The sequence below is a fragment of the Roseovarius dicentrarchi genome (assembly GCF_003316635.1).
Classification (GTDB): domain Bacteria; phylum Pseudomonadota; class Alphaproteobacteria; order Rhodobacterales; family Rhodobacteraceae; genus Roseovarius; species Roseovarius dicentrarchi.
Window position 1 is genome coordinate 1 of the sequence record NZ_QNQP01000007.1, and the last position, 57,492, is coordinate 57,492.

At 62.8% G+C, this 57,492-nt stretch carries 52 protein-coding genes and 2 pseudogenes (1 of these 54 only partly in view); 31 read left to right on the plus strand and 23 right to left on the minus strand.

Going from position 1 to position 57,492, the window contains the following annotated elements:
- Positions 1-128 precede the first annotated feature (128 nt).
- The 5 genes and pseudogenes from DQ230_RS06690 to DQ230_RS06710 form a co-directional block, all read right to left on the minus strand.
- Positions 129-1,133, minus strand: a pseudogene (locus DQ230_RS06690) (TolC family protein); the annotation flags it as partial.
- Positions 1,133-1,354, minus strand: coding sequence for a hypothetical protein (locus tag DQ230_RS06695; RefSeq protein ID WP_113911809.1), 222 nt, complete (start codon positions 1,352-1,354; stop codon positions 1,133-1,135). The pseudogene DQ230_RS06690 and the gene DQ230_RS06695, both read right to left, overlap by 1 nt.
- Positions 1,355-1,430: 76 nt before the next feature.
- The gene (locus DQ230_RS06700; protein ID WP_113911810.1) at positions 1,431-1,865 is read right to left on the minus strand and encodes a hypothetical protein; all 435 of its coding nucleotides are present in this window, start codon (positions 1,863-1,865) and stop codon (positions 1,431-1,433) included.
- Positions 1,866-2,156: 291 nt separating this feature from the next.
- Positions 2,157-3,101 (minus strand): MYG1 family protein, encoded by a 945-nt coding sequence (locus DQ230_RS06705; protein ID WP_113911811.1) that lies wholly within the window; start codon positions 3,099-3,101, stop codon positions 2,157-2,159.
- 207 nt (positions 3,102-3,308) lie between these two features.
- The gene (locus DQ230_RS06710) at positions 3,309-3,620 is read right to left on the minus strand and encodes an ETC complex I subunit (protein ID WP_113911812.1); all 312 of its coding nucleotides are present in this window, start codon (positions 3,618-3,620) and stop codon (positions 3,309-3,311) included.
- A 139-nt stretch (positions 3,621-3,759) separates the two neighbouring features.
- Here DQ230_RS06710 and DQ230_RS06715 point away from each other — a divergent pair, with 139 nt between their 5' ends.
- The 8 genes from DQ230_RS06715 to DQ230_RS06750 all read left to right on the plus strand — a co-directional run bounded on the left by DQ230_RS06715 (position 3,760) and on the right by DQ230_RS06750 (position 14,605).
- Positions 3,760-4,638, plus strand: coding sequence for a LysR family transcriptional regulator (locus tag DQ230_RS06715; RefSeq protein ID WP_113911813.1), 879 nt, complete (start codon positions 3,760-3,762; stop codon positions 4,636-4,638).
- Positions 4,639-4,773: 135 nt separating this feature from the next.
- Entirely contained in the window at positions 4,774-6,225 is a 1,452-nt protein-coding gene (locus DQ230_RS06720) for an aldehyde dehydrogenase family protein (protein WP_113911814.1), read from the plus strand.
- A gap of 85 nt (positions 6,226-6,310) precedes the next feature.
- On the plus strand, positions 6,311-7,384 hold the full coding sequence (locus DQ230_RS06725; RefSeq protein ID WP_113911815.1) for a membrane dipeptidase: 1,074 nt from the start codon (positions 6,311-6,313) through the stop codon (positions 7,382-7,384).
- Positions 7,381-8,925 carry a BCCT family transporter gene (locus tag DQ230_RS06730; protein ID WP_113911816.1) on the plus strand — a complete coding sequence of 515 codons (1,545 nt, stop codon included), beginning with the start codon at positions 7,381-7,383 and terminating at the stop codon, positions 8,923-8,925. The genes DQ230_RS06725 and DQ230_RS06730 overlap by 4 nt, the downstream gene beginning before the upstream one ends.
- A 62-nt stretch (positions 8,926-8,987) precedes the next feature.
- The gene (locus DQ230_RS06735; RefSeq protein WP_238987445.1) at positions 8,988-10,679 is read left to right on the plus strand and encodes a hypothetical protein; all 1,692 of its coding nucleotides are present in this window, start codon (positions 8,988-8,990) and stop codon (positions 10,677-10,679) included.
- The gene (locus DQ230_RS06740; RefSeq protein ID WP_113911817.1) at positions 10,676-11,317 is read left to right on the plus strand and encodes a DUF3726 domain-containing protein; all 642 of its coding nucleotides are present in this window, start codon (positions 10,676-10,678) and stop codon (positions 11,315-11,317) included. The genes DQ230_RS06735 and DQ230_RS06740 overlap by 4 nt, the downstream gene beginning before the upstream one ends.
- 217 nt (positions 11,318-11,534) lie before the next feature.
- A complete protein-coding gene (locus tag DQ230_RS06745) occupies positions 11,535-13,307 on the plus strand; it encodes a type I secretion system permease/ATPase (protein ID WP_113911818.1) in 1,773 nt (590 codons plus the stop codon).
- Positions 13,304-14,605, plus strand: a complete 1,302-nt coding sequence (locus tag DQ230_RS06750; protein ID WP_113911819.1) for an HlyD family type I secretion periplasmic adaptor subunit — start codon at positions 13,304-13,306, stop codon at positions 14,603-14,605. Before DQ230_RS06745 ends, DQ230_RS06750 begins: the two co-directional genes overlap by 4 nt.
- A gap of 20 nt (positions 14,606-14,625) precedes the next feature.
- Here DQ230_RS06750 and DQ230_RS06755 read toward each other — a convergent pair whose 3' ends face one another.
- Complete coding sequence (locus tag DQ230_RS06755; RefSeq protein ID WP_113911820.1) at positions 14,626-15,213, minus strand: riboflavin synthase; 588 nt, start codon at positions 15,211-15,213, stop codon at positions 14,626-14,628.
- 137 nt (positions 15,214-15,350) lie between these two features.
- On the opposite strand from DQ230_RS06755, the gene DQ230_RS06760 reads away from it, so the two are divergent.
- From DQ230_RS06760 to DQ230_RS06770, 3 genes are all read left to right on the plus strand, one after another.
- Positions 15,351-16,643, plus strand: coding sequence for a capsule biosynthesis protein (locus tag DQ230_RS06760; RefSeq protein ID WP_113911821.1), 1,293 nt, complete (start codon positions 15,351-15,353; stop codon positions 16,641-16,643).
- Positions 16,644-16,767: 124 nt separating this feature from the next.
- A complete protein-coding gene (locus DQ230_RS06765; protein WP_113911822.1) occupies positions 16,768-17,913 on the plus strand; it encodes a polysaccharide biosynthesis/export family protein in 1,146 nt (381 codons plus the stop codon).
- A complete protein-coding gene (locus tag DQ230_RS06770; protein ID WP_113911823.1) occupies positions 17,913-19,931 on the plus strand; it encodes a capsular polysaccharide biosynthesis protein in 2,019 nt (672 codons plus the stop codon). Before DQ230_RS06765 ends, DQ230_RS06770 begins: the two co-directional genes overlap by 1 nt.
- Before the next feature lie 80 nt (positions 19,932-20,011).
- Here DQ230_RS06770 and efp read toward each other — a convergent pair whose 3' ends face one another.
- Positions 20,012-20,575: an elongation factor P gene (gene efp / locus DQ230_RS06775; RefSeq protein WP_113911824.1), complete on the minus strand. Its 564-nt coding sequence runs from the start codon at positions 20,573-20,575 to the stop codon at positions 20,012-20,014.
- A gap of 217 nt (positions 20,576-20,792) precedes the next feature.
- Here efp and DQ230_RS06780 point away from each other — a divergent pair, with 217 nt between their 5' ends.
- Positions 20,793-21,113 (plus strand): DUF6280 family protein, encoded by a 321-nt coding sequence (locus DQ230_RS06780; protein WP_113911825.1) that lies wholly within the window; start codon positions 20,793-20,795, stop codon positions 21,111-21,113.
- A gap of 146 nt (positions 21,114-21,259) precedes the next feature.
- On the opposite strand, the gene DQ230_RS06785 is transcribed toward DQ230_RS06780, so the two are convergent.
- The 4 genes from DQ230_RS06785 to DQ230_RS06800 all read right to left on the minus strand — a co-directional run bounded on the left by DQ230_RS06785 (position 21,260) and on the right by DQ230_RS06800 (position 26,297).
- A complete protein-coding gene (locus DQ230_RS06785) occupies positions 21,260-21,997 on the minus strand; it encodes a hypothetical protein (RefSeq protein WP_113911826.1) in 738 nt (245 codons plus the stop codon).
- Between the two features lie 75 nt (positions 21,998-22,072).
- Entirely contained in the window at positions 22,073-23,518 is a 1,446-nt protein-coding gene (locus DQ230_RS06790; RefSeq protein ID WP_238987446.1) for a TolC family outer membrane protein, read from the minus strand.
- Positions 23,519-23,551: 33 nt separating this feature from the next.
- A complete protein-coding gene (locus DQ230_RS06795; RefSeq protein ID WP_113911827.1) occupies positions 23,552-24,205 on the minus strand; it encodes a protein-L-isoaspartate O-methyltransferase family protein in 654 nt (217 codons plus the stop codon).
- A gap of 136 nt (positions 24,206-24,341) precedes the next feature.
- Positions 24,342-26,297 (minus strand): polysaccharide biosynthesis protein, encoded by a 1,956-nt coding sequence (locus DQ230_RS06800; protein WP_238987447.1) that lies wholly within the window; start codon positions 26,295-26,297, stop codon positions 24,342-24,344.
- A gap of 394 nt (positions 26,298-26,691) precedes the next feature.
- Here DQ230_RS06800 and DQ230_RS06805 point away from each other — a divergent pair, with 394 nt between their 5' ends.
- On the plus strand, positions 26,692-27,843 hold the full coding sequence (locus tag DQ230_RS06805; RefSeq protein ID WP_113911829.1) for a lytic murein transglycosylase: 1,152 nt from the start codon (positions 26,692-26,694) through the stop codon (positions 27,841-27,843).
- A gap of 18 nt (positions 27,844-27,861) precedes the next feature.
- Here the strand turns inward: DQ230_RS06805 and DQ230_RS17060 are convergent, their stop codons facing one another.
- Together DQ230_RS17060 and DQ230_RS06810 are read right to left on the minus strand one after the other, a co-directional pair.
- Positions 27,862-28,119: a hypothetical protein gene (locus DQ230_RS17060; protein ID WP_162497385.1), complete on the minus strand. Its 258-nt coding sequence runs from the start codon at positions 28,117-28,119 to the stop codon at positions 27,862-27,864.
- 164 nt (positions 28,120-28,283) lie between these two features.
- Positions 28,284-29,126, minus strand: coding sequence for a lytic transglycosylase domain-containing protein (locus tag DQ230_RS06810; protein WP_238987448.1), 843 nt, complete (start codon positions 29,124-29,126; stop codon positions 28,284-28,286).
- Between the two features lie 365 nt (positions 29,127-29,491).
- Between DQ230_RS06810 and DQ230_RS06815 the strand changes: the two genes are divergently transcribed.
- The 13 genes and pseudogenes from DQ230_RS06815 (at position 29,492) to DQ230_RS06875 (ending at position 44,079) form a co-directional block, all read left to right on the plus strand.
- Complete coding sequence (locus DQ230_RS06815) at positions 29,492-29,716, plus strand: Flp family type IVb pilin (RefSeq protein ID WP_113911830.1); 225 nt, start codon at positions 29,492-29,494, stop codon at positions 29,714-29,716.
- A 265-nt stretch (positions 29,717-29,981) separates the two neighbouring features.
- Entirely contained in the window at positions 29,982-30,851 is an 870-nt protein-coding gene (gene cpaB, locus DQ230_RS06820) for a Flp pilus assembly protein CpaB (RefSeq protein ID WP_113911831.1), read from the plus strand.
- A gap of 245 nt (positions 30,852-31,096) precedes the next feature.
- Positions 31,097-32,515: a type II and III secretion system protein family protein gene (locus DQ230_RS06825; RefSeq protein ID WP_113911832.1), complete on the plus strand. Its 1,419-nt coding sequence runs from the start codon at positions 31,097-31,099 to the stop codon at positions 32,513-32,515.
- Between the two features lie 17 nt (positions 32,516-32,532).
- On the plus strand, positions 32,533-33,198 hold the full coding sequence (locus DQ230_RS06830) for an OmpA family protein (protein WP_113911833.1): 666 nt from the start codon (positions 32,533-32,535) through the stop codon (positions 33,196-33,198).
- A 311-nt stretch (positions 33,199-33,509) separates the two neighbouring features.
- Positions 33,510-34,739 carry a CpaE/TadZ family protein gene (locus DQ230_RS06835; protein ID WP_113911834.1) on the plus strand — a complete coding sequence of 410 codons (1,230 nt, stop codon included), beginning with the start codon at positions 33,510-33,512 and terminating at the stop codon, positions 34,737-34,739.
- A 27-nt stretch (positions 34,740-34,766) separates the two neighbouring features.
- Positions 34,767-36,219: pseudogene (locus tag DQ230_RS06840) on the plus strand (CpaF family protein).
- Positions 36,220-36,224: 5 nt separating this feature from the next.
- Positions 36,225-37,193 (plus strand): type II secretion system F family protein, encoded by a 969-nt coding sequence (locus tag DQ230_RS06845; protein WP_113911835.1) that lies wholly within the window; start codon positions 36,225-36,227, stop codon positions 37,191-37,193.
- Between the two features lie 13 nt (positions 37,194-37,206).
- Positions 37,207-38,184, plus strand: coding sequence for a type II secretion system F family protein (locus tag DQ230_RS06850; RefSeq protein ID WP_113911836.1), 978 nt, complete (start codon positions 37,207-37,209; stop codon positions 38,182-38,184).
- A 25-nt stretch (positions 38,185-38,209) separates the two neighbouring features.
- Positions 38,210-38,758 carry a tetratricopeptide repeat protein gene (locus tag DQ230_RS06855; RefSeq protein ID WP_113911837.1) on the plus strand — a complete coding sequence of 183 codons (549 nt, stop codon included), beginning with the start codon at positions 38,210-38,212 and terminating at the stop codon, positions 38,756-38,758.
- Between the two features lie 61 nt (positions 38,759-38,819).
- Positions 38,820-39,677: a tetratricopeptide repeat protein gene (locus tag DQ230_RS06860; RefSeq protein WP_113911838.1), complete on the plus strand. Its 858-nt coding sequence runs from the start codon at positions 38,820-38,822 to the stop codon at positions 39,675-39,677.
- A 28-nt stretch (positions 39,678-39,705) separates the two neighbouring features.
- Entirely contained in the window at positions 39,706-40,200 is a 495-nt protein-coding gene (locus tag DQ230_RS06865; RefSeq protein ID WP_113911839.1) for a prepilin peptidase, read from the plus strand.
- A gap of 96 nt (positions 40,201-40,296) precedes the next feature.
- Positions 40,297-41,610 carry an ATPase gene (locus DQ230_RS06870; protein ID WP_113911948.1) on the plus strand — a complete coding sequence of 438 codons (1,314 nt, stop codon included), beginning with the start codon at positions 40,297-40,299 and terminating at the stop codon, positions 41,608-41,610.
- A gap of 57 nt (positions 41,611-41,667) precedes the next feature.
- Complete coding sequence (locus tag DQ230_RS06875) at positions 41,668-44,079, plus strand: ligase-associated DNA damage response DEXH box helicase (protein WP_113911840.1); 2,412 nt, start codon at positions 41,668-41,670, stop codon at positions 44,077-44,079.
- Here the strand turns inward: DQ230_RS06875 and DQ230_RS06880 are convergent.
- Both DQ230_RS06880 and DQ230_RS06885 read right to left on the minus strand, forming a co-directional pair.
- The gene (locus tag DQ230_RS06880) at positions 44,067-44,477 is read right to left on the minus strand and encodes a c-type cytochrome (RefSeq protein WP_113911841.1); all 411 of its coding nucleotides are present in this window, start codon (positions 44,475-44,477) and stop codon (positions 44,067-44,069) included. The genes DQ230_RS06875 and DQ230_RS06880 overlap by 13 nt on opposite strands.
- A gap of 51 nt (positions 44,478-44,528) precedes the next feature.
- The gene (locus DQ230_RS06885) at positions 44,529-46,103 is read right to left on the minus strand and encodes a lysine--tRNA ligase (RefSeq protein WP_113911842.1); all 1,575 of its coding nucleotides are present in this window, start codon (positions 46,101-46,103) and stop codon (positions 44,529-44,531) included.
- Between the two features lie 123 nt (positions 46,104-46,226).
- Here DQ230_RS06885 and DQ230_RS06890 point away from each other — a divergent pair, with 123 nt between their 5' ends.
- From DQ230_RS06890 to DQ230_RS06900, 3 genes are read left to right on the plus strand one after another with little or no spacing between them, the layout of a single operon-like run.
- Positions 46,227-46,652 carry a tellurite resistance TerB family protein gene (locus tag DQ230_RS06890; RefSeq protein ID WP_113911843.1) on the plus strand — a complete coding sequence of 142 codons (426 nt, stop codon included), beginning with the start codon at positions 46,227-46,229 and terminating at the stop codon, positions 46,650-46,652.
- Between the two features lie 30 nt (positions 46,653-46,682).
- Positions 46,683-46,919, plus strand: coding sequence for an Lrp/AsnC ligand binding domain-containing protein (locus tag DQ230_RS06895; RefSeq protein WP_113911844.1), 237 nt, complete (start codon positions 46,683-46,685; stop codon positions 46,917-46,919).
- Positions 46,920-46,922: 3 nt separating this feature from the next.
- Complete coding sequence (locus DQ230_RS06900; RefSeq protein WP_113911845.1) at positions 46,923-48,329, plus strand: FAD-binding oxidoreductase; 1,407 nt, start codon at positions 46,923-46,925, stop codon at positions 48,327-48,329.
- Positions 48,330-48,400: 71 nt separating this feature from the next.
- On the opposite strand, the gene speB is transcribed toward DQ230_RS06900, so the two are convergent.
- From speB to DQ230_RS06920, 4 genes are all read right to left on the minus strand, one after another.
- The gene (gene speB / locus DQ230_RS06905) at positions 48,401-49,360 is read right to left on the minus strand and encodes an agmatinase (protein WP_113911846.1); all 960 of its coding nucleotides are present in this window, start codon (positions 49,358-49,360) and stop codon (positions 48,401-48,403) included.
- An 11-nt stretch (positions 49,361-49,371) separates the two neighbouring features.
- Positions 49,372-50,199: a C40 family peptidase gene (locus DQ230_RS06910; RefSeq protein WP_113911847.1), complete on the minus strand. Its 828-nt coding sequence runs from the start codon at positions 50,197-50,199 to the stop codon at positions 49,372-49,374.
- A complete protein-coding gene (locus DQ230_RS06915; RefSeq protein WP_113911848.1) occupies positions 50,196-51,599 on the minus strand; it encodes a leucyl aminopeptidase family protein in 1,404 nt (467 codons plus the stop codon). The genes DQ230_RS06910 and DQ230_RS06915 overlap by 4 nt, the downstream gene beginning before the upstream one ends.
- An 82-nt stretch (positions 51,600-51,681) precedes the next feature.
- On the minus strand, positions 51,682-52,026 hold the full coding sequence (locus DQ230_RS06920; protein ID WP_238987452.1) for a hypothetical protein: 345 nt from the start codon (positions 52,024-52,026) through the stop codon (positions 51,682-51,684).
- 210 nt (positions 52,027-52,236) lie between these two features.
- Between DQ230_RS06920 and DQ230_RS06925 the strand changes: the two genes are divergently transcribed.
- Positions 52,237-52,887, plus strand: coding sequence for a carbonic anhydrase (locus DQ230_RS06925; RefSeq protein WP_113911850.1), 651 nt, complete (start codon positions 52,237-52,239; stop codon positions 52,885-52,887).
- A 109-nt stretch (positions 52,888-52,996) separates the two neighbouring features.
- Here DQ230_RS06925 and DQ230_RS06930 read toward each other — a convergent pair whose 3' ends face one another.
- The 3 genes from DQ230_RS06930 to DQ230_RS06940 all read right to left on the minus strand — a co-directional run bounded on the left by DQ230_RS06930 (position 52,997) and on the right by DQ230_RS06940 (position 55,577).
- On the minus strand, positions 52,997-53,341 hold the full coding sequence (locus DQ230_RS06930) for a hypothetical protein (RefSeq protein ID WP_162497386.1): 345 nt from the start codon (positions 53,339-53,341) through the stop codon (positions 52,997-52,999).
- Positions 53,342-53,448: 107 nt separating this feature from the next.
- Positions 53,449-54,321, minus strand: coding sequence for a 50S ribosomal protein L11 methyltransferase (locus DQ230_RS06935; RefSeq protein WP_113911852.1), 873 nt, complete (start codon positions 54,319-54,321; stop codon positions 53,449-53,451).
- Positions 54,322-54,344: 23 nt separating this feature from the next.
- Entirely contained in the window at positions 54,345-55,577 is a 1,233-nt protein-coding gene (locus DQ230_RS06940; protein ID WP_113911853.1) for an MFS transporter, read from the minus strand.
- A 152-nt stretch (positions 55,578-55,729) separates the two neighbouring features.
- On the opposite strand from DQ230_RS06940, the gene DQ230_RS06945 reads away from it, so the two are divergent.
- Positions 55,730-56,425 (plus strand): lysozyme family protein, encoded by a 696-nt coding sequence (locus DQ230_RS06945; protein WP_113911854.1) that lies wholly within the window; start codon positions 55,730-55,732, stop codon positions 56,423-56,425.
- Positions 56,426-56,465: 40 nt separating this feature from the next.
- On the opposite strand, the gene DQ230_RS06950 is transcribed toward DQ230_RS06945, so the two are convergent.
- On the minus strand, positions 56,466-57,492 hold the 3' portion of the coding sequence (locus DQ230_RS06950) for a primosomal protein N' (RefSeq protein ID WP_113911855.1). The gene runs 1,172 nt beyond the window's last position; the window shows 1,027 of its 2,199 coding nt (coding positions 1,173-2,199); its start codon lies beyond the right edge, outside the window; it ends in the stop codon at positions 56,466-56,468.

The following is a 57,492-nucleotide window of genomic DNA, read 5'->3' on the forward strand; positions in this document are numbered from 1 at the left end:
TCAAAAATCCCATGTCTATCACTCCATGCGCCCCCAGCTGATTCAAGCCGCGGCAAGGTTGCACATGGGTCAATTCTCAATGACAATTTCTGCTGGTGCCGGGTCAGTTCTCAATGACAATCAACACTTGTCCCGCCATCTTCCGCTTCGCGCTCGGCCTCAAAGCCGGCGATGAGCTCGAGGTCCGTCACCAGCCGGGTCTGGTCGGTCAGTCCAAACGCCGCCGCCTGCGCCTCGAGCCCCAGCTTGGCCACGCGCAGATCGAACCGATTCTGCAAGGCCTTGGCCTCGACGTTGGCGATCCGCCCCACGGAACGCGGCAATGCGGGAAGGGCATCGGGCACGTAGTAGTCGACGTCCGCCCCCCAAAGCCCCATCAGCCGTGTCAGGTCTTCCTTGGCGCGGATGGCAGTCAGCCGCGCCTGCGCCAGTTGCCCCGCCAGTTCGGCGTTGAACGCCTGCTCGCGCGCCTGCCCTGCCTTGTTCAGCGCGCCGGTTTCCCCCAGCTTGCGCGCCAGTTCGGACCCGGCATCGGAGGTCGCCTTCGCCCGTTTGAGATAGCTGACCGTCTCGAAGGCGGCGACCGCGTTGATCCATGCGCGGCGGGTCTGACTGGCCAGCGTCAGCGTGTCATTCACCGCCTCCAACTGCGCGGTGCGGAAATTCACATCCGCAAGAGCGACCCGCTGCTTGCGTGTCCGGGCATCGAGAATATTGGTGGCGATCAAGCCCTCGATTGCCCGATATGCGCCGAGTTCGGCGGCGCCGATGCCCAGAAACCCGATGGACACGACCGGGTTCTCGGGCGTCGCCTGTTGCCATGCCTCGGCGGCGGACAGGCCGACATTCGCATAGGACGCTTGCAGCCCTTTATTGTTGAGAAGGGCGGCCTGAACGGCAGTATCGGCCGAGATCGTCTTGCCCTGCACCATGGCGCGCACCTCGCGGGCCAATGCGTCGTTCTGGGCCTGCGTCTGCGCGAAGGCGGTGCGCTTGCCGATGGCGGCCGAGGTCTGGCCCGACACTGTGGCAAAGCCTGCGTTGGGGTCCGTATAAGCGCCCGGAATTGCGGTGGCGCAGGCGCCGAGGACCAACGGGACACCAACGATGATTGGGAGGCTCCTGAAGCGCATCAATTGCCCTCCGTCTGTTCTTGGTTGACGGATCGCCAATCGCGCGGGCCGGTGGGGCCGCGATAGGTATATCCCGCCATGGGGTCCTGATACGTGACCGGCGAGGAGACTGCGGTGTTGGTGACCGCCTGCTGCGCCGTCACATCGGGCAGCGGTGCAGGCGCGTTGGCACATGCGCCAAGTGCGAGGGCCGAGGCCCCCAAGGATAAGTGGATTTTCATGATGGTAACCTGAGTGATCGACGTCGGGTTCACGCACGGACATGCGCAAAGCGAAAAACCCGCTAAGGTCTTTGGGTCAGATCAGGTATAAAGGGGGCCGCAGAAAACCGGCCGACTCAATCGAGTCTGGCTGGGCACGAACCGTCCGGTATTTGCCACGCCCAGCGTGCCGGGCGAAAGCGATGCCCGAGTCATCAAGGACAACGGAGACGCAGAGACCGCTGCAGCACTCGCCCGCTGCCGCCTTCTCATGTTCGCCTTGGGAGGCAGACTCGCTGGCGTCATGCATAAGGTTTGCCGAAGCGGCGCCATGCGCATGTTTTTCGACCGAGTGGGCCGAGTGGGCCGCCGCGCCATGCTGGTCGCCGTGCATACCCGAGGCCGCGTGGCTTGCAGAGGGCGGCAGGAACATCAATGCGCAGATGATCGCAAGGTATGAGAGACCCTTGAGACATGCAGAGATGGTTTTCCTGGGCGACATGCAAAGCGTTTTGCGGGTAAAGCGGAACACCTGTCAATTCATTTGAGAGTGGTGGAACCAAACTTTTCGTGAGGCCATATTGCCGTGCGGCCCTTTTCGGGACCGGCCTGTGCATGTGTTGGAGCAAGCCGATGACGCTGCAATGCAGAACGAGAGCGCGGAATCGGCGCCGTTTGTAGGTCCGCTTTTGGATCTAGCTCTATTACAGACTGCACTTGCGGCGAATGCACACTTTCCGCCCAACTGCCCAAGCTGAACTCTGACTGCGGGGTTGGTCGCGCCCGTGCGATCAATCGAGGTATCGCCCCAGCAGCGCACCTATCAATTAATCCCTTCAAATGCCCAGGCCAAAGCTTCCGCTACCGCGATATCCGCCATTTTCAGTACAGCATCGCGCGATGCCGCCACTGCAATAAACCGGCCGTTGTGGCAGAACTTCGCGCCCTTGACGCCGCTGGCGACTTCAAGAGCGGCATCGGTCAATCCCGCCCAAGCGGCAGGAAGATCAGCACGGTTGTCGAACGTATCGTCGCCGATGCGGATCGTCGTCAGTGCCCAATCGGTGCCGCGCGGGTGGATCACGAACAGCAGGTGATCCCCGCCGACCTTTTCTACGCCCGCGCGAAACGGCATGCCCATCGGCAACTCCAGCACGCGCCCCGCACCAGCCGCCTCGATGGCCGCCATCACCAGCGCCTCCGCCCGGTATTTCGCGGCCTTGCGTTTGATCTGTGCCTCGACGAATGCGCGCGCCACGGGCAAGGCAGCCATGAAGGCACGATCATCGGCCCCATCACTGCGGTCATCAAACACCGGCTTCAGACTTTCCAGCAGCACTGGCAACGTCAGAGAGGCAAACAGCGGTCCGGCCTCGGCCGCATCTACCGCGCCGTTGTCGAGCAGATCGACCGGCAGAACGAAGCCACGATCAAATGAACCATGAATCGCCTCGATATCGTGCTCTGGCACGCTCATCGCGCGCAGGTAATCGCGGCCATAATGCTGCCAGATCAAACCGAAAGAACTGTAGGGCTGGCCATCGCTCCGCAGCGGGTTGGGTCGCTGGTGGTGATCGAAAATCTGCGCGGCTGCATCGAACTGGCCGCCGACATCATAGACAATGCGATACTCGCCGGGCGAGGTCCACGCCTTGTCACGGCTGCGGATCAACTCTGCCTCGGGGAAGAGCCGTGTCAGAATGACCGAGGACAGCAATTCATCAGCGTGAAAGCCACCGGAATGGGTGACGAGGTGGGTGATGGTCATCAGAAACAGGCTCCGGCCGGGCGTGAAATGATTTGGGCGACCACAATGGCCGCCCGTCAGTGAATGCGATCGCAGTTTTGAGCGGGAATTACGGCCGGTCTAAATGCTTTGGCGCAAAGCCGCTTATCTACAACATATTGACAGCTGAACAGCTTCGCGGGATCCTTACCCCGATTCCGAGACAACTTTGCCCCGATTTACAAAGCTTTAATGCGTCCAGGCGCCGCGCCGGTTTGTTGCAAAATTTTCACCGTATCCACCGGGACGGATGACCGGCTTGCGCGAATTTCGATCCTGAACAACGGCTTTGATACCGTGCGCCTCGGCGTATTCCAACGCCGCCTCTTTGGTGGGAAATGTCAGGCGCACCTGCGATTGTGTATCGCGCGATGACGTCCAGCCCATCAGCGGATCGACCTCGCGCGCCGTGCTTGCCACATGCTCCAGCACCCACTCACGGGTCTTGGCCGTGCCCGAGGACATGGCGGTGCGGGCGGGGCGGTAAATACGGGCGGTCATGGCGCGTCTCCTGCGGCGGGCGGTTGTGGCTACCAGATGCCTCAAAGCGGGGGCAGATGTCAATCGCAGGCCGGCTGGCGCAAGGTCCGTGATGCGGTAAACTGCACAGATCGGCTCAAGTAAAAAAGGATCGCGGCACGTGGTAATCAAGATCGAGATGCTCCGCTGCTTTCAGGCCGTCGCGGACCATGGCAGCCTCGGCGGCGCTGCCGAGGCGCTGGGGCGCACCCCCTCTGCCGTTTCGATGATGCTGCGCCAGTTCGAAGACCACATCGGCGCGCCCCTGTTCGAGAGCGCGCGCAAATCAAAACTGACCCCGCTGGGCGCCCTGATCCGTATCGAGGTCGCGCGCGAATTGCTGCATTACACCCGCACCATCGACGCGATCGAGGGGATTGCCCGCGGCGAGGCCGGCAATGTGCGGCTGTCCTGCACCCCCTCTGTTGCGCACTCTATCATGCCACCCATCCTGCGCAGCTTCATGTCAGCGCACCCCGGCGTGCGCGTCGACATGCGCGACGCCGACAGCGACGCCGTCCAGCGCGACCTGATCGAAGGCCGCGCCGATATCGGCCTTGCCACCCTGCCCGCGATGCCCGGCTTTCAGCGCGAGCTGCTGTTCAGCGACGCTTATGGCGTGGTTTGCCCGGCGGGCCATCCGCTGGCGCAGCGCTGGCCGGATCTGACCTGGCGCGATCTGGAGGGCATTGATTTCATCGCAAATGGCCTGTGCGCACAGATCACCGATGCAGATTTCCTGCCCATTCTGGCCGCCTCCAAACTGATGGTGCGCAACACTGCGTCCATCCTCAGCATGTTGCGCGCGGGCGCAGGCATAACGATCCTGCCGCAAAGGGCGCTGTTGCCCGAATTTCAGGATCTGGCCTTTCTGCCTCTGATGGGAACAGAAACCCGGCGCGCGGTATGGCTGGTCACTCCCGATAAAAACGGCCTCAGCCCGGCGGCCGAGGCGATGGCAGCCGCAATTCGCGCCGCGCGGATTGATACGGCCGCGTAGGGCCGCGCCAACCTTCAACTTTGCTGAAGTTCATTCAATTACTTTGCGTTTGCCTTGAAGCTTGAAGTTGCGTCACAGTTTCGCAGGGCGCCGCGCGTGCCATCTCCGACAAAGCAAGCAACAAAGGGCCACGCCATGGCGCATGTTCAAAAAAACTACATCGCGGGCGAATGGCTGGCAGGTCCGTCCGACATCACAAACGTCAACCCGTCGGACCTGAGCGACACAATCGGCACATATGCACAGGCCAGCGCCGATCAGTTGGATCGCGCCCTGGACGCCGCGAAAACCGCGCAGGCCGAGTGGGCCGCATACGGGCTTGAGCGTAAACAGGCGGTGCTGAACGCCATCGGCGCCGAAATGATGGCCCGCGCCGAAGAGCTGGGCACACTGCTCAGCCGCGAAGAAGGCAAACCACTGGCCGAAGGGCGCGGCGAGGTCTTTCGTGCCGGGCAGTTTTTCACTTACTACGCCGCCGAAGTGCTACGCCAACTGGGCGAGACGGCCGATTCCGTCCGCCCCGATATCGAAATCGACGTCCGCCGCGAGCCTGTGGGCACCGTGGCCATCATCAGCCCGTGGAATTTCCCCACCGCCACCGCCAGCTGGAAAATCGCCCCCGCACTGGCGTACGGCAATGCGGTCATCTGGAAACCGGCGAACATCACCCCGGCCTCCGCCCACGCACTGACCGAAATCATCTCGCGCCAAGACATTCCCAAGGGCCTGTTCAGCCTTGTCATGGGCACGGGCCGCGATGTGGGCCAGCGTCTTGTCGAAAGCGCGGATATAGACGCAATTTCCTTCACCGGATCGGTCCCCGTCGGGCGCGGTATCGCCGCCGGCGCCGTGCAGAACTTCACCCGCGTGCAGTTGGAAATGGGCAGCAAGAACGCCCTTTTCGTCACCGATGACGCGGATCTGGATCTGGCGGTCACCCTGGCCCTTGGCGGCGCGTTCGGCGGCACAGGGCAGAAATGCACCGCTTCCTCGCGCCTTGTGGTGATGGATGCCCTGCACGATGCCTTCGTTGAAAAACTGGTCGCCGGAACCAAGGCGCTGAAGGTCGGCCATGCGCTGACCCCCGGCACACAGATGGGTCCGGTCGTGTCCGAGGATCAACTGACCGAAAACCTCGCATGGGTCGAAAAGGGCCGTGCCGAGGGTGCCGAACTGTCCTGCGGCGGCACCCGGCTCAGCATGGACACAGACGGCTATTACATGTCCCCCGGCGTATTTCTGAACACGACCAACGATATGCAGATCAACCGGCAGGAAATGTTCGCGCCGCTCGCCGCGGTCATCAAGGTCGGCAGCTATGACGAAGGTCTCGCCGTGGTGAACGACACCAATTTCGGCCTGACATCCGGCATCGTCACCCGCAGCCTTGCCCGCGCCACCCACTTCCGCCGCAATGCGCGCACCGGCGTCGTCACCGTGAACCTGCCCACCGCCGGGACTGATTACCACGTCCCCTTCGGCGGGCGCGGCGACAGCAGCTACGGCCCGCGCGAACAGGGCCAGACGGCGCGCGACTTCTACACAATCGTCAAAACAGCCTACATCGCCAGCGGCACGCCTTCATGACCTGCCCGCACAGCACCCCGCTCTTCATCTTGGCAAAAATACTCAAATCCACCCGCGCAACGCGCGCAGCGCCGGACGCCGCATCGTGACCAAATTCACACCGCGCATCGACTGCCTGCAATACGCCAACTGGTCGGAAAAGGTGTTCCGCCAGATGCGCGCAGGCGGGCTGGACGCCGTGCATGTCACCATCGCCTACCACGAAAGTTTTCGCGAAACCGTGCTGAATATCGAACAGTGGAACCGCTGGTTCGAACTATACCCTGACCTGATCGTCAAGGGCCGGTGGGCGGGCGATGTGCGCCGCGCGCACGAGTCCGGTCGCACGGCCATCTTCTTCGGTTTCCAGAACCCCAGCCCGATCGAGGACGATATCGGCCTGGTCGAGGTGCTGCACGATCTGGGCGCGCGCTTCATGCAGCTCAGCTACAACAACCAGTCGCTTCTGGCCACCGGCTGTTACGAGGCCGAGGATCCCGGCATCACCCGCATGGGCCGCGAGGTCATCAAGGAAATGAACCGCGCCGGACTGGTGATTGACATGAGCCATTCGGCAGACCGCTCCACCATCGAGGCCGCGGACCTGTCCGAACGTCCGATCGCGATCACCCATGCCAACCTGTACAGCTGGCAGCCCGCCCTGCGCAACAAGCGCTGCGACGTCATCCGCGCGGTCACGCAAAACGGCGGCATGATGGGGTTCAGCGCCTATCCGCACCATCTCAAGGATAAATCGGACTGCACGCTGAGCAGCTTTTGCGAAATGATCGCCCGCGCCGCCGATCAGTTCGGCGCGCAGCATTTCGGCATCGGCACCGATCTGTGCCAGGATCAGCCCGACAGCGTGGTCGAATGGATGCGCACCGGACGCTGGACCAAACAGATCGACTACGGCGAAGGCAGCGCCGCCGCGCCCGGTTTCCCGGCCCAGCCAGAGTGGTTCCGCGACAACCGCGATTTCCCGAATTTCGAACGCGGCCTGCGCGACATCGGCTTTGACGAGGACGAAGTCGCCGGGCTGATGGGCGGTAATTGGTTGCGTTTCTTTGAGGAAAACTTCATTGGGCGCGGTTCCGCCAGCGCACCCGCTGGCGCGCATCGCCGCCGGGACAGTCCGGCAGACCAACTTGAACACACCCCTGAGAGGAGTGTCACATGAGCGATATCACATCCCAGCCCGGCAAACGGGCGCATATCAACAGGCCGCTTTTTACCATAACCGGCGGTTTCATCGCCCTTTTCTGCATCACCGCGCTGGTCAATCTGGAGCTTTTGTCCAGCATGGTCGACGCCAGCTTTGCCTTCTCGGCCAAATATTTCGGCCTTTACTGGCAGTTCCTGCTGCTCGCTACCTTCCTGATCGGTCTGGTCCTGATCTTTCTGCCGGGCGGACGCGCAATCATGGGCGGGGTGCTGTCCCCGGAATTTCCCGTCTTCCAATGGGGCGCGATGATCATGTGTACGCTGCTGGCAGGCGGCGGCGTATTCTGGGCCGCGGGCGAGCCGATGGCGCATTTCCTGTCCTCCCCGCCCTATTTCGCGGGCGAATCCGGCACGCCGGCCGCGGTCGCACCGGCACTTGCGCAAAGCTTTATGCACTGGGGATTCCTGGCCTGGGCCATTCTGGGCGCGCTCAGCACCATCATGCTGATGCATTACCACTATGAAAAGGGTCTGCCGATGGCGCCGCGCACCCTGCTTTATCCGGTGTTCGGGGACCGCGCGATCACCGGCCCCATTGGCTGGATCGCCGATGCGTCCTGCATCATTGCCGTGGTGGCGGGCACTGTCGGCCCTGTCGGGTTTCTGGGGCTGCAAGTCAGCTACGGACTGAACGCATTGTTCGGTATTCCCGACACCTTCTTCACGCAGGCTTTTGTCATCGCGGGTCTTGTCGCGCTTTACACGATATCGGCCATCACCGGGCTGTCCAAGGGCATCCAGATCCTGAGCCGGATCAACGTGATCCTTGCCGCAATCCTGCTGATCTTCATGCTGATCGCCGGTCCGACGGCGTTCATCCTGAAAAGCTATGTCGCCGGCTTTTCGACCTATATCACGAATTTCTTCGGCATGGCGATGCACCGGGGCGAGGCGGACGTCTTCGGCCCTCCGGGCTGGCTGGGCTGGTGGACCGTGTTCTTCTGGGGCTGGTTCATGGGCTATGGCCCGCTGATGGCGATGTTCATCGCGCGCGTCAGCCGGGGTCGGTCGATCCGGTCGATCATCATCATGCTGTCGATCATCGCGCCCATCGTGACCACCTTCTGGTTCACCATCGTCGGCGGCTCCGGCATCGCGTTCGAGCTGGACAATCCCGGCTCCGTCTCGGCGGCGTTCGAGGGGTTCAACCTGCCCGCCGCGCTCTTGTCGATCACGCAGCAGATGCCGCTGGGTTTTGTCGTGTCGCTGCTCTTTCTGATCCTGACCACGATCTTTGTCGCCACGACGGGCGATTCGATGACTTACGTCATCTCGGTCGCCATGTCGGACGAGGATCGCAGCGCGACAGGCGTGCGCGTGTTCTGGGGCGTGACCATGGGCATCATGGCGATGATCCTGATCTGGACCGGATCGGGCGGGATCGGCAAACTGCAAAGCTTCATCGTCGTGACAGCGGTGCCGGTGTCGCTGATCCTGCTGCCATCTCTTTGGGATGCGCTGCGCATCACCATCGGCAAGGGGCGCGGCACGCTCTGACAGGACTTCACAAGGGCGGCCCACACGGGCCGCCCTATTTCATTCAATCAGGAGGACAGGACATGCAGATCGATCACACCCGCGCCGCTGCCATCATGCGGCATCCCGGCCAGGTGATGCGGCTTGAACGGCTGGGATCGTTTCACCAATGCCGCCTGTCCTTCATGCGTATCCTGCTGCGCCGCCTGAAATCGGAAAACTGGCGCATCGCGCGCCCGGTATTCGACATCGACGCGCGCGGCGTGGGCACTGCCGTCTATACCGCGCTCGGGCCGCATCGCAGCTATAGCCTGATTGCCTTTGCCAATGATCTGGCGCCGGAAAAACGCTCGGACCGGGTGATCGCGACGGAATGGGACGCGACATTCACGCTGTTTGACGGCGTGCCTGCGCAGGCCGATCTGGACAGGCTGCGCCAGAACGTGCCGCTGCAAGAGGCGGGCCGCATATCGCAAAGCGAGCTGTCGCTGAGCCGCGCCAACAAATCGGTGCGCCTGTGGGATCATGTCGTATCGGCGCTGGCAGGCGGCGCCCAGCCCGATCCGCGCATGATCGACGATGTCGGGTATCTGATGCGCACCACGGCGGTTTACGGGTCGGGCAAATTCGGCGCCGCTGACCGCGCCGTGATCGCGGACCGGCCCGAATTTCAGGCGCTCTATCAGGTGGAAATGCTGTCGGTCTATCTGACGCGGGCCTTCGTGATGGATCTGGTCGAGCATATGGCGACGCTCAGATCGCCCGAAACCGCGGTTCCGATGGCGCCCGCGCTGCGCCGCCGCTTTGGCATTGGCAATTCCACCGGACTGGGCATGGCGCCTTATTTGCTGAACCACCCCGCGCTGCTGCATTGCTGGATCTCGGCGCGGGAACCGGCGCTGGCGCGCGTGCGCGCGCTGCCGCACGCCACCGAGGACGAGATTGCCCATTTCCGCCAGATCGTGCAGCGCGCCATCCTGCATGCCGCCGCCTGGCGCAGCGATCACCCCACGCAAGTCGCCAAGCTTGCCGATCTACGCGGCGACCTGACCGCGCTTTCCGCATGGCTGGAGCATGCCGATCTTACCGCCCCCGCCCCGTGGGATACGCTGTGGCACTGGGCCGAAGATGCGCTGTCGATCGAAGGTCAGGAGCAGTTGGCCTCCTTGCTGATGGAGCCCTACGCGCATGTGGTGGACGATCTGGCAGACGACATGTCCTGTAACGAAGATCGCCACTGGCGCATCGACGGGGCGATGACGACGGGCCGCCTGAAAGACATCACGCAGGATATCTACGGCTGGGCGCTGGACACCGATTGGGACGCGCCCGAGGCCCAGGACCGCGTCTGGTACGTCTCGGACGCCAAGCAGGAGCCGCGCCTGGGTCAGCGCCGTCTGGAGCCGCTGGAGCCATACGAGCAGCCGCTTTGCCCCGGCCGCGATGCCGCCCGCATGTTTGCCGCGCTGGAGCAGTTTGGCGGCGCCACGGTCGCGGCATTCGTGCTGGCCCATCCCGAACATCGCCACATCGTGCGCCGCGCGCAGATCGCCACCCGCCTGCCCTATGCCGAAATCCGCAGCAACACCATCGCCGCCAACCTGATGCCGATCGACATGCTGCGCGCCAAGCTCAGCTTTTTCGGGGCGTGCCACTTTGATCCCCGCTCGGATCGCTGGGTGCGCATCACCATGTTCCAGCACGCACCGTTTCCGCACGAACTGCGGCAGGTGGACGCCGATGACTGGACCTATCCGCCGCTGGTGACAGCATGAGCTGGTCGCTGGGCGAAATCGAAGGGCTGGCGCGCAAGGCGGCGCGCGGTGCCGGCTTCGATTGGGGCATGGCCGAAGAGGCCGGCAAGGCCGTGCGCTGGCTGGCCGGCATTGGCCTGCCCGGACCCGAGGTGCTGGACGCCTACCTGCGCGCCTATGACCGCACGCCGCATGCGCAGATGCGCCCGGTGGATGTCACCGCGCAGGTCTGGACCGCCGCAGGCGGCGCCGTCTGCCCCATTTCGGCGGGTGCCGCCCTGTGCGATATCGCGCAGGATGCGGGCCTGCCCGCTGAGATACGGATCGCGCACTGCGCTCACCCCCTGTTGTTGGTGCCCTTCATCGCGGCCGCTTCCGAGGATGGCGGCCACGCCTTGCATCTGATCTGGGAGGGCGGGGAATTTGCCTTTGCCGCTGATATTCGCGGCACGGCGCGCACGCCGATGGCCCCCTCGGGCCGGCCGCATATTCTGCGCGCAGCCGCGCCGGATCTGCCCCTGCCCGAATGCCAGCTGCGCTACGATCTGGACCCCGAGCCTGCCGCGCGTCTGACCGAATTTTCCCGGCGCACCCTGGCGCCCGAAACAGAGGCCAGCCGCGCCTCGGGCGCCGGTGCGGGACTGAATGACAACGATTGACGGCTGGCTGAAACAGGCGCTGTGCCAATACCCAGCCCTTGCGCGCCATGCCTGCACGCACTAGCGTGAGGCCTACTGTTTTATTTCAGGTAACCTTATTTTAAGCCAGATGTCGTTCAGTGCCTAACGAACTGTATTTCTGGCAAAGACCTGTGGTCGCCCCATCCATCCGCTTTGCGCATAGTGCGAGCAAATTGAAAAGACGCGTTTTGAGCCTATGAAATTACCAGTCAAACCAGATACGCCAGCATCCGCACCGGCGGGTCCGCCTGTGCGCCCCGGCCTGCCAGAGTTGCAGGCGGCGCGGCGCGAATCGCGTGGCCTTTACTGGTTCGTCGGGATTTTCAGCGTTTTCGTGAACCTTCTGATGCTGACCGGCCCGATTTATATGCTTCAGGTCTATGACCGCGTGCTTGGCAGCCGCTCGGTCGAGACGCTCTTGGCGCTGACGGCGCTGGTCTGTTTCCTTTATGGAATGATGGCGATCCTGGATTTCGCGCGCGGGCGCGTAATGGGCCGGGTTGGCGCGCGCTTTCAGGCGCGTCTGGACCGGCGCGTTTTTGACGCGGTGCTGCGCAAATCGGCCATCCACCCCGATCAGGGCACGGCGACCGGCCTGGCCGATCTGGAAGCGGTGCGGCGCCTGATGACATCGCCGGTTCTGACAGCAATGTTCGACATGCCGTGGACACCGATCTTTCTGGCTGGAATATGGATATTTCATCCATGGCTCGGGATACTGGCCCTGTCAGGCGGGGCGCTTTTGGTTGCCATCGCGGTGATAAACCAGATCACGACGCGGCAGCCCGCGCTGGACGCAGGCCGCACAGCCGTGAAGGCCGACGCCATCGCAACCCAGATCCGGACAGAGGCGGAAATGGTGCAAGCCATGGGTATGCGCGGCGCCGCTTTCGATCGGTGGCAAATTGCCCGCAGTGCCGCGCTGGACAATCAGATCGGCTCATCCGATCTGAGCACGACATTCACCTCACTGACCAAGGCATTTCGCCTGTTTTTGCAATCTGCCATGCTCGGCCTCGGTGCCTATCTGGTTCTGCAAAACCAGCTGACCGCCGGCGCGATGATCGCCGGTTCCATCCTGATGGGCCGTGCGCTTGCGCCCATCGAACAGGTTGTCGGCCAATGGGCGCTGGTGCAACGCGCGCGGCAGGGCTGGTCCAGCCTTGCGACATTGCTCAAGGATGTCCCGCCCGAAGTGCCGCGCACCGCCCTGCCCCGGCCCCGCGCGCGGCTGGAGCTGATCAAGGCCACCGTTTTTCCACCCGGCGAGACAACGCCGGTGCTGAAGGCGATCACCTTCTCGGTGGAGCCCGGTCAGGCCGTTGGCGTCATCGGCGCCTCCGGGTCGGGCAAGTCGACCCTTGCCAAGGCAATCACCGGCGTCTGGCCGCCGCGCTCGGGCGTGGTCCGGCTGGATGGCGCGACGCTGGACCAGTTTGATGCATCGGTTCTGGGCGAACATATCGGTTACCTGCCGCAGCGCGTTCAGCTGTTCGACGGCACGGTGGCCGAAAATATCGCGCGCCTTTCGGGCAATCCCGACCCGGAGCGCGTGGTTGCCGCCGCCAAACAGGCGGACGCCCATGACATGATCCTGAAACTGCCCCATGGCTACGACACTCCGGTAACGGCTGGTGGCGGCCGCCTGTCCGGCGGCCAGATGCAGCGCGTCGGGCTGGCGCGGGCAATGTATGGCGACCCGGTTATTCTGGTCCTGGACGAGCCGAATTCAAACCTCGACAATGAGGGCAGCGAGGCTGTCAATACGGCCATCCGCAACTTCAAATCCGATGGTCGGTCTGTCCTGATCATGGCCCACCGCCCGGCGGCGATCAAGGAATGTGACATGCTGCTGATGCTGGAACAGGGCGAGGTTCGCGCCTTTGGCCCCAAGGACGAAGTGCTGCGCAGTGTCGTCAGTAACAATATGCAGATTGTGCAATCTGCGGGTCAGGGGGGCGTGCGATGACGGCGCCCCTGAAATGGTCCGCCCGGCAGCCTCTGACCATCGGGATGATCGCGCTGGCTCTGCTTCTTGGTGGCTTTGGCGGCTGGGCTGTGTTCACCAATATCGCCGGCGCCATTATCGCGCCGGGCCAGATCGAAGTGGACCAGAACAGACAGGTCGTACACCACCCCGATGGCGGCGTCGTTTCACAGATCATGGTGCAGGAGGGCAACAGCGTTTCCGCCGGGGACGTCCTGATCAAGCTGGACGCGAAATTACTGCAATCACAGCTGACCATTACCGAAAATCAACTGTTCGAGCTGATGGCCCGCCGAGGCCGCCTGACGGCCGAGCGGGATGACAGGCAGGAAATCGACTTTGATCCACTGCTGATCGAAATGGCCGCGCAATATCCTGACGCCGCCGAACTGATGGAAGGGCAGCGCCGTCTGCTGAGCGCCCGCGCCGATACCACGCGCAGCGAAACCAGCCAGCTGGGCAAGCGCCGCTCGCAAATCGGCGAACAAATCATCGGCATTGTCGCCCAGCAAAAGGCATTGACCGAACAGATCGAACTGATCGCCGAAGAACGTGAAAGCCAGCAAATCCTGCTGGACAAGGGGCTGGCCCAAACCTCGCGGCTGCTGGCGCTCCGGCGGGAAGAGGCGCGGCTGACCGGCACTTTGGGCGAGTTGATTGCACAAAAGGCGCAAGCCGAGGGCCGCGTGACAGAGATAGATATCGAACTGGTCAAACTCACCGCACAGCGCCGGGAGGAGGCGATAACAACCCTGCGCGACCTGCAATATCGCGAGCTTGAGCTGCGCGAGAAGCGCGCCGCGCTGACCGAACAACTAAGCCGTCTGGATATCATCGCCCCGGTTTCCGGTGTCGTCTACGGCCTTCAGGTATTCGCACCGCGCTCGGTTCTGCGCGCCGCCGAACCTGCGCTGCACATCATCCCGCAGGATCGCCCTGTGGTGATTACCGCGCGGGTCAACCCGACAGACATCGACCAGCTTCATCCCGGTCAGGAAGTGATCCTGCGGTTTTCAGCACTGGACCAGCGCCGCACGCCCGAATTGATTGGCCGGGTGGACCTTATTTCGGCCGACGCGTTTCGGGACGAGGCGACACAGATCAGCTATTACCGGGCGCGCATTTCGATAGATGAGGCGCAGCGCGCCCGCCTTCCGGATGATGTGACGCTGATACCCGGCATGCCGGTCGAGGCGTTCATCCGCACCGGCGATATGAGCCCGATTGCCTATTTGACAAAGCCGCTGACAGATTACTTTGCCCGCGCCTTTCGCGGATAGAACCCGTCAGCGCGCGGGATTCAGGCGAAATCCCGCAGCCGCGCAACGTAGCGGGCCAGCGTGTCAATCTCCAGATTAACCGCATCCCCCACGGCGGCGCGCCCCCATGTGGTGACTTCTTTGGTATGCGGTATGAAATTGATGCCAAAGTCGCAGCCCGCGACCTCGTTCACGGTCAGCGATGTGCCATTCAGCGCAACAGAGCCTTTGGGTGCGATGAACCGCGCCAACGCTTCGGGCGCGCGCAGCGTGACACGGGTGCTGCCGCCCTCGTCACGCATGGCGGTAATTTCGGCAACGCCGTCAACATGGCCCGACACGATATGCCCGCCCAGCTCATCGCCCACTTTCAGCGCGCGTTCAAGGTTCACAACCCGTCCCTCGGCCCAGGTATCCAGATTGGTCTTGGACACTGTTTCAGCCGATATTTCGACGTCAAACCAGTCCGGCCCGGTGTCGATCACCGTCAGGCAAACCCCGTCGCAGGCGATTGATGCGCCCAGTGCGATGGTTGTTGTATCATAGCCACAGCCGATGCGCGCGCGCAGATCACCGTGCTGTTTGAGGGCCCGTATCTGCCCCTGATCGGTAATGATCCCTGTAAACATATGCGCGCCCTTCCTTTGCAGATGACCGGCAGCTAACCCACTGTGCAAGGCCAAGGCAAGCAGGTGGAGAAAGTTTGTCTTAATTTCGCCCCGTTCGATCGTTACCTTTTATCAATCTTGAACGAGTATGTAGTTGTATGGACCGGCCCCACAGCAAAACGCGCGCTTTTTTGTTCCTTCAGGGTCCGCATGGTCCTTTTTTCGCGCGGCTGGCGCGGATGCTGCGCCGCGCGGGCGCAGATGTGTGGCGCGTCGGTTTCAATGCCGGCGACAGCGCGTTCTGGCGCGACCGACGCACCTACATTCCGTTTCGCGGCACACCGGACGATTGGCCCGCATCGCTGGCAGATCTGCTGGATGCGCGCGGCATTACCGACATCGTCCTGTATGGTGACACGCGCCCGATCCATGCCGAGGCTGTGCGTCAGGCGCGCGCGCGTGGATTGCGGATACATGTTTTTGAGGAAGGCTACATGCGGCCCTATTGGGTCACGTATGAACGCGGCGGCAGCAACGGCAATTCGCGGCTGATGACCCTGTCGGTCGACCAGATGCGCACCCATCTGGAACAGTCGGACATGGACACCGCCCTGCCGCCAGCAAGCTGGGGCGACATGCGCCATCACATATTTTACGGCGCGCTTTACCATTTCTGCGTGCTGGCGTTGAACCGGCGGTATCGCAATTTCAAACCTCACAGATCCATTACCGTGCGCAAGGAATTTGCGCTGTACCTTCAGCGTCTGCTCTTGATGCCTGCGCAGGCGGTTGAGCGGCGCGTTGCGACGTGGCGGATAAGGCATGGCGGCTTTCCCTATCATCTGGCGCTGCTGCAACTGGAGCATGACAGCAGCTTTCAGATGCATTCGCCCTTCGGCACCATGGCGGAGTTTCTGGAAACGGTGGTTCAGGGTTTCGCCCGCGGGGCGCCGCTGCATCACCATCTGGTGGTCAAGGCGCATCCGCTGGAGGATGGGCGCGTGCCGGTGCGCCGCGATCTGCGCAGGCTTGCGCGCCAATACGGGGTTGCGGACCGCGTGCATTACTTGCGCGGCGGCAAGCTGGCCCAACTGCTGGATGAGGCGCGCAGCGCGGTCACGGTCAATTCCACCGCCGCGCAGCAGGTGTTGTGGCGCGGTATTCCGCTCAGGACATTCGGCGCGGCGGTCTATGCCAAACCCGAATTCGTCTCGACCAAGCCGCTGGCGGATTTTTTCGCCGGGGCCGAACGGCCCGACAGGCGCGCCTATACCGATTATCGCCGCTATCTGCTGGAAACCAGCCAGATTGCCGGCGGGTTTTATTCTGCACGCGGACGCCGACAGTTGCTGCGCCAGGCCGTCGATATGATGTTGAGCGCAGATGATCCGTACGATGCGCTGCACGCCGGCACCGCGGCACCGCGGCAACAGTTGCGGCTGGTTACATGACGCCTGCGGGCTGTTCCGCTTTATTTTGATTTGGAAATCAGATAGCGTACCGGGTGATATACGCCGCGCAGACGGTGATACGATAAACGATCGAGGCAGAAATTCAGGTCGAGGAGACCGAGCAGTGAACATCCAGTCAAGCCGGTGGGCGCGGTCCGTCGCCCTTGCGGCCATCGCGCTTGTGGTGGCATCGTGCAGCGTGCTGCCGCAAGTGGGCCCCAACAAACGACAGATCTATTCAGGATCGGTTCAGCAGTCCGGCGACGCATTTGTCGTATCCGTGAATGACCGTGTGACCCGCGCGACAGCCGTGCAACCGGCCCTTGGCTTTAGCGATACGTTCCGAAATGCCGGGCAGCTTGGCTCGGACACGATCAGCGCGGGCGATACGCTGGGCCTGACGATCTGGGAAAACGTCGATGACGGTCTTTTGGCCGGCGAGGTATCGAACCAGACAATTCTGGAAGAAGTGCAGGTCGACGGCAGCGGATTTATCTTTGTGCCATATGCCGGCCGGATCCGCGCAGCGGGCAACACGCCCGAGGCGATCCGCCGGATCATCACCTCCAAACTGGATGAACAGACCCCTGACCCGCAGGTGCAGGTGCGCCGCCTTGCCGGGGATGGCGCAACCGTATCGCTGGTCGGGTCCGTCGGCGCCCAGGGCGTCTATCCCATTGAGCGACCCACGCGCACCTTGTCGGCCATGCTGTCCGCGGCGGGCGGGATCGTGATTCCGGCGGAAGTGGCGCAGATCACTGTCCTGCGCGGCGGCGAGCGCAGCAAGGTTTGGTTCCAGGACCTGTACAAACATCCCGAATTTGACATCGCGCTGCGCGGCGGCGACCGCATTCTGGTGGAGCAGGACACCCGCGCGTTTACCGCATTGGGCGCAACCGGCGCGCAATCGCGCGTCACGTTCGAGACACAGACCCTGTCCGCAATCGAGGCGATTGCGACGGTCGGCGGCCTGCAAGCGGCGGCGGCCGACCCCACCGGCGTGTTCATCCTGCGCAACGAGCCGGCGGAAATTGCCAACCAGGTCTTGGATCGAACCGATCTCGTCGGGGATCAGCGGATGGTCTATGTTCTGGATCTGACCAAGCCCAATGGCATGTTCATGGCGCGTGATTTTTCGGTGCGCGATCAGGACACACTTTATGTCACCGAAGCCCCCTTTGCCCAGTGGAGCAAGGTCATCGGCGCGCTGACCGGCTCGCTTGGTGTGGTGGCGACGGTCGATTCGGCCAGCACCGCCTTTGGCGGCTAATGCAGGCCGCACCCGGTCCTGAACCCGCCGGGGCCGAGGGGCGCCGGCGGGTTTTCTATTTCAACGGCGGTTTTTTGCGCCAGCCGCGCCTGCGCCGCATCATGGCGCTGGCAGGGTATGACATGCGCATCGGCTGGCCCGGCGGCGCGGGCGATGCCGTCGCCGTCTGGGGCCACAGCCCCTACGCCCGCCGGGGGGAGGCCGTGGCCGCGCGCACGGGCGCCGCGTTGATCCGGCTGGAGGATGCATGGCTCCGCTCGGTCCATCCGGGCCGCGCGGGCAGCCCGCCGCTGGGCCTGTTGATCGACCATTCCGGCGCACATTTCGATGCCTCTGTGCCTTCGGATCTGGAGCGGCTGCTGGCCACGCATCCGCTGGATGACACGGCGCTGATGAACCGCGCACGGGGCGCCATTGCGCGGCTGCAAGAGGCGCATTTGAGCAAATACAACGCCCATGATCCGCAGCTGCAATGCCCCGATCCCGGCTATGTTCTGGTGATCGACCAGACGCGCGGCGACGCCGCCGTGCGCCTTGGCGGGGCGGATGCCAACACCTTTCGCGAGATGCTGTATTACGCCCAGGAGGATAATCCCCACGCGCGCATCGTCATAAAAACCCACCCTGAAACGTCCGGCGGCCATCGCAGCGGCTATTTCAGCGCCTCTGATGCGGGCGATCGGATCACGCTACTGACCGATCCGGTCTGCCCGTGGCGCCTGATGGAGGGCGCGATTGCCGTCTACACCGTCACCAGTCAACTTGGGTTCGAGGCGATCTTTGCCGGGCATCGCCCGCGCGTCTTTGGCAGACCGTTCTATGCCGGATGGGGTCTGTCGGATGATCGCCACCCGTTGACATTGCCGCGCCGGGGCCGCGCACTGAGCCGTGCGCAGATTTTTGCGGCGGCGATGATCCTCTACCCCAAATGGTATGATCCCTTTCGCGACCGCCTCTGCCAGATCGAGCAGGCAATCGACACGCTGGAGGCCGAGGCGCGCGCATGGCGCGACGATCATCGCGGTTGGTGCGCGCACGGGATGCGCCTTTGGAAACGCGGGCCCCTTCAGAAATTCTATGGCCGCTACCGTCCGGTCACATTTCGCGGCCCAAGCGGTGGCCGCCGTCACATGGTCTGGGCGGGCAAGGCGGCAGCAGGGCCGGACGACGCCGCGCGCATCGAGGACGGGTTTCTGCGGTCCCGCGGGCTGGGCGCGCAGTTGGTGCCGCCGCTCAGCCTGGTGTGCGACACGCGCGGGATCTATTACGACCCCGCGCAGCCCAGCGACCTTGAGGTGTGGATCAGCCGCCGCGCCCATCTGCGCCCGGACCAGACCCACCGCGCCGAGGCGCTGATTGCGGCAATCTGCGCGCAGGGCGCCACCAAATACAACCTTGGCGGCGCAGCCCCCGCGCTGCCCGAAGGCCACCGCATTCTGGTGCCCGGCCAGGTCGAGGATGACGCGTCGATCCGCAGCGGCGCTGGTGATATTTCAACCAATATCGACTTGCTCCGCGCCGCACGCGCTGCCAATCCGGGCGCCGTGATCCTCTACAAACCGCATCCCGATGTGGAGGCCGGGCTGCGCAGCGGCGCGCTGGGACCCGGCGACATCGCCGATCTGGCCGATCTGATCCTGCCCCGGTCAAATCCGGCAGACCTGCTGCGCGACGTGCAGGAGGTTTGGACCATGACATCCCTGCTGGGGTTCGAGGCGCTTCTGCGCGGCCTCCCCGTTACGACCACCGGCGCGCCGTTTTATGCCGGCTGGGGGCTGACCACCGATCTGGGCCGCGTGCCCGCGCGGCGCAGCGCGCGCCCAACGCTGACCGGGCTGGTCCATGCCACCCTCATCGATTATCCGCGCTACCACGACCCCGTCACCGGACTGCCCTGCCCGGTCGAGGTGGTGCTGGACCGGCTCGCCGCCGGACCCCTGCCAAAGGCGGGCGCAGGCAACCGGGCGCTATCGAAGCTTCAAGGGATTTTTGCATCGCGCGCCGCCCTCTGGCGCTAAAACGGCAAAGCGCCGTGCGGGCCGATCCCGCACGGCGCATGCAAATCGCTTACCCTGGGTCCGCAAAAACACGAAGGGCGTTAGGCGCGCTCGGAATATTCCATGGTTTCAGTGTTGACGATGATCGCCTCGTCCTGGCCAACAAAGGGCGGCACCATGACCTTGACGCCGTTGTCCAGAATTGCCGGCTTGAAGCTGTTTGCGGCTGTCTGGCCTTTGACCACCGGCTCGGTCTCGACGACGACGCAGGTGACTTTCTGCGGCAATGTGGCGTTCAGCGCCTCGGATTCGTGGTATTCGATGTGGATCGTCATGCCATCTTGCAGGAACGGGCGCCGCTCGCCCAGCAGCTCGGCGGGCAGCTCGATCTGCTCGTATGTTTCGCTATCCATGAAAACCAGCATGCCGTCAACTTCGTACAGAAATTGCTGGTCTTTCTGGTCAAGGCGCACACGTTCCACCTTGTCGGCGGAGCGAAACCGCTCGTTCAGTTTCGAGCCGTTGCGCAAGTTACGCAGTTCGACCTGTGCAAAGGCGCCGCCCTTGCCCGGTTTCACGTGATCGACCTTCACGGCCGACCACAAACCGCCGTTATGCTCCAGAACGTTGCCGGGGCGTATTTCGTTGCCGTTGATCTTGGGCATTGTGTCAAAATCCTGACGAAAGGTTGAAGGTATTTAGGCGCCCCCTATATATGGTGATGGGCAAGGGGGCAAGCTAACGACATCTCGTGCTGCAACTGCAGCACCCATGCAAATTTTGCATAGAAGGTATGCATCTATGCTCTATCCGAATCAGATAAACTCGGCCATACACAACGTTAAGCCGAAAACACAAGAGCAATAACATTAAGGACGAATCATGAAAGATTTCGTTGATGGTGCCGCCTTCAATAATGAACAAGGCAATCGCGCACGCAAACTTTTCGCGGCCGTCGTACTGGCTGCGCTGGATGATGCCATTTCCGACGATAAAAAATATGGCAACGGTCCTGACCAGATCGCCCGCTGGGCGCGGTCGCGCGATGGGCGCGAGGTTCTGTCCTGCGCCGGGATCGACCCGAACGAGCGGGTTGTTTCGGGCCTGATGGAGTTCGTGTCCAAGGGTGTTCGCACATCCGTGGCCCTGTCGCGTGAAGAAAGCGAGCGTCGCAACGCAGCTGCACAGGCCGAAGCCGCCTGATACCAAGAATCTGGCGCGCCTGACACAAGCCCCGCTTCATGCGGGGCTTTGTGCATTTCAGGGGCCTGTTAAGCTAGGCGTAACAGTCTTGAATTATACCGCCGTACAGCCGTTACGCTCGCGCGTTTGGCGACGCGACCTGATTACTACAAATCCTGGCTGGCCAGCGCGCGGTGAATTTCCCGGCGCACCAGCTTGCGCACGTTCCGAGTAATACGCTCGCCCAATACCCCTTGAAGCTCTCGGCGGACAATATCGGCGACCAGATCGCGCAGCGCGTCCTCATCCAGAAACTCATCGTTTGCGGCCAACGTGTCACGCGCATTGCCGCTGCGCGGTTCCGCATCGTTGGGTTGTGGTTGCGCATCCACACTGCCGTCCTGCGGCGCAGGGCCGGCACTGTGCGTCATGTCCGGCGCGGCGGCGGCCACGTCATCTGCGCTGTCGGCCTCTTCATCCCATGGTAGTGGCGCGACGGGACTTGCGGAATTGGCGTCGCCAGTGTCCCCATCAGGCTCCCACTGATCAACCTGGCGGGATACCACCTCTTCCAGTTCGGCAACGCGGGCTCTCAGCTCGGCCTTGGGATCGCGGGGCGCATGATCTGCGGAAGGGCTATCGGCCTCTGCCACATGGCCTTCGCCGGGGCGCGCAGGTTGCGCGTCGGCGGGCGCTTGCGATGAAACGGTGAGGTCTGCATCTGCATCGGGCTGGCCCGCGGGTGGTTCGGTGGCGGCATTGTCGATCCGCAGCGATGGGGTCAGAACCAGACGATCCGGCGCGTCCGGCGCGTGTGCGGCGGCGGGCCGTTCGTCGCCTGATACCAATCGCCGGATCGACGACAGCACATCTTCGATTTCCACTTTGGTCACGGGTTCGGACATTGTTCTCACCACTCTCGCCTCGACCCCTAGCCTACCTGTAGTGCCGCATTCGCACAACAGATAGGCGCAGTTTTACTATTTTCCGATCTTGCGCAAAACGCGGTCCAAGGTCTGGCCCCGCTGGCTGAGCGCGGCGGGCGCGTCCTTGACCAGATTGTAATAGGCCGCCGGATCGTAGGTCTGCACGGCAAGGTTCAGATCACGCACCGTCAATTCGCCCATCGCCTCCAGCACGGCATAAGAGGCAATGATGACATCCGCTTGCGCCGAAATCTGGTTCGCCTGCGCGTCCAGGTATTCCTGTTCGGCGTTCAGCACGTCCAGCGTGGTCCGTGCGCCCAGCGTCGCCTCCTCGTTCACCCCTTCAAAGGCGACGCGGCCGGCGCGCACTGCCTCGGCGCTGGCTGCAACCGACGCGCGGGCAGCCTCAAGAATGGCATAGGCGTTGCCCACGTTCTGGCGGATGCGATCCTGCGTCTGGTGGAGAATGGCCAGCTGTGCGTCTGCCTGCGCGAATGCGCGCCGCTTGGCCGAGGCAAGCGCGCCGCCCTGATAGATCGGGCCGCCAATCGCCACCCCAAAACTGCCGGTTTCGCCCGCCGTGCGTCCGTCCAGCCGCTCATTCACGCCAACAGAGGCGTTCAGCGTCACACGCGGCTTCATCGCGCCCTCGGCCACCAGCACGTTCAGCTTGGCAGCGGCAACGTCATGCTGCGCGCGCAGCATGTCGGGATGGCTGCGCAGGGCGATCTGTTTTGCGGTTTCTTCGGTACGCGTCAGCACCGGAATGCTGCGCGGCTGGCTCAGGTTGCCGGGCATGTTCCCGACAACGGCACGGTATTCTTCCTTGGCGCGTTCCAGATCGCCGACCGCCTGCGCAAGGCTGCTGCGCGACAGCGACAGGCGCGCTTCGGCCTGCGCAACGTCTGTGCGGGTGACTTCGCCCACCTCGAACCGGTCTCGGGCGGCGCGCAGGGATTCGCTGATCACGCGCACGTTGCTTTGGCGCAGCGACACGAAACGCGTGTTGCGCTGCACATTCATATACGCCTGAACCGCACGCAAAAGCACCTGCTGTTCAATACTGACCAGACCCTGACGGGTGGACAGGACAATCTCCTTTGCCGCGTCAGCGCTCAGCCGGGTGCGGCCGAAGTCGTAGATCAGCCATTCGGCGGTGATTCCCGCGTTCAGGTTGGTCGCCCCGCTGGAGCCATTGGCCCCCGGCAACGGGTTGCCCGACCTGTTGGAATAGCTGCGCGTGATGTCCGTGCTCCAGCTGAGGATCGGGCGCAGACGGGCGATCGTGCTTGCAACATCTTCGTCCGCTGCGCGCAGCAGGGCGCGGTTTTGCTCCAGCAGGCCGCTGGTGTTATAGGCCCCGGCCAGTGCATCAGCCAGCGTATCGGCTGCACGTGCCGGACCGGCCAGCGCCATCATGCCGCCGATCAGCGCAGCGCACAGACCTTTGCCGAAGGCCCGGACCGGGCGCTGCGGCGGTGTTTGCGTCGAATTGGTCATCGTGCCATCCTTCCCGAAAGGGCCGCGTTTGGGTTACAGCGTGAACGCCGCTTGTTTCTGAAAGCCCGGCAGAACAGGTGCGCCTGCGTTGAAGGCAAAGCGCCAGGTCATCTGGCCGCCCGCCTTGTAGCCGATCCGCACCGCGCCCAGCGCGCCCTCAAGGAACAGGCAGGCGATGCGCCCGCCATCCTTGATCTGGTCGATCAACGCGTCCGGCACCTGCTCAACCGCGCCCTGAATGACGATCACGTCATAGGGGCCATGCGCCGCCGCCCCTTCGGTCAGCGCGCCGGTGTGAACGATCACATTGTCGGCGCCGTTTTCCTGCAACAGCGTCTGCGCCTCGGCGGCAAGCGCCTCATCCTCTTCGACGGCAACGACGGCTTCGGCCATATGTGCGATGACAGCCGATGAATAGCCCAGCGCAGCGCCGATATCGAGCACCAGATCATCGCCCCGAATATCCAGAGCGTCCAGCATCTTGGCCAATGTGCGCGGCTCCAGCACAACCCGGCCGCCGCCAAGATCGACGTTTTCGCCAACATACGCCGCCTCGCGCAGGGCACGGGGCACGAACGCCTCGCGCGGGACGCTCAGCATGGCGTCGATGATCGGAAATTTGGTCACATCCGCAGGGCGAACCTGCGTGTCCACCATCATCGTGCGGCGGGCGGCATAATCGGTCATGGGAAACTCGTGCGTTCTGGATTGTCCTGTCCGGTTTTGACACAGTTGCGCCCATTCGGCAACGGCGCACTGCATCCTGGGGCGCGCTGCCGCAGCGGGCGCATGATCGAAGGCGGCCCGGCCCCGCGGCGCCGCATCATTCGGCAGCCGTGCGCGCCAGACGCGGCGGCGGCATCCGCTCGGCGCCCAGCAGATCGGCAGCCGGGCCGGACGGGCGGTATCCGACGGGCGCCGCCATGATGATCCGGCGCAATTCGTTGATGTCCTGCGCCTGACACGCGGCCAGAACCTGTTCCAGAAGATCGTCCAGCTGGTCGGGCGTCATGTAGATTTCGTTTGCCGTCATGATGCGCGGATGGCGCGTGTGCATGGCATGCGCCCCGATCAGCAGCTCTTCGAACAGCTTTTCGCCGGGGCGCAGTCCGGTAAAGCAGATGGCGATATCGCCCTTGTGCTTATCATGTGCGCTGCGGGCACTGCGCCACTCCTCGCCTTCCGGCAGGCGGTAGGGTGTCAGGCCGCTGAGCCGGGCGATCCTGTCGGCCAGGTCCACGATCTTGATCGGCTCGCCCATGTCCAGCAGGAAAACATCGCCGCCGGTGGCCAGCGCGCCGGCCTGAATGACCAGCTGCGCCGCTTCGGGGATGGTCATGAAGTAACGGGTGATGCGCGGATGCGTCACAGTAATCGGGCCGCCCCGTTCGACCTGTTCGCGAAAACGCGGAATGACGGACCCGGACGAGCCCAGAACATTGCCAAAGCGCACCATCGAAAACACCGTTCCCGACTGGCGCAGCGCCGCAGCCTGGCAGACCAGCTCGGCCATGCGCTTGGATGCACCCATCATGTTGGTCGGGCGCACCGCCTTGTCCGAGGAAACAAGGATCATCGATTCGACCCCGGCGATGATGGCCGCATCTGCCACAACCTTGGTGCCAAAGACGTTATTGCGCAGCCCCTCGACGACATTCTGCTCGACCAGCGGAACGTGCTTGTACGCAGCGGCATGATAGATGGTCTGCACCCCGAACCGTTGCAGCGCCGACAGGATGCGCCCCGGATTCTGCACAGACCCCATCAGCGGCACCAGCCGGATGTTCAGGCGCTGAGCTTCTATCACCTCGGTCAGTTCGTTGTTCAGCGTATAAAGGCCCAGCTCGGACAGCTCCCACAGAACCAGCGTCTGCGGCTCGTGCTGGATGATCTGGCGGCACAATTCGCTGCCGATGGATCCGCCGGCGCCCGTGACCATCACCACCTTGCCCTGAATATTCCCCTTCATCAGCGAATCCAGACCCGGAACAGGATCGCGCCCCAGCAGATCCTCGATCGCGACGTCGTGCAATTCGTTGACGCGCGATTTGCCGGTCACGATGTCCGACATGCCCGGAATGGTCTGAACACGCACGGGAAGCGTTTCAAGCCGCTCGACGATCGCACGCCGTTCCGCGCGCGAGGCGCTGGGAACGGCCAGCAGGACAACCTTGACACCGTGGATCTGGATCAGCTTGGACAGGCGCGCAGGTTCGTGGATGCGAATGCCGCCAACCTCGGAATCGCGCAGCTCTCTTGCGTCATCGACGAATGCGACGGGAATGAATTCCGAGGATTCGCGCAGGGAGCTGAGCAACTGGCGACCGGATTTGCCGGCGCCGTAAATGATGATGGGCGTACAAGCCTCCGAGGCGTGGCGCTGCAAAAGCTCCCGCAGGGCCATGCGCAGCCCTCCCAGCACGCACATCGCAATCAGCGCATAGATGGCCGCCACACTCCATGTCAGCGGCACCTGAAACAGCTGGATCGACGCCACCATCACCGATGTGGACGCAAGAACGCCTGTCAGGATGGTCATCAACAGCTGTATCGACATGTAGCGCACGACAGCGCGGTAGAACCCCAGCCGCACAAAGATCAGCAAGCTGACGGGCACGAAAACAAACGGCGCAAGCCAGAAGTCCATCACCCCCAGCACGCGCCCCTCGGCCCCGCTGAGAAGCGCCGCACCAAGATAGCTGAGCGACAGCAGAAGGGCGTCAGCAATCAGTTGCAACACGCGCTTGTGCGCACGCTTAAGCTGCAAGAGGTGGGTCAAACCGCCATCTATCATAAAAGTGACATTTCGCTTCTGCGACCTTCTGCTCAATCGACGCTCGTATAAATCCCAATCCAGACAAATCGACTTATAAAATTAAGAGGGGCTGCCGGGCGGTCGGAACTCCAAAAGGATCTTTACCCGAAACACCTGCCAAAACAGCCGTTGCAATCCTGTAATTATGCGCCTTTTTGCCCGGCAACTCAACCTGCACAATATGCGTTGGCGGGAAACCGCAGGCAGTTTCCTGCAATCAGGTGGCCGAATTTACCCAAATGCACCGATCCGCGCGTCGTCAGATGGTTTTGCGACGGCGGCGCCGCGCTTTGCTTTTGCCGCCCGGATTCGTGCTCTATACTGTGCGCAACGAACAAAAAAAGAGGCGGGTAAGATAATGAGCATCACAAGGCGACATTTTGGCATTGGCATCGCAGCGCTCGGGCTGGGCGCTTGCGGCAACATGCGCGGGCTGGGCAGCGCGGGCGGCCCTGCATCGGCGGCGCCGCTGGCCAGCGACCTGCGCCCCGTTCCGAACGCAGGCTATGACGCATGGGTTGCGGCATTCAGGGCGCGCGCGGGCAATTACGGCATCTCCAGCAGCACCTTGCAACAGGGGTTTCGCGATGCGGGATACCTGCCAGGCGTGGTCACACGCGACCGCAACCAGACCGAATTCACCCGCACGCTGGAGGATTATCTGGCGATTGCCGCCTCGGACGAACGTGTGACCAAGGGGCGCGCCGCCTACGCGCGCCACCGCACAACGCTGGAGGCGCTGGAGAACCGCTATGGCGTGGACGCGCGTATTATCGCGGCCATCTGGGGATTGGAGAGCTTCTATGGCGAGCGGCGCGGCAATGTGCCGGTTATTTCGGCCACATCGACACTGGCCTATGACGGGCGGCGCGGTTCGTTTTTCGAAAAACAACTGGTCGCCGCGCTCAAGATTATTCAAAAGGGCGACATCACCGCAGACCGGATGCTGGGCAGCTGGGCCGGCGCCATGGGGCACACACAGTTCATACCCACCTCTTACGAGATGTTCGCAGTCGATTTCACCGGCGACGGGCGGCGCGATATCTGGTCCGAAGATCCCAGCGACGCGCTGGCCTCAACCGCCGCGTATCTGTCGCGCAACGGCTGGACCCGCGGTCTGGAATGGGGGCGCGAAGTCACCGGTGCCGCACCCGGCGGTCGCATCATTCAGCCGCAGCCGGGCGGCCCGCGCTTCGCCGTGACGGGGAACTTCAACGCAATCAAACGCTACAACAATTCGGATTCATACGCGATCGGGGTCGGGCATCTGTCTGACCGGATCGGCGGCGGCGGGCCGCTGCAATCCAGCTTTCCGCCGGATGCGAATGGCCTGACCAAACAGGACCGTATCACCCTGCAACAGCGCCTGACCGCGGCCGGGTTTGATACAGGCGGCGCCGATGGCGTTATCGGCTCCAAGACCGAGGATGCCATTCGCGCCTATCAGTCCAGCCGTGGCCAGCCCGCAACTGGCGTGCCGTCACAGACATTGCTGAGCGCGCTGCGCTAGCTTGGCGCCGGGCGCACATCACGGCCGCGCCCGGCGTCCCGCCCTTTGGCCGCCCTGCCCCGGCGCCGTGCCGGGTTGCTTTGGCGGCGGACTGCCCGGCAGATCCTGGGGGATCTCCTGGGGTGGCTGCGGCACCGTTTCGGGCGGCAGATCGTTGGGAACCTCATCCGGCGCCGGATCCGGCATTCCAGGGTTCATCGGACCGGGCTGAGTAGGGTTTCCGGGCTGAGTAGGGTTTGAGGGCTGCGCAGCGGCTTGCGCGATCGGATGGGTCACGGCAAATCTCCTTTCGCTGTATACAGCCTCAACCAAGCGGACGCCCGCGCAGTTCCCGTCATCATCAACGAAACCGATAGGGTAAGGCGCCCTTGTGGGGCAAAATCGGCAAAAACGCCCGCTTGGCAGCTACTATAAATCGGGAATGTCCCGGCCCCGCCCGGCTATTTCACCATTGCCATGTTCAATGCACAGCCGTCCGAAATGAACTCGGGCCGCGTTTTGCACAAACCGCGCGCCAGATCGTAGGCGGCCAGCACCTTTGGCACATAATCGCGGGTTTCGGTGTAGGGCGGCACGCCCTTGTTGGATTTGACGGCGTTTTCGCCCGCATTATAGCCGGCAAGCGCCAGAATGGGGTCGCCGTCGAACTCCTTCAGCAGCCAATCCAGATAGGCAACGCCGCCCTTGATGTTTTGCGCCTCTGACATCGCATCGCTCACGCCGAACCGCGCGGCGGTGTCCGGGATCAGTTGCATGATCCCTTGCGCGCCCTTTTCGCTGATCGCCGTGCCGCGCCCGCCCGATTCAACCGCGATCACCGCCAGAACCAGCGCGGGCGATACATCGGTGCCGACGGTGGCCATCAGGATGTTCTGCCCCTGCGCGGTCGCGATATTCTGAATATCCTGTAAACGGTAGCGCGGCGCCGGCTGGCCCTCGGGCGGTTTGGCCAGCATTCCCAGCGCCTGATCGAAGCGCACCGTGCCAATGTCCGAATATCCCGGCGATACCAGATCCCAGAACCAGCCATAGGTCGCGGCACGCACGGCCGGAACATCGGGAAGCCCGGTCTGATCGCCCTGCTCATCGCGTTTCGGGGTCGATCCGGCGGGTGCGGGTTGATCGCCCGGCTCGATCTGGACGGTGATGCGCCTGGTCGCGCCCCGCGCCGGCGGTTTGCCCATCTTGAAGGTAAATTCAGGGAACGGCGCCGGGTCGCCGGCCCATAGCGCGCCCCCGGCACAAAGCGACGCAGCCAGAATCGGTGTCAGGACATATCGCACGGCGCGCCTCTAAGACCTCAAACTGTTTATTTTCGGTGAATCATCGCAAATAACGCCCGTCTGCGCCAGTCCCGTGCGCCTTTTACGGGCCATTTCAAAGTGATTCACACCTCTGGGCTGGCGGAATGTCGCGGCTTTGTATCATTTTTTAAACTATTAAATCGTTATATATCAATTTCTTCAGCGCAAAGCTCGCGCAAACCTCGTACTGCGCCAAAATCGATCCAATCGCGCCCAATTTGTGCCTTCATTCAGGGGCTATATATGTTCATCCGAGGCGCTGAGGGCCACTTGAGAGAAACGGCCCAGACCAGCAAGACGGTGAGAAACCTGAGAAAAACACAGATCCTTTGGAGGGACACACAATGACAAATTTCATCAAGAACTTCTGCGCAGACGAAGACGGTGCCGTGACAGTTGACTGGGTCGTACTGACCGCCGCCGTCGTTGGCCTGGGCATTGCCGGTGTTGCAGCAGTGCAGGGCGGAGTGACCGGCTTGGCCGAGACTATCGAAGAGAGCCTCGATGACGCAGAAGTCGTTGACCTCACCACTCTTGGCACTGCGCCGGTGGCTGACGAATCCCTCTGATTGAAAGTAGATCACAAAAAAGGGTCGCAGATCATTGGGTTTGCGGCCCTTCGGCATGACCGGTCCCGTGAAAAACCCCACAAGCCCAAGTTCGAGCTTGGGGGCCCATCCCTCAATATTCGCCTTTGCGTTGCTTCCGCCGAATTACCTTCTTCCTAACGCTCTATCGCCTCAATCTCACATGACCTTAGCGTCTCATGATCATCTATCAAAATCGACCCATCAAAGCGGGCCGAGCGCCACCTGAAACACGAAAGGATACCCCATGCGTCTGGTTTTCGGATTGGTTCTTTTGCTCGGCATTGGCTTGGCGGGATTTGCAGTGTATATGGCAAAGACTTACATCGAAAGCTATCAAACAGCGCTGGAACAGGAACGCGGCGCGCGCGCACCGGCCTTTCCGGTGGCAGAGGTCTATATTGCAGCGCGCAAGCTGGAATACGGCGAACGTATCCATTTGAAAGATCTGAGATTGGCCGCCTATCCGGCCACATCGCTTCCCGCGGGCGTTTTCCAGACGGAGGAGGCGCTTTTTCCGCAAGGCGCGGATGTATTGCGCACGGTCACACGCACGATGGAGCAAAACGAGTTGGTGATGGCTGTCAAGGTCACTGAACCGGGCGAGAGTGCTGGTATCACCACACAGCTGGCACGCGGCATCCGCGCCTTTACCATCCAGGTTGATAGTATAACGGGCGTTTCGGGCTTCCTGCGGCCCGGCGACCGGGTGGATGTGTATTGGACCGGCAATATCGGTAATGGCGGGCTGCGCACCGAAGGCGACAGCACCGGTGATGTGACCAAGCTTATTCAAGCCAACGTCAGGCTGATTGCCGTCGACCAATCGTCGAATTCCGACCGCGAAGGCGCAAGCGTTGCGCGCACGGTAACGGTCGCCGCCCCGCCCGAGCAGGTGGCCGCGCTGGCGCAGGCCCAATCCACCGGCCGGCTCAGCCTGTCACTGGTCGGGGCGCAGGACGATACGGTGACGGACGCGATTGAGGTGGACCAACGACAGCTGCTGGGCCTTGCCTCCGCGCCGGTTGCCGCCCCCGTTGACCGCTCCGAGGTTTGCACGATCCGCACCCGCCGCGGCGGTGAGGTGATCGTAACGCCCATTCCCTGTACCAACTGAGCGCCGCGCGCCGCAGGGCTGACTATGGGCCGTCCGGAGCGGCTATAGGACTGAAATCGTTCACGATACAAGGGGCGCCTCTGCCAGGGCGCCCCGTTTCATTCGTGCAACTATTTCTGTGCAAGTCCATAAAACGCGGGCTAACTGTCATTGATTCTTGAAAAATCCGCAAAACTCCCGCAGTGTCGGGGTAATCTCGGGCAGCAAGACCCGAAAAAATGAGGCGTGATCGGAAGGCAGGTCACATGAAATACTGCAAAATTCTATCGGTCGCCCTCATCGGGCTGGCCGGGGTCATGGCCATTGCGCCTGCGCCCGCCACATCAGACACGCTGCACGTCGTCCGAAAGGGCGCCGAGCGTGATCTGGCGGTGTCCATGAACCGCGCCGTCGTGGTCGAAAGCGATGTCCCCTTTGCCGAGCTGAGCATTGCCAACCCGGCCATCGCCGATTTCTCGACCCTGTCGGACCGCACCATCTATGTTCTGGGCAAAACGCCGGGGCGCACCACGCTGACGCTGCTGGATGAAAACGGGCGCCTGATCGCCAATGTCGAAGTGTCGGTCAGCGCCGATGTGTCGGAATTCAAGGCACGCCTGCGCCAGATCCTGCCGAATGAGCAGATCGAAGTGCGCACCGCCAATGACGGCATCGTCATGTCCGGCACGGTCAGCAGCGCGCCGCGTATGCAGCGCGCGCTGGATCTGGCCGAACGCTACGCGCCCGAGCGGGTGTCGAACCTGATGAGCGTGTCGGGCAAGCAGCAGGTCATGCTGAAGGTCCGATTTGCCGAAATGCAGCGCAATGTCGCCAAAAGCCTGTCGTCGTCACTGGCGATCGACGGGCTGTCTGCGGGCGGTCTGGGCGCGGGTGTGGCGGTCAATGGCATCGCCTCGAACGCGGCGCCCAGCGGCGTCACGCCCGGCCTGTCCCCTGCGGGCGCGACCAATAACGGCGCGGCCTTCTTTGGCTTCAACGCCGGATCGGCACAGATCGGCATCCTGCTACAGGCGCTGGAAACCAAGGGCGTCGTGCGCACACTGGCCGAGCCGAACCTGACCGCCCTTTCGGGCCAGGAGGCCAAGTTTCTGGCCGGCGGCGAATATCCCATTCCCGTCAGCTCCGATGACGGCGTTTCCATCGAATTCAAACCCTTCGGCGTCGAGCTGAACTTTGTGCCGCGCGTTCTGGATGACGAGGTCATCAATCTGGAACTGGCCGCCGCCGTGTCATCGCTGGACCCCAGCAACGGCATTCAGGCCAGCGGCTTCAACATCAGCGGGTTCAAGCGGCGCGAGACGTCAACCACCGTGGCGCTGCGCGATGGCGAAAGCTTTGCTATCGCCGGTTTGCTTCAGGATGATTTCCGCGACAATGCCGGGCAGGTGCCATGGCTGGGCGATGTGCCGGTGCTGGGCGCCCTGTTTCGCAGCGCCGATTACCAGCGCTCGCAAACCGAGCTGGTGATCATTGTGACCGCCCATCTGGTCATGCCCACCCGCGGCGAGGCGCTGGCCCTGCCCACGGACCGGGTCAGACTGCCGTCCGAGGCGGATCTGTTCCTGAACGGGCGCGTGGCGCGCGACGCAATGCCCAGAACAGGCGGCGCGGGCGAAGTGGCGCGGCAGGATTTCAGCGGCTCTTACGGCTATGTGATGGACTGATGCAGGGAGCAGAGCATATGAAAAACCCTTTTATATCGCTGCCTGCGGTGATCATGGCGCTGTCTGTCGGCGCCTGCGCCGGACCCAATGATGCTGTATACCGGTCGCACTCGGTCGAGGCCGGGTCCCTGGTCGATGGTGGCAACTTTGGCGTTGCGACCATGAACAACACCCAGATCATGACCGGCGAGCGCAGTTATGTGTTCGACCTGTCCAACCGCTTTGCAAGCGAAGTGCTGACGACCGTCAACTTCGCGTTCAACTCGGACGTGCTGGACGGCGGTGCGCGTGACACGCTGCGCGAGCAGGCCGCGTGGATCCGGCAATTCCCCGAGGTCAGGTTCAAGGTGTACGGCCATACCGATGCGGTCGGATCGCCCCGCTATAACGAAGGCCTTGGTATGCGCCGGGCGCGGGCCGTGGTGGCCTATCTGGCAAGCCAGGGCATCAGCACATCCCGGCTGGAGGCCGTCGTATCGCTGGGCGAGGCGCAGCCGCTGATCGTGACGCAAGGGCGCGAGCGCCGCAACCGGCGCACCGTGACCGAAGTGTCGGGTTTCGTGCAATCGCACCCCATCATCATGGATGGCAAATACGCGCAGGTCGTCTATCGCGGCACAATCGATAGCGCCAGGCCCGCATCGGGCCTGTCCATGGCCGGCACGATTGGCGCCGCAGAGTAACGCATCGCGTCAATCGCGGCGCAACGGTTTCTCCCCTGCCCGGCTTGCCGGGACACCTTCAAGGCCCGCCGCATTGTCGGCGGGTTTTTTCTGTGCCGCCCCGCTCTGCCTGCGCGGGCGGGCGGGGTAAAACCGCACAATGACGATAATCCGGCCCCATTGTTGCCCAGATTTTCCGCGAGTTTGGCACAAGGAAAAACCGTTCCGCGCCTTTGCTGCGGTTCGCGATTCGAGAACCCAAGTCTGCCCGCACAGGCCGCCCACCCCAAGAGGCGCGCGCAGGCAGGCCGCAAGAATAGGACAATAGCGCCATGAGCAGTGCGATAAACCAACCGGAGCCAAGCCCGCTTGTCGCTTGCACCATCAGTCGGGACGTCACCACCTTTGATCTGCTGATCGAGGATATGGAGGCCGCCGTTGGCGAGGCATGGGGCGATCTGGGTTTTCCCGAGGCGCTGGCCTTCTTGCGGCAGCTTGACGCGGAAATGCTGGAATTCATCGCCATTGCCATCGATGACGAGGATGAGGACCGGCTGCCGATCATCGGGGACATCATCGAACTGGCCGGGCAACTGGGCATCAAGGTGATCCTGATCGCCGATGATGTCAGCCCGACGGCGCTGCACACGCTTTTGCGGCAGGGCGCGGATGAATTCGTGCCCTACCCCTTGCCCGAGGGCGAATTGCAGGCCGCCATCGACCGTTTGCGCCAGCCAGCCGAGCCTGCGGCGCCCAGCACCAACATCGCCGCAAACGCCGCAGGGCAAAAGGGTGCCTTGCTGGCCGTGCATGGGCTTGCGGGGGGCACCGGCGCCACGACGCTGGCGGTCAATCTGGCGTGGGAATTGGCCAGCATATCCAAGGACAAGGCGCCGCGCGTATGCGTGATCGACCTGGGGCTGCAATTTGGATCCGTCGCGACCTGCCTTGACCTGCCGCGCCGCGAGGCCGTGTTTGAAATGTGGTCCGACACCGAAACCATGGACGAGGATATCTTCAAACAGGCGCTGGTCAGCTATCAGGACCGGCTGTGGGTGCTGACCGCCCCGCCCGAAATGCTGCCGCTGGACATGATCACCTCGGAGGATGTGAACAAGGTGCTGGATCTGGCCTGCGGCCATTTTGATTACGTCATCGTCGACATGCCCGCCACGCTGGTGCAATGGACCGAGGCGGTGCTGACCGCCGCGCAGATCTATTTCATGACGATGGAAATGGACATGCGCTCGGCCCAGAATACGCTGCGCCTGAAACGCGCGCTTCAGGCCGAGGATTTGCCAGTGGAAAAGCTGCGGTTTTGCATGAACCGCGCGCCCAAATTCACCGATCTGAACGGCAAGGCCCGTGTCAAGCGGATGGCCGAAAGTCTGGAAATCGGGATCGAGCTGCAACTGCCCGACGGTGGCAAGGCGGTCAGTCAGGGCACTGATCATGGTCTGCCTCTGGCCAATTCCGCCCCAAAGAACCCGCTGCGAAAAGAGATCGCAAAACTTGCCGCCTCGCTTCATGCGCTGGGCGCAGCCAGCGCCGCTGCCGTTTAAATCAGGCCCGCGAAAGGTATTCGACAGATGTTTTCCCGCTACAAAAAACCCAGCCCCGGCCAGGCGCGCCCCGTGGCTGCCGCCCCCGAAAAAGCCGCCAAACCGGCCCCCGTCACAGCCGCGCCCGCCCCGAAACCGGCCAGCCTGCGCCGCCCCACCGCCCCCGCAAGGGCCGACGCCGCGCCCCAGGACAAAGAGCGCAAGCGCAAGGAGCGGCTGGGCGAGATCAAGCTGGACCTGCACCGCGCCCTGCTGGACAACCTGAACCTCGGCGCGCTGGACACCGCGACCGAGCAGGAGCTGCGCGCGGAAATCGGCGCGATCACCGCCGAGGTTCTGGAGGAACGCAGCATCGTGCTGAACCGCGAGGATCGCACGACCCTCACGCAGGAGCTGTATGACGAGGTGCGCGGCCTTGGCCCGCTGGAGACGTTGCTGAAGGATGACACCGTCAACGACATCCTCGTCAACGGACCGCACCAGATATTCATCGAACGCGACGGTATTCTGGAGCTGAGCGACGTCACCTTCAAAGACGAAAAGCACCTTTTGCGCATCATCGACAAGATTGTCAGCGCCGTGGGCCGCCGTGTCGACGAATCCAACCCTTATGTAGACGCCCGCCTTGCCGATGGTTCGCGCTTCAACGCGATGGTGCCCCCCGTCGCGGTGGATGGCAGCCTTGTTTCGATCAGAAAGTTCAAAAAGGACAAGCTGGGCATCGACGATCTGGTGCGTTTCGGCGCCTTCAGCGAAGAAATGGCTGCATATCTGCAAGCCGCCGTGGCGTGCCGTCTGAACATCATCGTCTCGGGCGGGACCGGATCGGGCAAAACCACCACGCTGAACGCGCTGTCATCGTTCATCGACAATTCCGAGCGTATCCTGACGATCGAGGATACCGCCGAACTTCAGTTGCAACAGGTCCATGTCGGGCGCATGGAATCGCGCCCCCCCCAACGTCGAGGGCAAGGGCGAGGTATCCCCGCGCGATTGCCTGAAAAACGCGCTGCGGATGCGCCCCGACCGCATCATCGTCGGCGAGACGCGCGGCGAGGAAGTCATCGACATGTTGCAGGCAATGAACACGGGCCATGACGGGTCCATGACCACGATCCACGCCAACAACCCGCGCGATGGGATTTCACGGCTGGAGAACATGGTGGCGATGGCCGGTATCGAAATGCCGCTGAAGGCCGTGCGCAGCCAGATCGCGTCGGCTGTGCATCTGATCGTGCAGGCCAGCCGCCTTCAGGATGGCAGCCGCCGCATGACCTCGATCACCGAGGTGACCGGGATGGAGGGCGAAGTGATTTCGATGCAGGAGGTGTTCCGCTTCCAGCGCGTCGGCCTGACACCCGAAAACAAGATCCTGGGCCATTTCACCGCCACCGGCGTGCGTTCGCATTATTCCGAGCGGTTCCGCCTGTGGGGCTATGATCTGCCCGCATCGATCTATGAACCCGTCACACCGGAGTAGCCCTGATGACCCTCAGCATTGAACCGATCATTTACGGCCTCATCTTCTTCGGCGTTCTTGTGCTGGTCGAAGGGATTTACCTGACCGTTTTCGGCAAATCCATCAGCCTCAACAGCAGGGTCAACCGCCGGCTCGACATGCTGGAGAAGGGCGGCCGCCGCGAGGAGGTGATGGAAAAGCTGCGCAAGGAAATGGAGCAGCACCTGCGCTCGCGCCGCTTCCCGCTGTATTCCATATTGGCGTCCAAGGCACAAAAGGCGGCCATCGCATTCTCGCCCAGGCAGCTGATGATGCTTATGGCGCTGCTGGCCTTTGTGGCATTCATCGGCCTGTCCATCGGCACCGCCACCACCCTGCCTGTCCGCATCGCGGTGGCGATTGCGATGGGCATCGGCGGCATTTTCATGTGGATTTCCTCCAAGGCGAAGAAACGGATGGGCCTGATGGAGGAACAGCTGCCCGACGCGATCGAGTTGATGGTCCGCTCGCTCAAGGTCGGGCATCCGTTTTCCTCTGCCGTGTCCATCGTTGCCAAGGAAATGTCGGATCCGCTGGCGACCGAATTCGGCGTCATCGCGGACGAGGCTGCATACGGGCGCGACATGGGCGAGGCGCTGAAGGATCTGGCCGAGCGGCTGGATATGCAGGATCTGCGCTTTCTTGCCGTTGCGGTCACCATTCAGCAGCAATCGGGCGGCAACCTGGCCGAAATTCTTGACGGTCTGGCCAAGGTGATCCGCGCGCGGTTCCGGCTGTTCCGCCGGGTCAAGGCCATCACCGCCGAGGCGCAATGGTCCGGCAAGTTTCTGTCCGGCTTCCCGCTGCTGGCGCTGGTCGGCATTCAGCTGCTGGACCCCAATTATTACGACAAGGTCATGGACCATCCGTTCTTTATTCCTGCCTGCCTCGTTGTTGGTGCGTTTTTGGTGGTCAACCTGATCGTCATGCGCGCGCTCGTGAATATCAAAGTCTGAAGAGGATCTTCAAATGGCCTTCCTGAACGATATCCTGACCGGCGCCCTTGGCCCCTTTGGCCCGATCATCGTGGTGGGGATGCTGGGGATCATGCTGATCGTCGTCACCATCATCCTGATGCTGAACCGCCCCGAGGATCCGCTGGACAAGCTGAAGCGCACGGAAGCCGCGGCCAAGCTGGGCACGCGCGGCGCCGCCCAGCCGCGCCTGCGCGCGGGCAGCAAAAACGATGCGCTGGACAAATACGCCGGATTTCTTGAGCCGCAGGACGAAAAACAGCTCAGCGAGATCCGCAAGAAACTGATGCAGGCCGGCTACCGCGACCGCGATGCGGTGCGCTATTTCCACTTTGCCCAGTTCGTTTTGGGCATTGGCGGGCTGGTGCTGGGCGTGATCTACTACATGCTGTTCAAATCGGGGGGCGAGACCAGCACGACACAGATCATTCTGTATATCCTCGGCCCCGGCGGCATCGGCTACATGGCCCCGAAATACTGGGTCACAAAGCGCCAGCAACAGCGGCAGGAAGAAATCACCGACGGATTTCCCGACAGTCTGGACATGATGCTGGTCTGCGTCGAGGCGGGGCAATCGCTGGACCAGTCGATCATCCGCGTGTCCAATGAGATCCGCTCGTCCTTTCCGGCGCTGGCGGATGAGTATCTGCTGGTCAGCCAACAGATCAAGGCCGGCCGCGACAAGGCATCTGTTCTGAACGAAATGGCAGATCGCTGCGGCGTGCAGGACATTTCCAGCTTTGTCACCGTTCTGGTGCAATCGCAGACCTTTGGCACATCCATTGCCGACGCGTTGCGCGTCTATGCCGGCGAAATGCGCGACAAACGCGTCATGCGCGCCGAGGAAAAGGCCAACAAACTGCCGACAAAGATGACATTGGCGACGATGATGCTTACGGTGCCGCCATTGTTGATTATTCTGGTCGGCCCGTCCGTTCTGGGCATCATGGAATTTGCCGCGATGTCGCAGTGATACTGCCCGCACCCCAAAGGATGACATGACGCGCATTTCCGCAATTTTGACGGCATTTCTGGCGCTGGCGGCCTGTTCCGGGGCGCCTGACCCGTCCGGTCCCTTTGCCCCCGGCATTGCGCAAGACGGCACGGCGGTCGATGGCGCGACCGTCGGCCACCGCCTGATGCGCGCGGGCGAATTTGAACTGGCGATCAAGGCATTCTCGCGCGCCGCGCTGGAGGGGGGCATGACATCGGAGGTTTATCTGGGTCTGGGCAGTGCATACCTCGGCCTTGGCCGTGTGGGCCAGGCCGAGACGCTGCTGCGCGAGGCCATTGAGCGGGATGAAAAATCACCCGAGGCGTGGAACAATCTGGGTGTCACCCTCATGGAACAGGGCGAAATTGCCGAGGCGGCGCAGGTGTTCCGCCGGGCCTATGCGCTGGACAATGGCGAAAGTGACTCAATCCGTGACAATCTGCGCTTGGCGCTCGCAAAACAGGAAAATTCGGTTTATGCTGAGCCCGAGACCCAAGATTTCAAATTGGTGCGACGCGGTAGCAGCGACTACCTGATCCGGTCCATTCCGTGAACCGGACACCCGTCAAAAGGGCGCGTATCAATACGAGGCGAGGCAGTAAAAGGACGCGAAAATGCGCCACCCCATCCTATTATCGCTCTGCGCGGCAGGGGCAATGGCCCTGACCGCCTGCGAAAAGCAAGATAACGAGGCGATTGACCGCAAGTTTCAGGGCGTCAACGTCATCGACGAATCCAACCTGAACGACGTGATGCTGACCACCGCCGACCCCAACGAGGGCGTCGCCTATTTCCAGCGCAGCGTTGGCGAAAACCCGGACCGGATTGATCTGCAACGCGGGCTGGCCGCCAGCCTGGTGCGTGCCGGGCGCGCAACCGAAGGGGTCGCTGCGTGGAAAAAGGTTGTCGCCCACAAGGAGGCCACCGACAACGACCGCGTCGAGATGGCCGATGCGCTGATCCGCAACAACGACTGGGACCGCGCCGAAAAAACCCTGAACGAAATCCCCCCCACCCATGAGACGTTCAAACGCTACCGGCTGGAGGCGATGGTTGCCGACAGCAACAAGGACTGGAAAAAGGCCGACAGTTTTTACGAGACGGCCGTCGGCATGACCACCCGCCCGGCCGGCGTGATGAACAACTGGGGCTATTCCAAGCTGAGCCGCGGCGATTACGCCGATGCCGAGCGTCTGTTTTCCGATGCCGTCCGGCAGGACACGACCCTGTTCACCGCCAAGAACAACCTCGTCCTGGCGCGCGGTGCGCAGGGCAACTATGCGCTGCCAGTGATGCCGGTCAGCCAGACCGAGCGCGCCCAGTTGCTCTACACGCTGGGACTGTCCGCCGTCAAAAAGGGCGACGTGACCACCGGCAAGGGCCTGTTGCGCGATGCGGTTGACACCCATCCACAGCATTTCGAGGCCGCGGTGCGCAGCCTCGCCGCATTGGAAAGCAACGTGGTCAACTAGGACATTCGGACAAAAAGGGGCGCGGCCCATGCACATCTCGGCCACCGCTGCATTGTGGTTTGCCCCGCTTATCCTGCCGGTCTGCGCATGGGTGGCGTGGAGCGATCTGCGCTATATGAAGATCCCGAACAAGGCGGTGATGACGATGGTCATCATCTACATCGCCATCGGCCTGATCGTCCTGCCGCTGGATATTTTCGCATGGCGGCTGGTGCATCTGGCGGTGGTGCTGCTGGTCGGCATTGTGCTGAACGCGGTCGGCGTCCTTGGCGCAGGGGATGCCAAATTTGCCGCCGCCGCCGCGCCCTTCATCGCGATCGGCGATCTGCAACTGGTGCTGATGATCCTCGCCGGCATGATGATCGCGGGCTATGCCATTCATCGCATTGCCAAACACACCGCCCTGCGCCGCCTTGCCCCCCATTGGGAAAGCTGGACGCGCGAGGGCAAATATCCGATGGGCCTGTCGCTTGGCGGCGCGATGGCGGCCTATCTGCTGCTGGGCGCCGCCTACGGCGCCTGAACTGCCTTTCAGCCGCCCGCAGGCTGCCATAATTTGCGCATGATTGACGGGCAGTTTGGCGGGAATACAGTCCCGACCAGCCAAGGCCGCATCCATATGAACATGCAAATGACCCCGCAGGGCGTGCAGCCCCCGCCGCCACCCGCGACGATTGATGACATGCGCCTGAGCATCGTGATGATGCGCGACATTCTGCTGAAAACGATCTTTCGCAAGAACGTGGATATGGTCAGCGAAATCGCCACCGCAATCTGCCTGCCACGCACCGTCACGCAGGAGCTGGTGGACCTTGCCCGCGAACAGCGCCTGCTGGAGGCGACCGGCACGCTCAGCGCGACATCGGGCAGCGAAATGGCCTATCAGCTGACCGATGCAGGCAAGGCGCGCGCGCTGGATGCGCTGGCACAATCGGAATATTTCGGCCCTATGCCGGTGCCGCTGGCGGTCTACGCCGAGCAGGTCAAACGCCAGTCGATCCGCAACATCCAGATCACGCGCGACCAGCTGACCGGCGCCATGGGCCATCTGGTCCTGCCGCCCAGCCTGCTGAATCAGCTTGGCCCTGCCGTCAGCGCCGGCCGCTCGATCCTGATGTATGGCCCGCCGGGTAACGGAAAATCCAGCATTTCCAACGGCATCCGCGACGCGATGGGCGATCGTATCTATGTGCCGATGGCGATCGAATACGCAGGCCAGGTGATCACCGTCTACGACCCTATCGTTCACTCCAAAGCCGAGGCCGAGGCCGATGATCCCAATTCCCTGCGCCGCCGCCGCACCTTCGATGCGCGCTATGTGCGTTGCGAGCGCCCCACCGTCATCACGGGCGGCGAGCTGACGCTGGACATGCTCGATCTGGTCTACAACCCGACGGCGCGCACCTATCAGGCCTCGCTTCAGCTGAAGTCGACAGGGGGCATTTTCATCGTGGACGATCTGGGCCGCCAGGCCGAACCGCCGCAGAACCTGGTCAACCGCTGGATCGTCCCGCTGGAGGAATCCAAGGATATCCTTGCCCTGCAATCGGGCGAAAAATTCGAAGTGCCGTTTGACACGCTGGCAATCTTTTCAACCAACTTCCACCCCAACAAGATTTTCGATCAGGCCGCCCTGCGCCGGATTTTCTACAAGATCAAGATCGACGGCCCCACACAGGCCGATTTCTTGAAAATCTTCGCCATGGTCGCGCGCAAAAAACAAATGCCGCTAAGCGAGCCTGCACTGGTCCACCTTCTGAAGAAGAAATATCCGGAAATCCAAAATATCTATGCCAATTATCAGCCGGTCTTTTTGATCGACCAGATGATCTCGATCTGCGAATTCGAGGGGATCCCCTATCAGATGACCCCGGATTTGATCGACCGTGCGTGGGCAAACATGTTCGTCGTCGACAGCGACATCGTCAATTAACGCGCGCCGGCGAAGAATTTTCGCGAAAATTCTCAACCCGCGCCCTACATAGGCGGCATGACATGTTTGCCCCCTCAGTTCACGCAATGGTTCGCCGCGCGCGGCTGGTCCATTCACCCGCACCAGCAGGCGATGCTGGAGCGCAGCAGGGATCCTGCCCTTCTGCTGATCGCCCCCACCGGCGGCGGCAAGACGCTGGCCGGATTTCTGCCTACCTTGGCCGAACTCAGCACTGGCGATCACAAGGGACTGCACACGCTCTATATTTCCCCGCTTAAGGCGCTGGCCAATGACATTCGCCGCAACCTGACGACGCCCGTCACCGAAATGGGCCTGCCCATCCGGATCGAGGATCGTACCGGCGACACGTCCTATACGCAAAAGCGCCGCCAGCGCGCCGACCCGCCGGATATTCTGCTGACCACCCCCGAAAGCCTTGCATTGCTGACCTCATACGAGGACGCGCCGCGCATATTCGCCGGGCTACAGCGCGTGGTGATTGACGAAATTCACGCCCTCGCCGAAAGCAAGCGGGGTGATCAGCTGATGCTGGCGCTGTCGCGCTTGCAGGCACTTTTCCCTGATCTGCGCCGCGTCGGCCTGTCGGCCACAGTCGAAGATCCTGCCGCCATCGCGCGCTTTCTGGCGCGGCATCCCGATCCGTGCGAGATCATCCTTGCCGATCCCGGCCCGGATCCGGACATTGAAATGCTGCAAGTAGCCGAGGCGCCGCCGTGGTCGGGCGGCGGCGCGGCCTATGCGATTCCAGCCGTGCTGGAGCAGATCAAGGCGCATAACACGACCCTGATTTTCCACAATACCCGCGCGCAGGCCGAGATATTTTTTCGCAACCTATGGCTGGCGAACGACGGCAATCTGGCCATCGGCATCCACCACGGCAGCCTGGATCGCACGCAGCGCCAGCGGGTCGAGGGCGCGATGCAGCGCGGCGAACTGCGCGCCATCGTCTGCACCGGCAGTCTGGATCTGGGGATTGACTGGGGCGATGTGGATCTGGTCATTCAAGTGGGCGCGCCGAAAAACGTCAAACGTCTGGTGCAGCGCATCGGGCGCGCGAACCACCGCTATAACGCGCCGTCCAAGGCGCTGCTGGTTCCCGCCAACCGTTTCGAGGTGGTCGAATGTGTGGCCGCGCTGGACGCGGTGCGCGCGCGTGATCTGGACGGCGATCCGCGCGGCCCCGGCCCGCTGGACGTATTGTGCCAGCATATCCTGATCGCCGCTTGCGCCGCGCCGTTTGACACAGATACGCTGTTTGCCGAGGTTACCACGGCCGGCCCCTATGCCGCCCTGACCCGCGCCGATTTCGACGATTGTCTGGATTTTTGCGCGACCGGCGGCTACGCCCTGCGCGCCTATGACAAATGGCAGCGCCTCGTTCAGCGCGATGGTCTGTGGCGCCTGCGCGATCCGCGCAGCGCACAGATCATCCGCATGAATATCGGCACTATTCAGGACACTGACCTGCTCAAGGTCCGCATGCAGCGCGCGCGTGGCGGCAAACCGCTGGGCGAGGTGGAGGAGGCGTTCGCCGCCACCCTCACCCCCGGCGATACCTTCCTGATCGGCGGTCAGATCGTGCGCTACGAATCCTTGCGCGAAATGACGGTCGAAGTCAGCCGCTCGGACGGGAAAAAGCCCAAGATCGCCACATTCGGCGGTACAAAATTCGCCACGTCCACCCAGCTCAGCCAGCGTATTCTGGCGATGCTGGCGCAGCCGGGCTGGCCTGCCCTGCCCGCGCATACCGCCGAATGGCTGCACCTTCAGCGGCGTGTGTCGCGGATGCCGATGGCCGGGCGGCTGCTGATCGAAAGCTTTCCGCATGACGGGCGCGAACATGCCTGCATCTACGGCTTTGCCGGGCGCAACGCGCAGCAGACGCTGGGCCTGCTGATCACCAAGCGGATGGAAGAGCTGGGCCTTGATCCGCTGGGGTTTGTTTCAACCGATTATGCCACCCTGATCTGGGGATTGGAGCCGCTGACAGATGCAGCGCCGCTGTTCGATCCCGCCGCGCTGCGCGGCGGGCTGGATCAGTGGCTGACTGGCAATGCGGTGATGAAACGCACGTTTCGCGCCTCCGCCACCATCGCCGGGCTGATCAACCGCAACCTGCCGCAAGCGCGCAAATCGGGCAGGCAGGCGACGTTTTCATCCGATATTCTGTACGACACGCTGGTGAAATACGACCCGGACCACCTCTTGCTGCGCATCACCCGGACCGAGGCGATGCGCGGTCTGGTCGATTTCGGCCGCATCGAAGAGATGATCGCGCGCATAGACGGCCGGATCGATCTGGTCCGCCTGCCCCGCGTCACACCCTTGGCGGCGCCGCTGTTTCTGGAAGCGGGTCGCACCCCGGTCAGCGGCGCGGGCGAAGAGCGGCTGCTGGCCGAGGAATCCGCCAAGCTGATGCAGGCGGCGGGGCTGGCTCAGACCTCCTGAATTGACTCCAGATAGGCCAGCAACGCAGCCAGCGGGCGCGGCGTTGGCGTCATCACGCCGTCGCCCGTGTGTACCGGCACGGTATCGCCCTCCAGCAAGGCGCCGAATTCCGGCATTTGTTCACCGGGGATCTGCGCCCTGTGATAGCCGTCGATGGTGGACAGTACGCGGGCGCGCGGAAATTTGCTTTGCGTTGACAGTCGCGTCAGGTCATTGGGTGCAGGCACCATCCCCGCGGCCAACGGCCCGTCGCCTTTGCCTGTCGGGCCGTGACATTGCACGCAATTTTCAACGTATAGCCTGCGGCCCTCATCGGCCTCGGGCATTGAATTGCTCTGCACGCATGCGGCCAGAATGCCAAGGCCCGCCAGCCCGGCGGCCATTGCTGCGTATTTCATTGCCGTCTCCTTTGCCTGTGATGAACCCGGTGCGATCTGCGCCGCCTTGGGTCAGACGAACTTGCCAGCCAATGCGTCGTCGATCAACTGCACAGTTTCCTCCACGCCGTAAAGCGCGATGAATCCGCCGAAACGCGGCCCTTGGCTGGCGCCCAGCAGCACCTCGTAGAGCGCCTTGAACCAGTCCTTGAGCGGGTCAAACCGGTCGCGGCCCACAGCATAGACCACCGATTGCAGCGCCTCGTCATCGCGCGGGCCGTCATAGCTGGCCAGTTGATCGCGCAACTCGGTCAGCGCCGCGCGCTCGGGATCGGTCGGGGCGCGGTAGGTTTTGAACGGCTTCACGAAATCGGTGTAATAGCGCAGCGCGTGGCCCACCGCCTGATCCAGATCGGGGTGCGTCTGCGCGCTGGCCTCCGGCGCATAACGCTGGATAAAGCCCCACAGATGCGCCTTGTCCTCGGTCCCGGCGACCGATGCGAGGTTCAGCAGCATCGAGAACGGCACGACCATATCGCTTGTCGGCACATCGCCGCTGTGGATATGCCAGACCGGATTGTTCAGGCGCTGGCCCGTGTCCTGCCCGACATAGGCGCGCAGCTGCTGATGGTATTCATCCACCGCCTTGGGGATCACGTCAAAATGCATCCGCTTGGCTGTTTTCGGCTTGGCATACATGAAATAGCTGAGCGATTCAGTCGAGGCATAGGTCAGCCATTCGTCAATGCTGATCCCGTTGCCCGATGATTTCGAGATTTTCTGGCCGTTTTCGTCCAGAAACAACTCATAGGTGAAATGCTCGGGCTTTTTGCCGCCCAGGATTTCGCAAATGCCGTCATAGATCGGCGTGTTGGTGCTGTGATCCTTGCCGTACATCTCGAAATCGACGCCCAGCGCGGCCCAGCGGGCGCCAAAATCGGGCTTCCACTGCAATTTCACGTTGCCGCCGGTGACGGGCAGCGTCATTTCCTGCCCCTCTTCGGTATCAAAGGTGATCTCGCCCTTGGCCGCATCCACATGCTTGATCGGGACATACAGAACCCGGCCCGTTTCGGGGTGGATCGGCAGGAAGATCGAATAGGTCTGGCGCCGCTCGTCGCGCAGGGACTTCAGCATGACCTTCATCACATCGTCATAGCGTTCGGCGGCGCGCAGCAGCACCTCGTCGAACTGGCCGCTGCGGTAGAATTCGGTGGCTGAAATAAATTCGTATTCAAACCCGAACGTATCCAGAAACCGGCGCAGCATGGCGTTGTTGTGCGCGCCAAAGCTGTCATGCGTGCCAAACGGGTCCGGCACCGATGTCAGCGGCTTTTGCAGGTGCTCGGCCAGCGCCTCGGGGTTGGGCACGTTGCCGGGCACCTTGCGCATGCCGTCCAGATCGTCGGAAAAGCAGATCAGCCGCGTCGGAATGTCGCTGATCGCCTCGAACGCGCGGCGGATCATCGTGGTGCGCAGCACCTCGCCAAAGGTGCCGATATGCGGCAGGCCGGAGGGACCATAGCCCGTCTCGAACAGCACATAGCCCTTCTCGGGCGCCTTGCCCTGATACCGTTTCAGCAGCCGGCGCGCTTCTTCAAAAGGCCAGGCTTTCGAGGTCATCGCAGCGTCGCGCAGATCAGACATAGGGCTCTCCATGGATCAGGCCCCGGCGCGGATGCGCGCAAGGGTCCGCCGCTTCCTATTGCCGAGGGGGGCGAAGGTCAATAATCTGCGCCCCAAGACCCCGCATTGCAAAGGATTGCCCGGATGAATGAGACAGTGACACACCCGCTGAGCGCGCAGGACTGTTTGGTGGCGGTCATGATCGCGGTGTCCGCCTCGGACGAGCGTATCCAGACCGCCGAACTGGTCAAGATCGAAACCGCCGTGAACAATCTGCCCATCTTTGGCGATTACGACGAAGACCGGGTCAACATCGTCGCACAAACCGTGTTCGATCTGTTCTCGGACGAGGATGGGCTGGACGCGCTGTTTGGCCTGATCCGCGACAACCTGCCCGAACGCCTGTTCGAGACGGCCTATGCGCTGGCCTGCGACGTCGCCGCCGCCGATGGCACGCTGGCCGACAGCGAGCTGCGCCTGCTGGAGGAGATCCGCTACGAGCTGAACCTCGACCGTCTGCACGCCGCCGCGATCGAGCGGGGCGCACGCGCCCGCCATATGAGCCTGTGACCGGCCAGTAATTTTACAAGGATTTCTCCCATGCATTGCGTTTTCGTAAACATCCGTTGCAAGCCCGGCACTTCCTACAAGGTGGCCGAGGAAATCACCCTGCGCGAATTTCATTCCGAGCTATACTCGACCTCCGGCCCGTTTGACCTGCTGCTGAAGGTCTACATTCCCCAGACCGATGATGTGGGGATCTTCATCAACGAAAACCTGCTGACGATCCCGAATATCGAGCGGACCGAAACCACCCTGACCTTCAAGGCATTCTAGATCATGCTGGACAAGCTACGCGACATCATCGGCGCCGCCAACGTCCTGACCGGCCCCGACATGGACAGCTATGCGTGCGATTGGTCGGGCGCGCCTCAGGGTACGCCGCTGGCGGTTGCGCGCCCCGGATCGACCGCCGAGGTGGCGGCCATCGTCAAGCTGGCGAACCAGACCGGCACTGCCATTGTGCCGATATCCGGCAATACCGGCCTCACCGGCGCCACCGCGGCAGACGGCGCGCTGCTGCTGTCAATGGGACGCATGTCGAAAATCCGCGAAATCCGCCCGTCCAGCCGCCTTGCGATTGTCGAGGCGGGCGCGATTCTGGCCAGCATCCATGATGCTGTTGCCGAACACGGCCTGATCTTTCCGCTGTTTTTCGGCGCGCGCGGATCGGCGATGATTGGCGGCGCGCTATCGACCAACGCGGGCGGCTCGAACGTGCTGCGATATGGCAACACGCGCGATCTGTGCCTGGGGATCGAGGCGGTGCTGCCCAATGGCGAGGTGATCGACCTGATGCGCCAGCTGCACAAGGACAATTCCGGCTATGACCTGCGCCATTTGCTGATCGGCGCCGAGGGGACGCTGGGCATCATCACCGCCGCCGTGCTCAAGCTGCATCCCGCGCCGCTGGCCAATGCAACCGCCATGGTTGCCGTTCCGCGCGTCGGCGATGCGCTGAACCTGCTCAACCGGTTGCAGCAGGAAACAGGCGGCGCCGTGCAGGCGTTTGAATACATGCCGCGCGCCTATATCGAAACGCACCTGTTGCAATCGCCGGGCGCAAGGGCGCCGTTTGACGACCGCTATGACGTGAATATCATGGTCGAGGTTGGCGCCATTGCCCCCCGCGATGCCGCGCCGGGCGAGAATGGCCAGATCCCCATCGCCGCCCATCTGGAATCCGTGCTGGCGGCGCTGTTCGAAGAAGGCGCGATCCTGGACGCCGTGGTTGCCCAGAACGAAGCCCAGCGCCGCGAAATGTGGGAGCGTCGCGAAGCTGCGGCGCAGGTGATGACGTTCCAGACGCCTCATGTGGACCGCGATATCGCGGTGCCGGTGGACCGGATGCAGGAATTTCTGGACCGTGTGGCCGGTATCATCGACGAGTTGGATCCGGGCGCGAGGGATGTATCCGTTGCGCATCTGGGCGATGGCAATCTGCATCTGGGCGTTTTTCCGACACGCGACGACGAAGACCTTTGCCAGCGCATCGGAGACATGGCCGAGGATGCAGCCGTGGCCATGGGCGGCAGCTTTTCCGCCGAGCACGGCATCGGCTGGCGCAAGCGCGCGGCAATGGCGCGGCACAAGAACCCCGCCGCGATGGCGGCCATGCGCACCATCAAAAACGCGCTTGATCCGAATGGCATTATGAACCCCGGCAAGGTGTTGCCGGACCTATAGGTTGTTTTTGAGTATTTTGACCAAGATGAAGCGGCTGGCGCGGGATGACGGCGCCAGCCGCGTGACGCCGATCAGGCTTGGCCTGCGGCCATGACGCAGAGCAGTTCGAACAGGATCGTTGCGCCCAGTAGAGCGGTGCCGCCGGATGCATCGAATGGTGGCGACACCTCTACCATGTCGGCGCCGACGATGTTGAGGCCCGACAGAGCGCGCACAACCTCCAGCGCCTGATGGCTGCTTGGGCCGCCGACCTCGGGCGTGCCGGTGCCGGGCGCATAGGCGGGATCGACGAAATCAATGTCATAGGTGATGTATGTCGGGGCGGTTCCGACGATCTCGCGCGCTTCGCGCATCACGTCAAAGGGGCCGCGCGCATGGAATTCCTCGACAGGGATCAGGCGGATGCCGTTTGCGGCGGCGAAATCGCGATCTTCGGTGTCGTACATCGTGCCGCGAATGCCGATCTGAACCATGCGGCGCGGATCGATCAGCCCTTCTTCGATCGCGCGGCGGAAGGGGGTGCCATGCGTGTACTTCTGCCCGCCAAAATAGCTGTCGGTCAGGTCGGTGTGGCTGTCGAACTGGATCAGCCCGACGGGGCGTTTTTCGGCCACGGCGCGCAGGATTGGCAGCGCAGAAAGGTGATCGCCCCCTGCGGTCAGCGGCATGATGTCCGTCTTCAGCGCCTCGGCGTAAAAGGCGGTGATACGCGCCATGCTGTCGTGCAGATCCACCGGATTGGGCGGAACATCCCCCAGATCGGCGCAATTCAACGCCTCGAACGGACGGATGCCTGTGGCGCCGTTCTGGGCGCGCATCATGGTCGATGCATCGCGCAGCTGACGTGGCCCGTGGCGCGCGCCGGGGCGGTTGGTCGTGCCGCTGTCCCATGGCACGCCGATCAGGCCGACATCTACATCGGCAAAGCGCGGATGACCGGGCGGCACGTGCGGCAGTCGCATGAATGTCGGCACGCCCGCAAAGCGGGGCAGATCAGCGGCGGGGGGCGGTTGAAAAAAGCTGTCGGTCATCGGTTTGCTCCTTACTTTTCAAGGCGTTTATGCGCCGTGACCGCGCCCCCGCCCTCAGCGGCAATGCGGGCGATCGCAGGCTTTAGCGCCTCGACGCTGACGGCCATGTCATGCGCGTTGGCGTGCAGGATGCGGCCCGCGTCCAGGACCCAGGCGACATGGCCGCGCCAGAACAGCAGGTCACCCCGCTGCATTGCGCTGCCATCCGGTAAGGCGCGGCCCAGCGCCGCCTCTTGCAGGTCGCTGTCGCCGGGGCAGGCGATACCGCAGGCGCGGCAGCTGGCCTGCACAAGCCCGGAACAGTCAATCCCAAACACGGAATTGCCGCCCCACAGATACGGCACGGCGATGTAGCGTTCGGCCACGGCGATGGGGTCCGGCTCTGCCATTGGCAAGGGTGCAATATGCTGCGCAGGAACGTAGCCGAGCGGTGTTTGCGCCCAATTCCGGCTGTGCGTTGTCACGCTCAGGCGCGACAGATGGCCAAGCGCCGCGCACTCGGGCGATTTCAGATCGGGTTCGGTGTAGGCATGGGAGGCCCGCGCAGTGATCCAATGGGTCGCGGCGGGGCCAGCGTGTAGTGCCGCGTCAGGCATGTATCCGACATAGCCATCCTCGGCCCGCACAAATGCCCAGCCGTCATGCGTGTCGAAACACGTGACGGGGGCGCCGGTCAGCAACTGGCGCAAACGCCTGCCATGCGGCGCGTGTCGAAGGTCGGCAACGGGCACGCACACCTGACGCGCCGCGCCGCTGGTATAACGCGCGGCGCTCACCTGTCCGCGCAATGCTGTATCGGCGACACGGGAATTCGCGGCGGTCAGGCGTGGGTCGCTCATAGCTTCAACGCCGCCGGCAGCGCCGCCAGCAGCGCGCGCGCGCCCATGCAGGCGCCGCCTTTTGGCCGGGCGGGTGCGGCGGTAGGATTCCAACCGTAGATATCGAAATGCGCGTAGCGCGTAGCGCCCGCGAAACGGCGCAGGAACAGGGCGGCGGTGATCGATCCGGCAAAGCCGCCGGAGGGCGCGTTGTCCAGATCGGCGATGCCCGGTTCGATCAACGCCTCGTATGGGGCATGAAGCGGCATGCGCCAGACGGGATCGACGGCCTGCACGGCGCCGCTTTCGATCGCTGCGACCAGATCGGCGTCATCGGCGTAATAGGGCGCAAGGTCCGGGCCGACCGCCACGCGCGCCGCCCCGGTCAGGGTCGCCATCGAGATCATCAGGTCCGGCGCGTCCTCGGCTCCCAACGCAAGCGCATCGGCCAGCACAAGGCGGCCCTCGGCATCGGTATTGTTGATTTCAATCGTCCGGCCATTGCGTGCCGTCAGGATATCACCCGGGCGCATGGCATTGGCGCTGACCGCGTTTTCAACCGCCGGAATCAACACGCGCAGACGCAGCGGCAGGTCAAGCGCCATGATCATATGGGCCAGCCCCAGCACCGTCGCCGCGCCGCCCATGTCCTTTTTCATCAACCCCATGCTGGAGCCGGGCTTCAGGTTCAGGCCGCCGGTGTCAAAGCAAACCCCCTTGCCCACCAGGGTCAGCGCAGGGCCGCGCGTGCCCCATGTCATGTCGATCAGACGTGGCGCGCGGTCCGAGGCACGGCCCACCGCGTGGATCAGCGGCAGGTTTTGCGCCAGCAGATCCTGCCCGGTAACGGTGGCGATATCCGCGCCATGCTGCACGGCCAGGTCGCGGCACGCCTGCTCCAGTATGTCCGGCCCCATGTCATTGGCGGGCGTGTTGATCAGATCGCGGGTCAGCGCCTCGCCTGCTGCGATCACCTCCAGCCGGGCCGCATTCACGCCATCTGGCGCGATCAGGCGTGCGGTCGCGCGCTTTTGATCGTGATAGCGGTCAAAGACATAGCCAGCCAATAGCCAGCCCAGCGCCTCCTCCGCCGCGCGGTCCGGGTCCAGCCCCTCAAGCCGGTATGTGCCTGCCGGTAGCGCAGCGGCCGCCGCCGCAAGGTGGAAGCGGCCGCGCGCCCGCGCGGCCGCATCGCCGTAACCGGCAACCGCCATTATTGGTGTGCCATCTGCGCCGGGCACAATCAGCACCTTGCCCAAGGCGGCGGTGAACCCGTTGGCCTGCGCCCAAGCGCGCACCGGCGCGGCCTGGCCGGTGAGCCAGCCGTCAAGCTGGTCCGCGCAGATTACATGCAGGGGCAGCACATCGCCCGAATCGGTCGCAAAAACCAACGGATATGCAGGGGGTTTGGCGGTGGACATCTGGCAAAACCTTTCAGGAAGCGGCGCGCTGCGCCGAAAATTTCCACCTTAGCCTAATCCCCCTGCACCTGCCTGCAAGTCATCAAATTCGGGCACCTTGCCGGTCCCAGATCTCGCTCAGGCTACGCTCGCCAATATGCATGAGGCGGGTCAGTGTTGCCGCGATGGCCACCGGGTCACGCTGGTCCGCGCAAGAGGCGACATCGGCAGCAACCCGCGACAGGGTGTGCATTCCGATCTGGTCGGCGATCGCCACCAGACTGCGCGCAGATTTGCGCATATCTGCCACGCGCCGCTCGCGATAACAGCGCTCGGTCTGGGACAGACGTGCGGCCAACTCCTCCAGCGCGCGGCAGACGACATCTTCGGCCCCTGCCTCGCCCAGTTGCGTATACAGCTCTTCCAGGCGGTCCGGGTTCAAGCGCACCACCTCCTTTTGTTTCAACAATGTTACCTGTTCCACGGTCTCACCCCGGTTTCGTGACAATCTGCCCGGCAGCCCCCAACATGGCCCGGCCCGGTGCAATCTGGGGTAAATACCTTCTCAAATGGTTTCTGACCGCACGTTTTATTGCTCGAATTCAATGCGAATACGGTTTATCCAATTCCTAGACCTATTCGCCGAAAGGACCAGACCTTGCACCAGTCGCGCCCCCTGCCGCCCTACCTGATCCAGCGTTATCACGGCTGGAAGGCCACATCTTATACCGAAAACGAAAGCTGGTATCGCACTCTGGCCCTTGATGGGCAGCACCCGCGCGCGATGATGATCTCGTGCTGCGACAGCCGCGTGCATGTCACGTCGATCTTTGGCGCCGATCAGGGTGAATTTTTCATTCACCGCAATATCGCCAATCTCGTGCCGCCCTACACCACCGATGGCGGGCAGCACGGCACCTCGGCGGCGCTGGAATATGCGGTCAGCGTCCTGCATGTCGCACATGTCATCGTCATGGGTCACTCGGGCTGTGGCGGTATCAAGGGTTGCGACGAGATGTGTTCGGGCAAAGCGCCCGCGCTGGACGCACCGGGCAGCTTTGTCGGGCGCTGGATCGACATTCTGCGCCCCGGATACGAGCGTGTGTCCGGCATCGAAGACGACGCCGAACGCGCCCGCGCGTTGGAAAAGGAAGCGGTGCTGGTCTCGCTTGAGAACCTGACCAGTTTCCCCTTCGTGACCGACGCGATGGATCGCGGCGTTCTGACGCTGCACGGTCTTTGGCTGGATATCGGCGAGGGCCGGGTCGAGCAATATCACGCAAGCTCAAAGAAGTTTGCCGCCATCTGACGGCGCAAAACCCCCTGCACCGGAATGCCGATGCAGGGGGCTTTCAAAAAAATACTGATTACAAACAATCATACGGTGGCGCACGTTGCGCGTGCGGTCATCCCACCGGTTAGAACAGTGCCGCGAATTGCCCCGCAAGGAACCGCGTCACCGGGTCGATCTGAAGCAGATAGCCGCCGATCTGCTCGGCCATAGATCCGGACGTCAGCGCATCCACGCGCGCCTGATATGCCAGATCGCCGATTTTCATCAGCACCAGCCCCTTGAAGCACAAGGGCGTTATGGCCAGAATTGCCAGACCGCGCAGTGGCAGCCGGGCCTTGCGACGCTTTGGCCGAAACACGATCAAACCATCGCGCCCCGCCTTGGCATCATATCCGCGCGCCATGGAAATATGGCGGCGCTGAACCTTTTTCACACGAGCGTCGAACCCGTTATCCGTTGTTGTTGACATGACAGCATCCAGTTTTCCGGCCCCCGCCAGATTACCGGTAAAACTTAAGTTTGAATTATGTCGACTTTTAGGCAACCGGCCCAATTTGGCCGTTTTTGCGTGAATTTTCAGACATTTCTTTGCAATGTCAGAGTGGTCCAGTCACCAATCTCCTGGCGCTGGGTCACATTGTTTCCACACGCGGTGTAAACGCCGACCACCTCATCGGCTTGCTCGTTCAGGATGCCCGACAGAATCACATGCCCGCCCGGCGCCAGCCGCTGGGTCAGGGCCGGCGCGAGGTCAATCAGCGGCCCCTTGAGGATATTGGCAAACACCAGATCAAAGGGCGCCGCCGCCTCTAAACCGGGGTGATCCAGTCCGGTCGCCTCGATGCAGGATACGCGTCCGTCCAGATCATTCGCCGCCACATTGACGCGGGCCACGTCCACCGCAACCGGGTCAATATCACTGGCCAGCATGACACCGGGCCAGATGCGCGCGGCGGCCATCGCCAGAACGGCGGTGCCACAGCCGATATCCACCACCGACTTTGCCACGATGCCCGCATTCGCCAGCGCATCCAGCGCCCGCAGGCAGCCTTGGGTCGTGCCATGATGCCCGGTGCCGAACGCCATCGCCGCCTCGATCAGGAGCGGCACGGCATCATCCGGCACCTTGTCCGCGTCATGGCTGCCATAGACGAAAAACCGGCCCGCGATGACCGGCGTCAGCTCGCGTTTGACATGGGCAACCCAGTCGGTATCGGGCACCTCGGACACGGTAAAGGGCCGCGCGCCATGGATTTCTGCCAGCAAGGCAAGCCCGGCAATATCGGGGCGGTCCTCGAAATAGGCGCCCACCTCCCATGTGCCGCTGCCGTCCTCGATCTCGAACGTGCCGATGCCCATCGGCTCGGGCTGGATATCATCCAGCGCGTCGGCCAGGCTTTCGGCGGCGGACTGGCCGATGAGGGTGGTCAGGGCGGTATAGGTGATCATTATGCGGCCTTTTGAATTGCGCGTTACCGCGCCAGAACCGGGGCGCGGCGCGTCAGGATAGTCTCATACCCCGGTTCGGGATGGCGCGGGATCAGCAGTGCCAATAGCAGCGAAACACCCGCCATGCCAGCGGCCAGCAGGAACACCGCGCCGGGCGATACCAGCCACAGATAGCCAAGGCTGGCCGGCAAAAACACCGCCGCAATATGGTTAATCGTAAAGGCAACGGCAGCTGTCGGCGCGATATCACCGGGATCGGCAATTTTCTGAAAATACGTCTTCAATGCCAGCGCCAGCGCGAACAATATATGGTCCACCACATAGAGCGTCGCGGCCAGCAACACGCCCCAGCCGAACATGTAAACGCCGCCATATGCCAGAAAAACGGCCATCAGGCCGATATATTCAAATATCAGCGTCCGCCGCTCACCAAAGCGCGACACAGCGGCCCCCATGAACGGGGCAAAGATCATATTGGCCACAAGGTTTATCAAAAACAACGCCGTGATCTCATTCACGCTGAAACCGAATTTTTCCACCATCATGAACCCGGCAAACACCACGAATATCTGCCGCCGCGCCCCGGCCATGAATTGCAGCGCATAATACAGCCAGTAGCGGCGGCGCAGGACCATCGTTTTCAGCTGCGGGTGGGGCGCCTCGAACTGCGGATAGGCGATCAGCGCGAACAGCGCGATTGCCGCCGTCAGCCCGCCTGATGCCATGTAAACCATGGTATAGGTCAGGCCCAGCGGCTCCCACAGCAGCACGATCAGGCCATAGCACACCAGCGTCGCGCCCGATCCCGCCGCCATCAACCAGCCCAGCGTTTGCGGCGCGCGCGCCCGGTCGATCCATTGCAGTTGAAGCGATTGATTCACCGTCTCGTAATAGTGAAACCCGATGGAACTGAGCATCGTGATGGTTAAAATGCCGCCCATACTGGGAAAATGCGCGGTAAAGGCCGTCGCCACACCCAGCAGCATCAGCGACACCAGCGCCAGCACCTGTTCGCGCACGAAAATAATGATCGCGATAACGCCTATGGCGAAAAAGCCGGGAATTTCGCGCACCGTGTGCAGCCAGCCAATGTCATGCCCATCAAACTGCGCAACTTCGATCACGAAGTTGTTCAGCAGCGCAGACCATGTCGCAAAGGCGATCGGCATCGCCGCCGCCATGAGAAACAACAGCGTCCGCGGACGGCGCCAAAGCGGCATCTGGCGGGCCTCGACTATGGGGACAGTGCGCGTCATGGGCCAGCTTTACGCCAAGCCATGCCGTTTGGCGAGTGGGTTTGGCGGGGTGTTGCGGCGCCTGATTGGCTGCAAGTTTATCAGCGGGCGTCAACCAGTTCGCAATCTTTTGGTGGCAACGTTTCAGCCAGCGACCCATTGCCGGAGGCTGAATGCCCGTCCTGATCTATATCCTTGCCGTATTTCTGCTGGCCACGGCCGCGCAGGCAGAGGCGATCCGCGGCAGCCTGTTTACCGCCACCCCGGTGGAGACGCGGGCGACGCTGGCCGGATTGTTCATTGGCCGCGCCGAAGGGGGCCTGTTTGCAGACCGCCCCGCCCACAGACCCGCATTTGACGATGCGTCGGCGACAGGGTTGCGCGGCTCTGACGTGCAAAGGATCCGCGCGTTGATACAGCAGGCCGAATCGCCGCGCGACGGATATGACGCTGTGCAGCACGGCGCGCGGATCAAACCCGCAAAGCGGCCAACCGACATGACGCTGGCCGAGGTGTTTGCATGGATCGATGGCACCCCCGGCCAGCCGCACGCGATTGGCCGCTACCAGTTCATACCGCAGACCCTGCGCAGGTTGGTCGCCAAGACCGGGGCAGACCTGTCGCAACGTTTCAGCCCGGCAATGCAAGACCGGCTCGGAGATGTGCTGCTGGTCGAGGCTGGATTGAACCGCTTTCGCGCAGGGGCACTGGACCGCACGGCATTCATGAACAATCTGGCCAAGATTTGGGCGGGCCTGCCCAACTCCACCGGCGTTTCCCACTACGACGGCTACGCCGGGAACAAGGCCGTGATCAGCTGGGCGCAGTTCGAAGCGGTCATCGCGGCCTTGCCGCAGGGTTTGGGATAGTGACGCCCGAACACGCGCGGCGCTATGATGCCGCCCGTCTTCAGTAGAAGCTTTGCGGGTCGATATCCACGCTCAGGCGCAGATTGGCCGATGTGCGCACGCCTGCAATCCACTGCGCCAGCGCCGGTTGCAGCGCCGCGCCCTTGGGCGCCTTGACCAGCAGGCGCACGCGGTGGCGGCCCCGGACGCGGGCAATGGGCGCAGGCGCCGGGCCGAAAACCTGTGCGCCGATTGCGCGCAGCGGGGCATCACCGCGTGCCAGCACGGTCCCCAGATCAAAGGTTTGCTGCAAATCCGTCCCGCTCAGGATGATACCCGCCATGCGCCCGAACGGCGGCACCCCCGCCTGCCTGCGCTCATCCGCCTCGGCGCGCCAGAACCCTTCTTCGTCGCCCGACAGAATCGCGCGAATAACGGGGTGTTCGGGCTGAAAGGTTTGCAGCATCGCCGTACCCGGCTTGTCCGCGCGCCCGGCCCGGCCCGCAACCTGCCGCATCAGCTGAAAGGTCCGCTCGGCCGCGCGCAGGTCCGAGCCTTGCAAACCAAGATCCGCGTCAATGACCCCCACCAGCGTCAGCAGAGGGAAGTTATGCCCTTTCGCCACCAGTTGGGTGCCGATAATGATGTCCGCCTCACCCTGCGCAATCGCGCGGATCTGCTCCTTCAGCGCGCGCGAGCTGGCGAACATGTCGGAGCTGAGCGTTGCCACCCGCGCATCCGGGAACAGCGCCGTCGCTTCCTCCCCCAGTCGCTCGACGCCGGGGCCGACCGGGGCCAGCTTGCCCTCCACCTCGCAGGCGGGGCATTTTTCGGGAATTGGCTTTGTCTCGCCGCATTGATGGCACATCAGACGTTTTTGAAAACGGTGCTCCACCATCCGCGCATCGCAGTGATCGCAGCCGATCTGATGGCCGCAGGCCCGGCAGATCGTCACCGGGGCATAGCCGCGGCGATTGATGAACAATAGCGATTGCTCGCCCTTTTCAATGCGCCGCTGCACGGCAGATTGCAGCGTGGGCGATATCCAGCGGTTGCCGGGCAGATCCTCGCTGCGCATATCAACGGCG

Coding starts and splice junctions, on each gene's coding strand:
- DQ230_RS06695 (WP_113911809.1), bottom strand. CDS start 1,354: ATGAAAATCCACTTATCCTTGGGGGCCTCGGCCCTCGCACTTGGCGCA.
- efp (WP_113911824.1), bottom strand. CDS start 20,575: ATGCCCAAGATCAACGGCAACGAAATACGCCCCGGCAACGTTCTGGAG.
- DQ230_RS06845 (WP_113911835.1), top strand. CDS start 36,225: ATGACCCTCAGCATTGAACCGATCATTTACGGCCTCATCTTCTTCGGC.
- DQ230_RS06770 (WP_113911823.1), top strand. CDS start 17,913: ATGCAGGCCGCACCCGGTCCTGAACCCGCCGGGGCCGAGGGGCGCCGG.
- DQ230_RS06860 (WP_113911838.1), top strand. CDS start 38,820: ATGCGCCACCCCATCCTATTATCGCTCTGCGCGGCAGGGGCAATGGCC.
- DQ230_RS06825 (WP_113911832.1), top strand. CDS start 31,097: ATGAAATACTGCAAAATTCTATCGGTCGCCCTCATCGGGCTGGCCGGG.
- DQ230_RS06720 (WP_113911814.1), top strand. CDS start 4,774: ATGGCGCATGTTCAAAAAAACTACATCGCGGGCGAATGGCTGGCAGGT.
- DQ230_RS06795 (WP_113911827.1), bottom strand. CDS start 24,205: ATGACCGATTATGCCGCCCGCCGCACGATGATGGTGGACACGCAGGTT.
- DQ230_RS06705 (WP_113911811.1), bottom strand. CDS start 3,101: ATGACCATCACCCACCTCGTCACCCATTCCGGTGGCTTTCACGCTGAT.
- DQ230_RS06910 (WP_113911847.1), bottom strand. CDS start 50,199: ATGAGCGACCCACGCCTGACCGCCGCGAATTCCCGTGTCGCCGATACA.
- DQ230_RS06895 (WP_113911844.1), top strand. CDS start 46,683: ATGCATTGCGTTTTCGTAAACATCCGTTGCAAGCCCGGCACTTCCTAC.
- DQ230_RS06945 (WP_113911854.1), top strand. CDS start 55,730: ATGCCCGTCCTGATCTATATCCTTGCCGTATTTCTGCTGGCCACGGCC.
- DQ230_RS06830 (WP_113911833.1), top strand. CDS start 32,533: ATGAAAAACCCTTTTATATCGCTGCCTGCGGTGATCATGGCGCTGTCT.
- DQ230_RS06865 (WP_113911839.1), top strand. CDS start 39,706: ATGCACATCTCGGCCACCGCTGCATTGTGGTTTGCCCCGCTTATCCTG.
- DQ230_RS06900 (WP_113911845.1), top strand. CDS start 46,923: ATGCTGGACAAGCTACGCGACATCATCGGCGCCGCCAACGTCCTGACC.
- DQ230_RS06730 (WP_113911816.1), top strand. CDS start 7,381: ATGAGCGATATCACATCCCAGCCCGGCAAACGGGCGCATATCAACAGG.
- DQ230_RS06870 (WP_113911948.1), top strand. CDS start 40,297: ATGAACATGCAAATGACCCCGCAGGGCGTGCAGCCCCCGCCGCCACCC.
- DQ230_RS06805 (WP_113911829.1), top strand. CDS start 26,692: ATGAGCATCACAAGGCGACATTTTGGCATTGGCATCGCAGCGCTCGGG.
- DQ230_RS06880 (WP_113911841.1), bottom strand. CDS start 44,477: ATGAAATACGCAGCAATGGCCGCCGGGCTGGCGGGCCTTGGCATTCTG.
- DQ230_RS06740 (WP_113911817.1), top strand. CDS start 10,676: ATGAGCTGGTCGCTGGGCGAAATCGAAGGGCTGGCGCGCAAGGCGGCG.
- DQ230_RS06855 (WP_113911837.1), top strand. CDS start 38,210: ATGACGCGCATTTCCGCAATTTTGACGGCATTTCTGGCGCTGGCGGCC.
- DQ230_RS06750 (WP_113911819.1), top strand. CDS start 13,304: ATGACGGCGCCCCTGAAATGGTCCGCCCGGCAGCCTCTGACCATCGGG.
- DQ230_RS06930 (WP_162497386.1), bottom strand. CDS start 53,341: ATGTCAACAACAACGGATAACGGGTTCGACGCTCGTGTGAAAAAGGTT.
- DQ230_RS06940 (WP_113911853.1), bottom strand. CDS start 55,577: ATGACGCGCACTGTCCCCATAGTCGAGGCCCGCCAGATGCCGCTTTGG.
- DQ230_RS06915 (WP_113911848.1), bottom strand. CDS start 51,599: ATGTCCACCGCCAAACCCCCTGCATATCCGTTGGTTTTTGCGACCGAT.
- DQ230_RS06935 (WP_113911852.1), bottom strand. CDS start 54,321: ATGATCACCTATACCGCCCTGACCACCCTCATCGGCCAGTCCGCCGCC.
- DQ230_RS06790 (WP_238987446.1), bottom strand. CDS start 23,518: ATGACCAATTCGACGCAAACACCGCCGCAGCGCCCGGTCCGGGCCTTC.
- DQ230_RS06885 (WP_113911842.1), bottom strand. CDS start 46,103: ATGTCTGATCTGCGCGACGCTGCGATGACCTCGAAAGCCTGGCCTTTT.
- DQ230_RS06755 (WP_113911820.1), bottom strand. CDS start 15,213: ATGTTTACAGGGATCATTACCGATCAGGGGCAGATACGGGCCCTCAAA.
- DQ230_RS06735 (WP_238987445.1), top strand. CDS start 8,988: ATGCAGATCGATCACACCCGCGCCGCTGCCATCATGCGGCATCCCGGC.
- cpaB (WP_113911831.1), top strand. CDS start 29,982: ATGCGTCTGGTTTTCGGATTGGTTCTTTTGCTCGGCATTGGCTTGGCG.
- DQ230_RS06835 (WP_113911834.1), top strand. CDS start 33,510: ATGAGCAGTGCGATAAACCAACCGGAGCCAAGCCCGCTTGTCGCTTGC.
- DQ230_RS06850 (WP_113911836.1), top strand. CDS start 37,207: ATGGCCTTCCTGAACGATATCCTGACCGGCGCCCTTGGCCCCTTTGGC.
- speB (WP_113911846.1), bottom strand. CDS start 49,360: ATGACCGACAGCTTTTTTCAACCGCCCCCCGCCGCTGATCTGCCCCGC.
- DQ230_RS06890 (WP_113911843.1), top strand. CDS start 46,227: ATGAATGAGACAGTGACACACCCGCTGAGCGCGCAGGACTGTTTGGTG.
- DQ230_RS06745 (WP_113911818.1), top strand. CDS start 11,535: ATGAAATTACCAGTCAAACCAGATACGCCAGCATCCGCACCGGCGGGT.
- DQ230_RS06760 (WP_113911821.1), top strand. CDS start 15,351: ATGGACCGGCCCCACAGCAAAACGCGCGCTTTTTTGTTCCTTCAGGGT.
- DQ230_RS06785 (WP_113911826.1), bottom strand. CDS start 21,997: ATGTCCGAACCCGTGACCAAAGTGGAAATCGAAGATGTGCTGTCGTCG.
- DQ230_RS06875 (WP_113911840.1), top strand. CDS start 41,668: ATGACATGTTTGCCCCCTCAGTTCACGCAATGGTTCGCCGCGCGCGGC.
- DQ230_RS06780 (WP_113911825.1), top strand. CDS start 20,793: ATGAAAGATTTCGTTGATGGTGCCGCCTTCAATAATGAACAAGGCAAT.
- DQ230_RS06710 (WP_113911812.1), bottom strand. CDS start 3,620: ATGACCGCCCGTATTTACCGCCCCGCCCGCACCGCCATGTCCTCGGGC.
- DQ230_RS06815 (WP_113911830.1), top strand. CDS start 29,492: ATGACAAATTTCATCAAGAACTTCTGCGCAGACGAAGACGGTGCCGTG.